We start from the raw sequence: 45,613 nt of genomic DNA on the forward strand, positions 1-45,613 counted from the left end.
TATCTTTACTACAATCTGTATCGGGCTTGTTTTGTATCAGTGTGAATTATTGACTATTATCGAAAAATATTTTATTTCTGGTTTACCAGGTCGAATTCGTCGGTGATCTCTTTGGATGGTGCCTTGGTAATGAGGCTGACGATGATGTTTGCTGCAATAGCCACCAGGAATGCGGGAAGAAGTTCATAGATTCCCCAGGCGCCGCCGAGCGTGCTGATTCCGTATTTCCAGATAAATACCATGGAACCGCCGCAGATCATTCCTGCCAGGGCTCCCTGCCAGTTGGAACGTCTCCAGAATAATGCCAGAAGTACCACCGGGCCGAATACGGCTCCGAAGCCTGCCCAGGCAAAGGATACGATAGTAAACACAGAACTGTTCGGGTCGCGGGCAATAAACATGGCTACTATTGCGATGAGAAGAAGCGTGATCTTATCGGCTACCATGCTTTCTTTTTTTGTTTCTTTATCCTTCAGGATACTTCCGAGAAGGTCGGAAGAAACTGCTGAGGATGCTGCCAGGAGCTGAGAATCTGCAGTTGACATGGTGGATGCCAGGATTCCTGCAAGGATGAGTCCGGCAAGGATTGCTGCAAATACACCATGTTTACTGAGAAGATCTGCGATCTGAACGATAATTGTCTCAGATGCGGAGCCTTCCAGAAGGTCAAACTCTCCTGCTGCTGTCATTCCAAGTCCTACCACACCGATCAGTACGGCTACTGCCAGTGAGATCACTACCCATGTAGTTGCTACTCTTCTGGAAAGTGTAAGCTTCTCTTCGTCTTCGATCGCCATGAAACGAAGAAGAATATGCGGCATTCCGAAATATCCAAGTCCCCATGCAAGCATGGAAATGATATTAAGCAGTGGATATGCCTGTTCTGTTCCGGTTGTTGGATTATATGTAGTAAACATAGTCAGATATCCGGGCAGTGATCTTGCATGGTCTGCAACTGCTTCAATACCACCTGCTGTGCTGATCCCGAATACAAATACGATCACAAGAGCGATGGACATGATGATACTCTGGATAAAGTCCGTAGTAGATGCTGCCAGGAATCCTCCCAGTGTGGTGTATCCAACGATGACCAGTGCACTGATGATCATAGCTGGCAGATATTTTACACCGAAGAGACTTGCAAAAAGTTTACCACAGGCTGCAAATCCGGAAGCTGTATACGGAATAAAAAAGATCACGATAAAAATCGCTCCGATAGACTGCAGGATCTTTTTTTCATCTCTGTAACGATTACTGAAAAAGGATGGCAATGTAATAGAATTTCCTGCCACATGTGTGTAGCGGCGGATTCTTTTTGCCACGATCCTCCAGTTTACGTAAGTTCCGATCGCAAGGCCAATGGCTGTCCAGCCTGCATCTGCAATACCGGTAAGATAAGCAAGTCCCGGCAGGCCCATCAGAAGCCAGCTGCTCATGTCAGAAGCCTCTGCACTCATAGCTGTGACAAGTGGGCCAAGCTTTCGTCCTCCAAGATAGAAATCAGAACTGTCATTATTGTTCTTGGAGCAAAGATAACCTACAAAGATCATTGCACCCAGATAGACGATAATGGCTGCCATTATACAAATATGTGCTGTTGTCATTGTTTCTCTCCCTTCCATGTTTCTGCTTTAAAATCACAAAACATGAGGGATTTTGCTTATGCATCCCCATGCTTTCTGCTTTTAAACCAGTTTTACACATATTTATAAATTTTATTATATTAACTTTAGAAAGTAAAGAGGATTTTTCGTTTTTTTACATAAAAAAGTATTTTATATGAAGAAAAAGGGCTGAACCATATAAGGCGGCCCAGCTCTTTTTCAAAATCTCTGTTTATTTTTCTTCCATACGCTTCTGCACATCTTCCACTGTATATGCAAGCTTCTCAACATCCTCGGAATAAGTCAGCCCCTCCTTCTCAGCCAGAGCTTTCAGAACACCGATCGTTTTCTGAAGATGCATGTAGTTTCCTGCGGAGGAACCACCTGTCAGCGCGATTATTCTCTGTAATAGTTCATGAACATGTTCATTTCCGGGCTGTCCTGATTATATACTACAACACCTATTGTATATTGGATATCTCCGTCTTCGACAACAGCAGAATGCCCAGTACTTTAAAGTTTTTAAAAATCATACTGTTTTGTGCATTTCCTTATTTTTCCGTTACATAATGGCAGGCTACTTCATGTCCGGACTCTACTTCTGTGAGCACAGGACGGATCGTCCTGCATTTCTCCATGCAGTGTTCGCAACGATTCTGGAATGGACAGCCATGAGGAACATCCAGAGGGCTGGGGGCCTCACTTTCGATGCTCTCGATCTTTTTGTTCTGATCCATATGAATGGAAAACTGTGCCCCCAGAAGAGCCTGTGTATATGGATGAAGAGACTTTTCCGTAACATCCTCTCCCGGAATTACCTCCACGATATTCCCGAGGTACATGACAGCAATCTGATGAGCAAAGGAACGGATCAGAGCCAGGTCATGGCAGATAAAAAGCATGCTGATGTTTTTCTCCTTCTGGAGACGCACCAGAAGACGGATCACGGATTCCTGTACGGAAACATCGAGTGCAGAGGTAGCCTCGTCACATACCAGGATCTCCGGCTCCAGGGAAAGTGCCCGGGCAATACTGATACGCTGACGCTGACCACCACTCATGTTATGGGGATAGCGGTCTGTAAAATCTTCAGGAAGTTCTACCATTTTCAGGAGTTCTCTGGCCTTGGATTCCTTTTCGCTTCTTTTCAGCTTTCCGTAATTGATCAGAGGTTCTGTGAGAATATCCACGATCTTCATTTTCGGGTCAAAGGACGCCAGCGGATCCTGGAAGACCATCTGCATGTTCTGACGGTTCAGCCAGGTTTCTTTTTTGGAAAGATCAGAGAGGTTTTTTCCATGGTAAAGGATCTCTCCGCTGGTCGGTTTGTCAAGAGAAATGACCATGCGGACAAAGGTTGATTTACCGCAGCCACTTTCTCCTACGATTCCCAGAGTTTTTCCTTTATAAACGTTCAGGTTCACATCGTTGCAGGCTATTAAAGTTCTGCCGCCGGAAGCAGGAAACTGTTTTACGATATGTTTTGCACTGAGTACGATATCGGATTCCTTAAACATAACGCTGTCCCTCCATTTCCGGCACTGCAGCCAGCAGTTTCTTTGTATAGTCACTGGTCGGATGCTCCATGACCTCATCTCGTGTTCCCTGATCCACAACTTTTCCGTTCTGCATAACAACAAGCTGATCAGCCATATAGGCTGCTACGCCAATGTTATGGGTAACAATGATGATACCGGTTCCGAAATCATCACGAAGCTCCATCATCTGGCGTACGATCTGTGCCTGTGTGGTAACATCCAGCGCACTGGTCGGCTCATCTGCAAGAAGCAGCTCCGGGTTAAAAGTCATGGCCATGGCAATACCAACTCGCTGGCGCATACCACCGGAAAGCTGGTGAGGATAACTTTTCATGATATTTTCCGCGTCCGGAAGACGCATTTTCTGAAGCATGGAGCATCCCTTCTTCCATGCTTCTGCTTTGGATACATCTGTATGTGTACAGATATATTCCACATACTGACTTCCGATCTTACGGATAGGGTTCAGAGTTCCGCCGCAGTCCTGGAAGATCATGGAAATGCGGGTACCCCTTAAATTTCTCCATTCATTCTTTGTATTGGAAAGCAGAGAATGTCCGTGAAACTGAATATCTCCGGTGCTGACCCGGCCACCTCCGCCAAGTGCGCCGAGGACAGCACGGATCACGGTTGTTTTTCCACTTCCACTCTCGCCTACCACACTGATGATCTCCCCCTTCTTCATGGAAAGGTTGAAATGTTCAATGGTAGGTGCCTGTTTTCCGTACCGAACGGAAAGATCCTTGATCTCAAGCATAAATAAGCGCTCCTTTACTCGGCAAGAGTGATATCCTTTGTCAGCCAGTAATAATCCATTGGATACATCTTAACACCTGTTACCTTTTTGTTGGAGAAGAGGTAGGTTGTCTCATAACCAAAGAATACAGTTGCAGCATCATCCATGATATCCTGCTGAATATCGATGATGAGATCTTTTCTCTTGTCCTCATCAAATGTCTGCGCAAGCTCGTCAAGAAGCTTGTCAACCTCCGGGTTATTGTATCCTGCAGTATTGTTTGCAGAGGAGCTGTACCAGTTCTCTCTTAAGTAGTTCTCAGGGTCTCCAGTGTTTGCTACCAGCACGTTCCAGATCAGAAGGTCATACTGACCGGAATCTCTCATGTCAAGAAGTGTCTCATAACTTACTGTATTCAAGTTTACGTTGATACCGATCTCCTTCAGACTGGCCTGTGCTGCCTGTGCGTATACACCAAGCTCGGCACGGCTTGTGTAGATAACAAAATCAAGAACAAGAGGATCTCCGTCAGGAGTTTCTACAAATCCGTCACCGTCAACATCTTTGTATCCGGCCTCATCAAGGATCTTCTTTGCGCTGTCCGGATCATAGGAATTCTCATCCTTCAGATCATCGAATCCAAAGTCAAGTGTTGGAGGAACCGGTGCTTTACCAGCTGTTGCACCACCCTCAAGAAGAGTGTTGCAGTATGTTTCCTTGTCAAGACCACGAAGAAGTGCCTGGCGAAGAGCCTTATCGCTGAGTGCATGATCCTCGTTCTGGTTCATGAATGCATAGGTGGAACGAAGAGACTGAAGCTCCTGGATGTCGTAATTGTCATTTCCCTCAAACTCAACCAGGTTCTCTGTTTTCAGGTTGTAAGCGATATCGATCTCACCTGTCTGAAGAGCCATGGAACGTGTTGTCTGGTCATCCACACATTTCAGTGTAACTTTATCAAGGGGAACTTCTCCATCCCAGTAGTTCTCATTTTTTACTACGATACAGGAATCCGTCGGGCTGAAGGACTCTACTGCATAAGGTCCTGTACAGATCGGTCCTTCCATGGCAAATGTAGAATCATCTACATTTGTATCTACGATCAGAAACAGCGGGTCTGCAAGGCATCCGGCCATGTTTGCATTTGCTCTGTTCAGATGGAAGATCAGGTTCTGTCCGTCAACCTCGAGGCTGTCGAGATCAAAGAATTCCGGAACACGGTCACTCTTTTCAGCGGTACGTTCGATGGAGGCTTTTACCATCTCCGGTGTCATGTCGTCACCGTTGGAGAATTTTACGCCCTCACGGATCTTGAAGGTCCATGTTTTTCCATCGTCACTGTTTTCCCACTCTTCCGCAAGACATGGAACGATCTCACCGTTCTCATCGAATTTTGTGAGGCACTCGCCGATCGCATAACGGGATACAACCCAGCTAAAATACTGCTCTGTCGGCTCCAGTGTATCTGCAAAGCTTGTTACTCCGATGGTGATTTCCTTATCACTTTTTTTGTCACCTTTTGCCTGAGCCACTGTTGCCATTGAAAGGGTCATCATACATGCAAGTGTAGCAGCCAGCACTTTTTTAACTACATTATTTCTCATTTCATCCTCCTAAAGATAATATACTGATTATATGGTGTTGGTTTGTTACAGAGTTGTTTTATTGATCCTGGCGCGGATCCAGTACATCACGGATGCTGTCTCCAAGCATGTTGAAAACAACAACACAGATCACGATAGCGATACCAGGGTAGATCATAAGCCATGGCGCCTTTGCCATGTAGGTTCTTCCTTCATTCAGCATCAGTCCCCACTCCGGTGTCGGCGCAGTTGCACCAAATCCCAGGAATGAAAGGGAAGCCAGCTCCAGCATCATAGTTCCGATATCTGCTGCCGCAGTTACCACCATCTGGGTTACCATGTTGGGAAGAATGTGTACAAGAAGAATTTTCCAGGTCTTTGTTCCGTTTACTATAGCTGCCTCTATGTAAAGACTCTTCTTGACTTTCAAGACCATACTTCGTGCAAGACGGGCATATTTTGTCCAGCTTACAGCCGCAATGGAAATAACGGCATTGACCAGGTTTGGTCCAAGCATACCGGCAATGGCAATGGCCAGTACAAGCCCAGGGAAGGAGATCATCATATCTGCGATACGCATGATCACTGCATCCACAACGCCGCCGAAATATCCGGCAATAACTCCTAAAAATGTACCGATGACAAAGATCACTGCAACCAGACATAAGGTCATGATCAGAGAGGTTCTTGTTCCGAAGATAACACGGGAAAGAAGATCTCGTCCAAGCTTATCCGTTCCGAACGGATGAGCGGAGCTTGGCTCCTGCAGTGATTCGGTCATAACTGCATTCAGTGGATCATATGGTGAGAGCTGCGGCGCAAAGATCGCAATTCCGATCACCACGAGACCCAGAATGAAGAAAAGAGTGAACTGTTTATTTTCTTTGAATGTTCGTAATACCTTTTTCAATTATCTATCCTCCTTAAGTCTTGGATCGAGATAAGTATAGGACAGATCCACAAGCAGGTTGATGCACATGTACAGGATCGCGATCCAAAGTACATAGCCCTGTACAAGAGGATAGTCACGACAGGAAATCGCCTTTACTGCCATATTTCCCATTCCAGGCCAGTTGTAAATGATCTCTACAACTGCAGTACCTCCCAGAAGACTTCCAAGGGAAAGTCCCAACAGCGTTACCAGCGGAAGCATAACATTAGGAAGGACGTGTTTCCAGAGAATGACGCTTTCCTTGATTCCACGCATTCTTGCACCTGTGACATAATCCTGATGAAGTTCCTCCAGCACTGCACTTCTTACCTGTCTGGTATATTTTGCAGACATGGCAAGTGCAAGAGTCAGCGCCGGGAGGATCATGGATTTAAAATCCGTACTGCCTCCTGCAACATTGATCCAGCGAAGCTGAACACCAAAGATGCTGAGAAGGATCAGGCCCAGCCAGAAGCTTGGAACAGATACTCCCACAAAGGTAATTCCTCTCACAAAATAATCCGGGAATTTGTTCTGATATACAGCGGCCAGGATTCCAAGCGGTATGGAAATAATGACCATCATCAGAAGTGCCAGCAACGACATCCTCAGCGTCGGCCAGAAACAGGATACCAGTTTATCTGTTACCGGCATTTTGAAAGAATAGGACTGTCCCATATCTCCTGTAACAACACCCTTCAGCCAGGAACCATACTGCACGAGAAAGGGCTGATCAAGGCCAAGCTCATGTCTTGTCTGTTCCAGAAGCTCTGGTGTAGGAAGATTACCACACTCTGTCAGCATGATCTCCGCAGGATCACCAGGTGACAGGTAGGTCAGTCCAAATGTGAAAAAGCTGATTCCAAATAATACAATGATGATCTGGAGAAATCTTTTTCCTACTTGTTTCTTTGTCACGTTTTACTCCTTTCCTCATTTGATGCGATTTTAACATTGCCGTTTTAATTTAGTTAGATAAAAGAAACTATTGGATTCTTAATATGCAGAATATGCATGGAATTTTAGAAAATTTGCACGAAAAAAGCCCGTGACGAAATACGGGCACACAAAATAAATATGCTTCCTATCTTCCGTAAGAATCATTTTAAAACAATTGCAAGCAGGTCTCCTGACTTAGGATCCTTACCCTCAGACACCTTCCCGGTCTATTTCTCACGCACTCGACCAGTGGTACTTTGTCTGAGGATTTCCCCTTACAGTGACGGGATCGTACCGGATTTACACCGGTTTCCCTATTAATCCTCTCAGAACTTACAACGGCTGATGTGAAAATCAGCAAATGCTGTCAAATTACTGAAACATTATATGATAAAACTATAGTTTATGTCTATGGAAAAATGTTATATTTTTAGAAAACTCATAAATTTTGTTAAAGATGCTTGAATTGTATATATCCCCCATGGGGGATTTGACAATTGGATTTATCTGATCTGCTAAAAAAACACGGATTTTACCTCGCTATTTTTACAAATAGAATAGCAAATGGTAAAACCCGGTTTTCTTACTGTTTCAATATGATTTCAGACAGAAGCGTTCTGAAAAGGTTGTTTACTATCAGGTCAGAGTCTCCGTGATCGCTGCATATGCGATCATTGGTCCGTCTTCAATAATGTTCAGACTGGCTGTCTGATAAAGTACGACTCCGTTTTCAGTTGCAATAGATGTGTAAAGTAAATTTCCATAGTAATCTCTCAGTTCACCCAATTCTTCTCCCTTAAAGAAGTACTCTCCAGGCTTCTTGGATGGATACCAGCATCCGGTATACGGCGCATATTCATAGACTACATTTTCCAAAAGCATCTGACGGTAATGCTTCAGACCATGACATTTCTTTCCCTGGAGATGAAAAACAAGGTGACGGACGTCTCTTTTATCCTGTTCTACTTCCTCCCAGGTCCAGTAGCTGTGTCCGCCTCTTTCGATGAGAATACTTGGAATTCCAAGAGAAGAAGCATAATTGTAGGCGCCACCTGTGGCGGTTGTGGAACGGACCACATATTTTACGCCGATATGCCGTGCCATATGTAATGATTTCTCTGCTGTCTTTTCATCTACAACCCCTACATAATAAACATAGGGATGAAGCTGTTCGAACCCATCTCCGCTATGCAGGTCGATATAATAATCTGCTATGGAAAAAAGCTTTGTCACTATAGCATAGGCAATACGATCTGCAGCTGTTCCCTCAGGATCTCCGGGGAAAACGCGGTTCAGGTTCTTGCCATCCTCATAGACCAGACTCATGGTGCGATGCTCAAAGCCACTGACATTGACCAGTGGAACGATGATCACATTTCCCTTCAGTTCTTCCGGTTGAAATTCTTTTGCAAGTTCCATTGCCGCCTGGATTCCTACATACTCCGCACTGTGTATTCCCGCTGTGATCAGTATCGTCGGTCCGTCTTTCACTCCGCATATCACAGTTGCCGGCATTGCTATGCCGTATCCTGTGATCTTAATTTTCCCCTGTGCCTTCTCTCCTTTTTCAATCACCCAGTCATCAATTTTGATCATTGGTTGTTTCCCTTTTCCTTTTTTATATTTCCGCACTTTTGACGATAAGTATATCATGCCTAACCGAAATTGTACATATCAGAAAAAAGCTTTCGTAACCGTTCATTCTGATCCGACGTACAAAAGCTTTTTTCTTGAATGCTATATAATTTATCTTTTTACCAATTCTTTGGTGATTTCTTCCCAGCTGACTCCTTTTTCCACCATGAGTACCATCATATGATAAAGAAAATCTGAAATTTCGTATTTAATCTCTTCTTTATCCGGATTTTTGGCTGCAATGACGATCTCTGTGCATTCTTCACCGACTTTTTTCAAAATCTTGTCAATTCCCTTATCAAAAAGATAATTGGTATAGGAACCTTCCTTTGGATGTTCTTTTCGGTCAGTGATCACATCATACACATTCTGGAACACGTGAAGTGGGTTGGTATCATCGTACTCTTTTTTCAGCAGCGGTTTGAAGAAACAGGTACGGTTTCCTGTATGGCAGGCTGCGCCAATCTGCTCCACTTTGGCAAGGATCGTATCATTATCACAGTCAATAGTAAGAGACTTTACATACTGTACGTGTCCGGATGTCAGACCTTTGGTCCAGAGCTCATTCCGGCTGCGACTCCAGTATGTCATTTTTCCAAGCTTCAATGTTGTGTTAAAAGCAAGCTCATTCATATAGGCCAGCATCAGTACTTCATCCGTCCGGTAATCCTGGACAATAACCGGAACCATTCCGTCACTGTTTAATTTAAAGTCCGACCATGCAATATTACTTTTATATGTGTTTACCGGAATTCCGGCTTCTTCGCAGGTTTCCTTAAATGTATGCAGATCATTTTCAAGACTGCTTACATAAGCACCGCAAAGTCCGGACACAGCTGGTTCTCCTAAAAGCTCCAGAATGTTCTCAGATCTGTTTTCATCGGTATGAAGAACAATGGAAATCTGAGAAATCTCTGCAATTTCATTTTCGACAGTGTCCAAAGCCAGAACAGTGTCTGCATATGTTTCGATCAGATCCTGATTTTCTGTGAATTCTCTCAGATCAGAGATGCTGATCATCATACGCTCTTTTCCAAAGCGCCGGGATACTTCTTCCAGAAGCTTGATATTATTCTCTTTCGAAAAATTCAGTACAACTTTGGCACATCCCGCATAGATCAGCTTTTTTACATCTTCCATACGTTTGATATTTCCCGCTGCGATCACCGGGATCTCAGATACCTGACAGATATCACGGATTTTTCCGATCGCACGGTCATGCTCTGCATCTGCGGAAGAAAAGTCAAATACCAGAAGCTCATCTGCCCCATTGTCACCGTAAAATTTTGCAAGTGTTTCTACATTTCCGTCTCCGAAAAGATTTCTCTGTCCAAATCCTGTTACCGCCTTTTCTGAATGAAGATAAAGGCATGGGATCAACTGTTTGTTCATAAGTGGTCTCCTTCTGTATCAGAGGCTTCCCTTGGTAGAAAGCACGTCTGTGATCCGGGAATCGTACTGTGTTGCTGCATCAAGGGCTTTCGCAAAGCTTTTAAACATGGCCTCTGCCACATGATGGCTGTTTCCTCCGGAAAGAACCTTGATGTGAAGATTCATTGCTGCGGAATAGGATACTGCATAAAAGAATTCCTTTACCATCTCTGTAGCCATATCTCCTATTTTTTCCGTAGAAAACGCTGCATCCCATCCAAGATAAGGTCTTCCGGAAAGATCTACTGCGCAGAGCACAAGCACTTCATCCATAGGAAGGATACAGCTGCCGTAACGTTTGATTCCTTTTTTGTCGCCAACTGCCTCACGGATAGCGTTTCCAAGGACGATCCCTGTATCTTCAATGGTGTGATGATCATCTACATTCAGATCACCGTGGACTCTCAGCGTAAGATCATACAGTCCATGGCGCGTAAAACCGTCCAGCATATGGTCAAAAAAGCCAATACCTGTATCAATATCGGAACTTCCTGTTCCATCAATATTCAGTTGCAGACGTATCTGCGTTTCTTTTGTGTTTCTTTCGATCAGTGCTTCTCTTGCCATTATTCGTTCTCCTTGTCCTCTTCCTCAAAACGGACTGCAATGGAATTTGCGTGTGCAGTCAGCTGTTCCGATGTGGCAAACTGGATGATGTCCTTGTGGATCTTTCGGAGTGCTTCCCTGGAATAATATACAATACTGGATTTTTTGATAAAATCATCTACAGAAAGTGCGGAGAAAAATTTGGCAGTTCCATTGGTAGGAAGTACATGGTTTGGTCCTGCAAAATAATCTCCAAGGGGTTCAGAGCTGTGCTCTCCGATAAAGATCGCACCTGCATTTCGTACCTTCATCATATCTTCAAAAGGATGCTTTGTGACGATCTCCATATGTTCAGAAGCAATTTCATTGGCAGCCTCAATGGCCTCATCCATATCTTCTGCGATCAGGATATAACCAAAGTTCTCCAGGGATTTCTCAATAATGGCTTTTCTGGAAAGTACCTCAACAAAACCTCTGACTTCTTCATCTACCTGATCTGCAAATTCCTCATTTGTTGTGATCAGGATCGCAGATGCCATCTCATCATGTTCTGCCTGAGAAAGAAGATCTGCTGCAATATAACGAGGATTTGCAGTCTCATCTGCAAGAACGAGGATCTCGCTTGGGCCGGCAATAGAATCAATGCTTACGTATCCATAAACTGCCTTTTTTGCAAGCGCAACAAAAATATTTCCGGGTCCTACGATCTTGTCAACCTTTGGAATACTCTCGGTTCCATATGCAAGTGCTCCGATGGCCTGTGCACCACCCACTTTATAGATTTCATCTGCTCCGGCTTCGTTAGCAGCAACAAGTGTGCTTGGATTTACTTTTCCGTCTTTTCCAGGAGGTGTTGTCATTACAATACGGTCAACACCGGCAACTTTTGCAGGAACGATATTCATCAGCACGGAAGACGGATATACAGCCTTTCCACCGGGAACGTAAACACCTACACAGTTCAGAGCGGTTACCTTCTGACCAAGCATGGTTCCATCTGTTGTGCTTGTGAACCAGCTGTTCTGAAGCTGCTTTTCGTGATAGCTGCGGATATTCACCAATGCTTTTTTGATCACATCGATCAGGGAAGGATCTACCAGCTTGTATGCTTCCTCGATCTCCTCAGGGGTTACACGGATCGTATCCTTTGTAACTTCGACTTTATCAAATTCTCTGGTAAATGCAAATAACGCGGTATCTCCCTCTGCTTTTACTTTGGCAAGGATATTTGCTACTGCATCCTCGTATTTTCCGTAATTATTAGGGCTTCTTTTTAAGAGAGTTTCCAGAATATCTTTTGTAGATTCTTTGGTGAGTTTTACCTTACGCATAATAAATTCTGCCTTCTTTCTGTATTTTGGAGGTTCATCTGTTGTTCAGTTTATTTGATCACACTTCGAAGTTCCGTGATCAGTTTGCGGATCCGTTCATCTTCCATTTTCATGCTGACCTGATTGACTACCATACGTGCAGACAGCGGGCAGACTTCTTCCAGCACCTTCAGGCCATTCTCGCGAAGGGTGCTTCCGGTTTCCACGATATCCACGATAACCTCGGAAAGTCCTACGATCGGTGCAAGCTCGATGGAACCGTTCAGCTTAATGATCTCCACAGTCTGATGCTTTTTGTTATAGAAGTAATCCTTTGCAATATTTGGATATTTTGTAGCTACACGGATCAGCTGATTGTTATTCAGGACTTCTCTGGCGCTTTCAGGGCCACATACGCACATGCGGCATGCTCCAAATCCAAGATCCATAACCTCATATAGCTTTCTTCCTTCTTCCAGAATGGTATCCTTACCTACGATACCGATATCTGCTGCACCATACTCTACATAAGTCGGCACATCCGGACCTTTTGCAAGGAAAAACTTCAGCTTCAGTTCCTCATTGGTAAAGATCAGCTTTCGGGAATCTTTGTCACGCATCTCCTCACATGTAATACCGATCTTCTCAAACATATCCAGTGTTTTGTTGGCCAGACGCCCTTTTGTGAGGGCAAATGTAAGATATCTCATCAGTCCTGCTCCTCCTTTGCCGGGCACAATGCCACTTTTTTACCTTTATTCCGAAGCTCCATTGCTTCCTGGATCGCTTTTTTCAGATTTCCCGGATCATAGGTGATCACAATGGTTTTATCGCCAGCCGGAACGGTCAGCTTCTGTCTGGAAAGCGCGAGCATCAGGTTATCAACCACAATGGCAAATCCAATGGAAGAAGCCGGTTTTCCGAAATGCTTCATCAATTCGTTGTAGCGTCCGCCCTTGATCAGGGGTTCACCGGTTCCATATGTATAAGCCTGGAAAATGATCCCTGTATAATAACGGAACTTACTGAGCATTCCAAAATCAAAAGCAATGTATTTCTCACAGCCGTATACTTTCAGAATCTCATAAATTTCTTCCAGTCGTTTTACTGCAGAAAGTGCTTCCGGATTGGAGGTGAGTTTTTTTGCTTTTTCCAGCACTTCTGCTGAACCGAACATCTGAGGCAGTTCAGCAAAAGCCTTGGAAAGGTTATCGCCTAAATTCTGTTCCTTAAGAAGCTCTTCCACACCAAAATAATTCTTCTGAGAAATCAGCTCACGAAGATGCTCTTCTATCTCCGGCTCCAGATCTGCCTCTGCAAGCAGGGATTTATAATAATCTACCTGGCCTACGCTAACCTGGAATTCGGTAAGTCCTGCTGCCTTCAGACACTCCACAGTCATAGCAAGGATCTCAGCATCTGCTGCTGCAGAATCATCTCCCATATGCTCAACACCCATCTGAGTATTTTCCTTCATCTGACCTCTGTAACTGGAATTGTTGATAAATGTATTTCCGGTATAACAAAGTCTTACAGGTCCCTTTTCCGGATCAAAATAAGTTGCACATGCTCTGGAAACAGACGGTGTAAAGTCAGGTCTGAGAACAAGTGTGTTTCCCTCTCTGTCAAAAAATTTATATAAATCCTTGGATGGGATCGTTCCTACTTCATTGCTGAACACTTCAAAATACTCAAATCCCGGTGTTTCTATATCTTCATATCCATATCTTGAAAACACCTGGTGGAGCTCCTTCTGGAGCCGTTTTTTGCGGCTGCATTCCTCTCCATAAATGTCCCGCACACCTTCAGGTGTATGAAAAATACGCTGCATGTTCATTTCCTCCGTAACACGTTTTGAGATTTTCTGTGTTTCACTTTAATTCGCTACCATGCTACCACAGAAAAACTTAAATTTGATTATATAGGAAACCTTTCCAAAAGTCAATCCCGTAATTGCAGATCTTTCTGGATCCCTTCCAGATAAGGAACCAGAAATCCATTTTTTCCGGAAAGATAAAATTCCTCATCCAGCTCTTCCCGACGAAAACTTTTTCGCCCGCCATCTTCCATCCTTTTCCAGAATTCCTTCAGCTTACGAAGGGTAAGATAATAAAAAACATTATCTGCGCTGAAATAGATCAGAAAAAAAGCAATCCCCTTCTGCTTTTCAAACTCATCCATAAATGCTACCTGATGAGGATGAATGTTCGCAAGGGGAAAAGTTTTTACACAGCATTCTTTTGCATCGAAGCAGACAGGGATTCCCTGTACTGCTCCGATATAATCTACGGTACTTTTCTGTTCAAAATATGCCAGCGTGATATGCCGGGAGGTTTTATCCATTTTAACCGGAGTGATCGGCGTCGGGATTTTCTGGATGAGGGCCAGTCCCTTTTCCCTGTACTGCTCATTGGTACGATTGATAAGTTCCTCCAGAGTAGAACCACGAAGTCCTCTGCTGTTCCATGTTGCCATAAAGTCTGCCCTTTAATTTAGAAGTTTGATGGATGGGAAATAACGGATCTCCGCCTTTCCGACGATCTGATCAAACTGTACATATGTATTCTGCCAGTATCGGGAATCCTTGGAATTGTTACGGTTGTCTCCCATCATAAAGTAACAGTTTTCCGGTACTTCGTATGGTCCGAAGCTTCCAAGAGGAGTTTCCGACACAAAGGAATCATCCAGAGGTGTCTCTGAATCATTGATATAAACTTTACCATCTTTGATCTCTACTTTATCTCCGGGAAGACCGATGATACGTTTGATGAACAGCTGGGACTCATCATCCGGATATTTGAAGATCACAATGTCAAAGCGTTCCGGATCTTTCCATTTTTTTGAGATCTCGTGACCAAATACATCCATATTCAGACCATAGGCCAGACGATAGCCAAAGATACGATCTCCAGTCATAATGGTATTTTCCATAGATTCTGACGGGATCTTTGCATTGATCAGTACTACATTGTTGATAACCAGGACTACAACTACCACGATGATGATCATCTTGAGGTAATCCCATATTTCATTCCAGATTTTCATAATAACTCTCCTCCAACTTTTCCTCTTTTAGTGTTCTGAGAAAGATTTCCGGAAGCGGTGCCGTAAAGACCTTCCCGGATAAATATGACAGGCTTCCTTTCATAGATGGAAACTCCATTCGAAAAGAATGAAGCAGCTGTCCTTTCAGTTTTTTATCGGCTTTTCCATATTTGGGATCACCAACAATCGAATGTCCCTCCGAAGCAAGGTGAGCTCGGATCTGATGTGCACGTCCTGTGATCAGTTCAACCTTAAGAAGGGTACGGGTTCCATTGGTACCCAACGGATAATACTTTGTTTCCACTGGAAGGGCATTTTCTTTCTCTTGTTTATAGATGGTTACTTTATTGCTTTTTTTATCTTTTGCCAGATAACCTTTGATATATCTTTCTTCTTTTAAAACTCCCTCCACAAGACAGAGGTAATATTTATGAAGTTCCCTGGACTTGAACATCCCTGAAAGTTCCTGCAGACCGGAAAGGCTTTTGCCTGCCGCTATCAGTCCACTGGTATTGCGGTCAAGGCGGTTGCATACGGAAGGACGAAAGGTTCTCAGATCATTCTCTGTAAGAGAGCCATTTTTCAGAAGATAGCCAGTCAGATATTCTACCAGTGAAGGGGTTCCGTCATCAGCAGGCTGAGAAAGCATTCCTGCCGGTTTGTTGATCAACAGGATATTTTCATCCTCGTAAATGATATCCAGAGCATAATGTGCCCGTGGAGCAGAATCATTTCCGCTGAATTTTTCAAATGTTTCATCACTTAAAAACAGTTTTACATGATCTCCTGAAAACAGCTTTTCATTCCCGGTGGCTTTTTTTCCATTGAGCGTGATATTTTTTTTCCTCATCATTTTGTAGAAAAAGCTCTTTGGAGCTTCACGGAGAAGCTTGGCCAAATATTTGTCAAAACGCTGTCCGGCCTCGTTTTCGTTAATGATAAATTCTTTCATTATATAATGCTCCTACAGACAGATTGCCAGGATCGTATGTTTGATCAGTTCTTCCCTGGAAAGATCCGGGTATCGCTCATCCGGCGTGAATTTAATCCCGTTTCTCAAAGATTCTTTGTGCTCATTCATAGAATCCAGACGTTCCAGATAGGGTTTCAGGTCCCTCAGGATCTTTACATCTACTTTATATCCGTTTTTACGGATGATTTTCTGTGACTGCTCTGCAAGGTAGGCGATATCTGCTTTTGGATCACTGGTATAACCCACTACTGTATTTCCGCACACGGCAACAGCGTCCAGATAACCGCTTTTCTCATAAAAAGTCATGTACATTTCATAGGACATGACCAAGTCACCGGCATGCTTGCGGATCTCTTTATAGAGCTTTTCATCCATAGGATGACGTAACAGGATCATGATCAGGCTTACCATGGATTTACATCCTGGCAGACAGCCTACTACGGTCAGAACCGTCCAGACTGTCATTCTTGTTCCGTTGACGGCCCACGCCACAAAGAAAATGAGCAGTGGAAGCGAAAATAATCCTGCGGTGATCAGGAGTCTTCGTTTTTTTTCGCTGTTAAAATAACCGAAATCACCTTTTTTTGTTTTTCTTTTTCTGGTATCTTTCATGTGCCGAACTCCTTGTCTGTGTTTTTTTGGCTTTTTTATGAAGCTCTCTGGGACGGATGAGACATTTCGGTCCAAAGCCGACCAGATCCATACGTCCGGTCATCTTAAGTCCTTCCAGGACCAGTTCGCGATTTTCCGGATTTTTATACTGCATCAGTGCTCGCTGTATTGCTTTTTCGTGTGGATTTTTCGGCACATATACCTTTTCGCCTGTCAGCGGATGGATTCCTGTGTAATACATACAGGTAGAAAGTGTTGATGGCGTTGGATAAAAATCCTGAACCTGCTCCGGCGTAAATCCAAGATCACGGACGTATTCCGCAAGCTTCACGGCTTCCTTCATTGTACACCCGGGATGGGACGACATGAAATACGGAACGGCATATTGCTGCTTACCAGTCCGCGCATTTGCTTTTTCATATTCCTTCAGAAAGCCCTCATAAACCTCGTGCCTGGGTTTGCCCATAAACTTCAGGACTTCATCAGAAACATGCTCCGGTGCTACCCGCAGCTGACCGCTGACGTGATATTTCACAAGCTCATTAAGAAAAGTTTTATCCGGGTCTGCCATCAGATAATCAAACCGAATGCCGGAACGGACAAAAACTTTTTTAACTTTGGGGATATTTCTGACCTTTCTGAGAAGCTGAAGATAATCCTTGTGGTCTACCGTCAGATTCTTACACGGAGAAGGAAACAGGCACTGCCGTTCCTTGCAGACTCCTTTTGTCAGCTGCTTTTTGCAGGAAGGATGACGAAAATCAGCTGTAGGGCCTCCTACATCATGGATATAGCCTTTAAAATCCGGATCCTCCGTCATCTTTTCAGCTTCTTTCAGAATGGAATCGTGACTTCTTGTCTGAAGGATGCGGCCCTGATGAAAAGTCAGCGCACAGAAATTACAGCTTCCAAAGCATCCTCTGTTGCTGGTCAGACTGAATTTGATCTCTTTCAGTGCCGGGATCCCGCCTTCTTTCTGGTACATGGGATGATATCGTCCTGTATAAGGCAGATCGTAAACATCGTCCATTTCCATCTGCGTCAGAGGCTGAGATGGTGGATTCTGTATCACATATCCACGGTTCCCATAAGATTCTGCCAGAGGCTTTGCTGTAAATGGATCCGTGTTTCGGTACTGAATGGCAAAGCTGTCCGCGTAAGCTTTTTTATCGGTCTGTACCTGTTCAAATGACGGAAGGACCACCGGATCGTAAACCCTGCTGATATCGTGGCTTTTAAAAACCGTCCCTGCCACATATGTGATCTCCTGGACCGGAATCCCGCTTTGCAGGGCTTCTGCGATCTCCAGGATGGAATGTTCCCCCATTCCATAAGAGATCAGATCCGCACCGGAATCGATCAGAATACTGTGCTTGACCTTATTTTCCCAATAATCGTAATGTGCCATTCTTCGAAGGCTGGCTTCGATCCCGCCAAGAATGATAGGCGTATGTTTATAGGTCTGCCGGATCAGATTGCAGTATACAACAGAAGCCCTGTCCGGTCTTAATCCCATTTTTCCTCCCGGAGAATAGGCATCTGTGCTTCGGTGCTTTTTGGAAACCGTATAATGATTCACCATGGAATCCATGTTTCCTGCTGTAACGAGAAAACCCAGGCGCGGTTCCCCGAACACCTGGATGCTCTCCTTCTTTCGCCAGTCAGGCTGAGGGATCATGCCCACACGATATCCTCTGCTTTCCAGAAGACGTCCAATGATCGCAGATCCAAAAGACGGATGATCCACATAGGCATCTCCTGTCACGTAGACAAAATCTAACTCATCCCAGCCTCTTGACTTCATATCTTCTCTTGTAACTGGTAAAAAATCCTGCATTTATAATTCCTCGTATGTATGTGTATTAGTACTGTCTGCCCTGTGTTCATATGCTGTGATGGACTGCCTGGGCACGATAACCCTCTGCAATGATATCCAGCTGCCTGTGGAAGCGTTCCAGCTGACGCAGATCCTTGGTTTTGAATACCCGCAGGAACTCATCCTGTATTTTGCTGACTTCCCGTTCACTGGAAACACGGTAGAGATTTTCAATATTATTCAAAATATCCTTTACAAGATTGGACTGCATCTGAGATGAATTCTGGGCATCCATGATCTCATTGCGCACAGAAGACATTTCATGATCCAGCGAAATGATCGCATCGGATGCTTTACTAAGACGTTCTGCTACATGAGGAGGCATATCACCTTTGTATTTATACTGAAGGGAATGTTCGATCGTTGCCCAGAAATTCATTGCCATGGTACGGATCTGTATTTCTACCTGAAGCCGTTTCGGCCCATGAATAGTCTCCACTGTATAATAAAGAATCATGTGATAACTCCGGTAACCGCTCTGCTTGATATGCGTCAGATAGTTCTTTTCACTTTTGACTTCCATATCTGTTCTTTTTCGGATGATCGCAGCAACGGTATCGATATCTTCTTCAAACTGACATATGATCCGTACTCCCGCCAGATCTTCCATTTCTGTTTCCAGCTGTTCGATCGGGATATCTTTACGCTGCATTTTCTCCAGGATACTGGAAACGCTTTTTACTCGTCCACTGACTTGTTCAATGGGAGAATAACGATCATTTTCGTGATACTCTTCTATCATATGTTTAAACTTGACTGTCAGTTCTTTGACAGCCAGCTCGTAAGGGCACAAAATACTTCGCCATAACTGTATTTCCATGTTGCTCGCTCCTTATCATCTGCCGCCAGTCTCTTTTTGGTTTTGGTGACAGCGGCATACATTTTTTATTATAACATATGTTTTGAAAAAAAAGGGATTGTTTATCAATTTTTTATTAAAAAAATATAGAATTATTTTCCTTTTGTGTGATGCATCCACAAATCTATATATATGTATAATTCTGTATTTTATGAATATTTTTTATCAGGGCATAAAAATACCCTGGAGAAACCTTACGTCTCTCCAGGGTAAAAGTTCGAACATACTCCGAACGGGATCAGTCTTTCAGATTTTTGAGAACCTGTACAAGATAGTTCCATACTCTTTCTGTGGAAGCAATGCTGAGAACCTCCTCGGATGTATGGATATCCTTCATATCCGGTCCAAGGGATACACAGTCCAGTCCTTCCATTTTTTTATAGAAAAGCCCGCATTCAAGGCCTGCGTGGATCGCTACGACTTCAGGCTTATGTCCGTACATTTCCTCAAAAACTGCAACCATTTTATCTCGTAATGGAGATTCCTTTCTGTACTCCCATGCCGGGTATGCACCCTGTACTTCATAGTCACCACCAAGAAATTCTGTGAGATATTCAATTTTATCAGATAATGCACTGCATGCAGCGTCTACAGAGCTTCTTACACTGGAACTTGCAAAAAGCTCGTCCCTATCCAGACGGAGGATACCGATATTGCTGGAGGTTTCCACCAGGCCTTTGATGGTTCCGCTCATTTTCTGGATTCCGAATGGTACATTCTGCAGATAAAATACGATCTTTTCCTGACTTGTAGGATGAAGAACCTCTGCTGTTGCAGTACCCTTTTCTGTTATTTCAAAAGTAATGTTTTCGTCAGAACCAGTATATTCTTCACGGAGCTGCTCCTGGAGCTCTTTTGCGTAAGCTTTTACCTCAGCAACGGAATCCGTAAGAAATTCTGCGGTGCACTCTCTTGTAATGGCATTGTCTTTCTGCCCGCCTGTAAGAGAAATAAGGGCATATTCCGCTTTTTTCTTAAGTCCGTAAAGAAACCGTCCCATAAGTTTATTGGCATTCGCTCTGTTCTTGTCAATCTCGGCACCGGAATGTCCGCCCATAAGTCCACAGACTTTGACCTGTACCTTTTCTCCTTCTCCTTCTACACGCTGGACAGGGATATGGCTGATACCGGAAAGACCGCCGGCACAGCTGATCCAGAGACTTCCCTCCGCTTCAGAATCCAGATTGATAAATCTTCTTCCCTTCAGCACGCTGCAGTCCAGACCGACTGCACCAAGAAGACCAATCTCCTCATCAACCGTGAGCAGTACTTCAAGAGGAGGGTGTGGAATATCTGTACTGTCAAGAAGGGCAAGACCATAAGCAACTGCAATACCATCATCACCGCCAAGAGTTGTTCCGTTGGCTGTGATATAACCATCTTTTACAGAGATGTTCAAACCATCTTTTGTAAAATCATGATCTACATCCGGTCGTTTTTCACATACCATATCCATGTGGCCCTGGATGATCACTGTGGGAGAATTCTCATATCCTGGTGTGCCTGGCTTGTAGATCACTACATTATTCAGCTCATCCTGTACATATCTGAATCCATGATCCTTCGCGAATTCCACAAGGAAATCACTGATCTGTTTTGTATTTCTGGAACCGTGAGGAATCTTGCAGATTTCTTCAAAATAATGAAAAACTCTCTTTGGTTCACAATTTTCTAATACTGGCATAAATTCTGCCTCCTTCTGCTTCATAAATTCATTTGTCTTTTATAATAATCATATACTGTAAAAAAAGCAAGGACCTGTTTTTATGAAACGAAAAATAATCATATTTTTCTATATCTGCCTGTTGTTTTTTCTGCTTTTTCACCCAAAAGAAGCTCTTACCGGAGTAAAAAATGGACTTGGATTGTGGTTGAATATCATGATTCCCACTCTGCTGCCATTTCTGATCCTGACAGGAGCATTATTAAAAACTGGAAATATCCGGAAGCTTCTGAAACCATCTGCTTTCTTCTGGAAAACGTTTTTCGGGCTTTCACCTGCTGGAGCCTATGTTCTGATCCTGGGTCTGTTATGCGGATATCCTATGGGAGCCAAACTGGCACATGATCTGTACATAGACCAGCAGATTTCCCGCAGAGAAGGGGAATATCTTCTTACGTTTAGCTGCAATGCAAGTCCCGCATTTATCATTTCCTATCTTTCCGGGATACTCTTGAAAAATAAGATATCAGCAGTACAGATGATCCTCACTTTTCTGGCGGCAGATCTCTTTTGTATGCTGTTTTTTCGTTTCGTTGTATATCGCGGGCATACCGTGGACTCTGTCTGCGTAAACAAGATAAAAAAAGAGACATACCAACAGGACTCCATAGGAGTCATCCTGGATGTCTCGATCATGGACGGATTTGAAACCATCACACGTCTCGGGGGCTATATTCTCCTCTTCTCACTGATACTCGCCAGTATCAGCTTTTACTGGCCATTTCATGCACAAAGCTGTATGCTGTTCACAGCACCACTGGAACTAACTACCGGGCTGAAACAGATTGCCGGCGCACCGCTGCCATGGAAAAGCAGATACCTTGCTTCTATGCTCCTGACTTCTTTTGGTGGCTTTTGCGTCATGGCTCAGACAAAAAGCGTATTGGAAAACAGTTTGTCACTGATCCCCTACGCTATTTCAAAATGTCTGAACGCCAGTGCGATATTCCTGATCCTAGTTTTCTCCGATATCGTCTAACAGATCTTCGTCTTCTTTTGTTATAGAAGAACTGTCATCATCCTGGAAGGTATTGGAGATTGCCGCTGCCTGAGCAGTCTGTGGTGCAAGCTCCTGACGATTATGATTAACAACCTCAAGGCAGCTCTGCAGAGCATCAATAAATGCTTTATATTTACCACCGGCATCTTCAAGTGTCTGATTCAGGACAGAACCGATATTAGCCATCATATCATCTGTGTATGTGATCGCACTGAGACGAATGCTGTTTGCATCCTGTGTTGCAGAATCAAGAATCTCCTGAGCCTGCTTGTTTGCAGCATTTATGGTCTCATTTGCCTGTGCATATGCTTTCTGCATGATCTCATGCTGTGTAACAAGTTCCTGAGCTTTGGCCTGAGCATCTGCGATCAGACTGTCAGCTTTAGCCTGAGCATCCTCAAGGATCGCATCCTTATTGCTGATGATCTTCTGATAACGTTTGATCTCATCCGGAGTTTTCAGACGAAGTTCACGTAAATACTCCTCAATCTCTTCTTTGTTCACTACGATCTTGGTAGTGGAAAGAGGCTGGAATTTACAGCTGTCCACATACTCTTCAATCTCCTGAATAATCTGTTCAATTCTGCTGCTCATAATACACTCTCCTTATTTCTCTGTTTCTCTTTTTTTCAATTTCTCTTCGACTGCATCCGTAATCTCACGTGGAGCGAATTTGCTCAGATCTCCTCCGAAATTAGCAACTTCTTTCATGATCGTGGAGCTTAAGTATGCATATTCCAGACTGGTTGTAAGAAAAACGGTGTCCACATCCGGTGCCAGAACACGATTAGTCTGGGCCATCTGCAGTTCATATTCAAAATCCGTGACAGCACGAAGCCCTCGAACGATCACCTGGGCATGGTTTTCCCTGGCAAAGTTCACTGACAGGCCCTCGAATGCTTTCACCTCCACATTCGGGATATCTTTTGTCGCCTTTGTTAGTATCTTAACACGTTCTTCTACAGAAAACAACGGACTTTTTGCAGAATTATGCAAAACTCCCACTATAACCCGGTCAAATGAAATGCTTGCCCGCTTAATGATGTCAAGATGGCCATAGGTTGCCGGGTCAAAGCTTCCCGGGTATACTGCTGTTATCATATGTCTGTCTCTCTTTCATTTTTTTAGGAAAACATGCTTGTTGGTTTTATATTCCTTGGAACGTACCAGATGATATCCAAGGTCCTCTACATAAGAAAAATCCGTATGTAGATCTTCCTCCACAACGATCAGCGTGTTTTCATCTGCAAGAGTGCTGTCAGCCAGATACTCAAGGACTGGTTGTTCCAGATGCTGTTCGTATGGTGCATCCATAAAAATACAGTCAAATGGTTCTCCGCCTTCCAGTGAACGCAGTGCCTGAAGCACATCCATGTTCAGCAGTTTACCACCATCCGTGAGTTTTGTAAATGAAAGATTTTCGCGGATGCAAGTGCATGCTTTGGGATTTTTTTCCACAAATACGGCATACTCGGCTCCACGGCTCAGAGCTTCAATACCGATCGCTCCGCTTCCGGAAAACAGATCCAGAAACCGACAACCAGGTATTTCAGGCTGGAGAATGTTAAAAAGAGTTTCCTTAATACGGTCTGTTGTTGGTCGTGTCTCATTTCCGGGAATGGTTTTTAAGTTTAATCTACGTGCTTTTCCTGCTATGACTCTCATTTCAGATTTAATCTCCAATCCAGATCACCGCGGGCCAGTCCAAGGATCAGAAGTTCCGCAGTGGCAATATTTGTAGCAACCGGAATGTTGTACTGGTCGCAGCGTTTGACAATGCTCATGATATCCGGCTCTACCGGGTCCATCATGACAGGGTTATAAAACAGGATCACCATATCCAGATCCTGACGCTCTACCATCTCCATAAACTGCTTGTCTCCGCCTATACTTCCGGCAAGAAACTTGTGAACGTGAAGACTGGTTGCTTCCTCAATTCTTCTTCCTGTTGTTCCGGTTGCATATACTTCATGTTTGGCAAGGATATTCTTGTATGCAATACAGAAGTCTTCAATCAGAACTTTCTTACTGTTATGCGCAATAATTCCTAAATTCATAATTCACCTCTCCATTCTGCCCTTGGGTTACATCCCTTTTTCCCCTTTATATAGGTAAAATCATATAACTCTGTAACTGATTCTAGCATAACGCCCAAAAAAGTGCAATTTAATTCATGTAAATTCATGAAAAATTAATATTTTCCCCGGCGTTACTCCATATACTCTATTCTTCCCAGCTGTTTCCTGTAGTATAATCAATTTCAATTCCCGGCTGTATGTTATAAACAAAAACATGGAAAAATATCTTCTGGTCTTTAACGGATTCGGCTTCCATTTCCACACCCCGGGCTACCAGTTCATCTCCCTTAAAAAACGGAGTTACACGATACATGCAGGGATTTCCTGTACTGTGCACGTAATCTGCAACCTCATTTTCAAAAGGAAGCATTCCCGTCACATTGAGATATCTGGTTCCTGTGATAAGATTTTTCCTGTTTGCATTCTCTCCAGTCAGCTGATATCCGATAAGATGGCAGCGATTATACAGATACCTGCCATCTACATTTTCATATTTTACAGTATGCCATCCTGTAGGCTTCACCATTCCGATCGCTCCTCGCTCTTCATCAGGCATCAGCTCCGGTGTGATCTTGGATTCTGCATAACCACAGCGCCCCAGGGAATCTAGTTCACTATAAAATTCGTATGCAGGTCCTGCGCTTTTTTCATCAGAAAAAGAGGGTATATTTCCATTGATCTCCACATATGGACTGCCGCTGTATTCCGGAATCTGATCCAGAGAAACAGATTCTGTCTGCCCTCCTGTCTTCGTCTGAGATTGTTTCAGTAATCCTGTCACTGCATCGGAAGCGGATTCCGAAACATCTTCCCAGAGGATCTGCGCATTTTCTTCTATATATGTAAGAAATACCTGTCCGAAGATCCGGCTTTGATCTTTTACCTCTTTCAGGCTCCGCGGCGGCATCCAGCCATTACATACTGCAAGGATGACACATAGGATAATGGCTGTGAGTATTTTTCGCCTGGGCTGTTTTTTTCGTTTATATTTTCGCTTGTATGTAGGATAACGCTTCTTTTTCACGGGCTCCCCTTACTTTTTTGTCTGACAGATATTATATGTGATGCGGAGATTATTATAACCGCAATTCTAGTCAAAAAGCAACCATACATTCGCTTTTTTACTGCGGTATAATTTATGAACGGAAATATTTTTATATGTTAAATTTCCTTTAACTGCCAGTGTATTATTTTATGGTTTTCACATACTAGCAATGTAACAGTAAACCAAATAACAACCAAGGAGGAAATGAATTATGCCAAGTAACACTTCTTCTAACAAAGCAGTTGTACCGGAAGCAAAGGGCGCACTTGACCGTTTCAAATATGAGGTAGCAAACGAGCTGGGTGTTCCGCTTACAGACGGATACAACGGAAACCTGACTTCCAAACAGAACGGATCCGTAGGTGGATATATGGTCAAAAAGATGATCGAGGCACAGGAGCGTCAGATGTCCGGCAACTCCCAGGGCGGCCAGCAGTACTAAATCTGTACGCGCAGGTAGTTTCATTGCTATGCTGAGTTGATCTAAGCTCATGCAAAAAAGATGCTGTCTGACAGAACTGAAAAACTGCCAGACAACATCTTTTTATTTTATATAAAAAGAGATCTTATTTCACAAACATATCCACACATTATACAGGCAATAAGATCCAAAAGTCTTAAAATCCTATATTTATTTACAGCAATTCCTGTACTTTCCGATATACAACCTCTGCAAATTCCTTATGTCCTGCTGCATTCAGATGTTCCTGATCTGCGTCACAGCAATGTACATAGGATGCTGCCGGGAGGAAACTGATATGACGTTCAGCTGCGATTTTTTCATAAACAGGCTGCAGATTTCTGGAAACGATCACAGACTCTCTGGAAAACTCCTGGTCATATCCTTCCTGCCATACTTTTTCTCCCAGGTAGATCGGAGCCATGAGAAGGACTTTCGCTTTTGGTGCATATTCCTGGACCTGATCCAGCAATCTTATGATTCCCTTTCCAATTACATCTGCGGATGCTCCGAAAACAGTTTTACAGTCATTAGTTCCCAGCATCAGCGTGATCACTTCCACCTGGGCATGTGTTTCCAGAAGTGTGGGAAGAAGTGCAGTTCCTTTTCTTCCATCGCGGAGCGGATCTTCGAAAACCGTTGTTCTTCCGCACAGTCCCTCCTCGATCACACGATATTCTTCTTTATTCAGTTTTTCCTGGAGAAGACTTGTCCAGCGTACTCCCCACGGAAGTCTCTCTCTGCTCTCTCCGTCATATCCCCATGTATTGGAATCTCCAAAGCATAATATCTGTTTCATTCTATTATATTCCTATCTATTTAGTATGTATATTGGTTGAATGAATCATATCACGCTCTTTTACATTGGTCAAATACACAAAAGAAATAGCCTGTTACAGATTTTATCTATAGCAGGCCATCTTACATACTCTTTTATATACTTTTTATCAGAGATTCTTTTTACAGTCCGATAAATCCTGTAACATCTCCGTTGATCACATAATGTGCACCATTATCTTCCGGTTTAATGTAGATTTTGAGGTCTTTCAGTTCAGAGGCTTTTTTGCCCATGTCTTCTGTCCAGATCTTTTTGATCCTGTCAGCAACCTCTGAAGTATGTATCTCTTTGCCCCAGTACTGAACATATACTTCTGTCACTGGTTCAGCTTTTTTAGCTGCTGTCTTTCTTGTTGTTTTAGCTGCTGTTGTCTTAGCAGTCGTCCTGGTTGTTGTTTTCTTAGCTACAGCAGTTTTTCGTGTTGTTGTCTTCTTGGCGGCTGTTTTCTTAGCCGGCTCTTCTGATTTTACAGCTGTTGTTTTCTCTTCATCAGATTTTACTTCTGCTGCTTTTTCTTCTACTGGTTTCGCAGCAGCAGGTTTTACCTCTGCTGTCTTCTCAGCTGCTTTTGTCTCTACAGAAGCTTTTGCATCGTCTGTCTTTGGTGTCTCAGCCTTAACGGCTTTCTCTTCGGATGCGGTTACTACAGATTTTGCAGGAGTCTCGCTTACTGAAGCCGTTTTTACAGTTGTCTTGGTTGCAGCTTTCTTTGTTCTAGCCATGTTTATAGCCTCCTTACAAGGGATTTGTTAATCTTTTCTCGAATTTTAGGATATCACTTTTTGTGAAAGAACGCAAGGTTAGATCCCCAGATTTTCCAGTTCTTCACTCATATACCCCTTGAGATGCTCCTTTAAAGCCTTATGCTGAGGCAGGATAAGATCCAAATCCAGTGCCAGGATCTCACCAGCTGCTTCACTTGCATTCTTCAGGATTCCCGCATCATTGTAGATATCACCGATCTTAAATTCCATCAGTCCGCTCTGGCGGATACCGAAAAGATCTCCTGGGCCCCGAAGCTTCAGATCTTCTCCGGCTATATAAAATCCATCATTGGATTCATTGAGGATTTTCAGACGTTTAGAAGTATTTTCTTCATTATTTCCCTGGATAAAAATGCAGTAAGACTGATGCTCTCCACGCCCTACACGGCCCCGAAGCTGATGAAGCTGGGCAAGCCCGAAACGTTCTGCATTTTCCACCATCATAACAGTAGCATTTGGCACATTCACTCCAACCTCCACAACTGTGGTAGATACCAGCACCTGAATCTCGCCGGAAGCAAAAGCCTCCATGATCCTGTTTTTCTCTTTTGGCTTCATCTTTCCGTGAAGGATTTCTACTTTGATCTCCCCCGGAAGGATCTCCTGAAGCTTTCTGGCATAATCTGTAACATTCTCTGCCTCCAGGCCTTCGCTCTCTTCCACCATAGGACAGATCACATAAGCCTGCCTTCCCATCTGCACCTGCTTTTCAATAAAAGAATACGCCTTGGGACGGTAGGAAGTTCCTACTACGCAATTCTTGATCGGAAGTCTTTTTGCAGGAAGCTCGTCAATGATCGAAATATCCAGGTCTCCGTATAAAATGATCGCCAGTGTCCGGGGAATGGGGGTTGCGCTCATAACAAGTACATGAGGCGGATTTCCTCTGGTCGTCAGCGCTTCCCTCTGGCGAACACCGAATCTGTGCTGCTCATCTGTGATCACAAGCCCCAGATTCTTATATTCCACCTTTTCCTGGATCAGGGCATGAGTTCCGATGATCACATTCACTTCACCGTCTGCAATCTTCTGATAGATCTCACGCTTCTGTCTGGCTGTGGTAGATCCTGTCAGAAGCACCGGATGGCAGGAAGCGATATTCTGTTCTTCCATCAGCCTCAGAAAGCCTTCGTAATGCTGATTTGCCAGAACCTCTGTCGGTACCATCAATGCACTCTGAAATCCATTCTCTGCTGAAAGTACCATAGCTAAAAATGCGATCACGGTCTTGCCGCTACCAACATCCCCCTGCACAAGCCTGGACATCAGCTTATGACCGCTCAGATCCCGTTCGATCTCATGCCAGACATTCTTCTGGGCTCCGGTCAGGTCATAGGGAAGCCCTTCTATGATTTCCTCGGTTGTCCATACTGGTTTCATTGGAAAAGTGTTTGGAGCCTCTTCTGTTTTCTCCTTCAAGAGCTGTATTGCCAGCACAAAAAGCAGAAATTCATCGAATACCAGACGTTTCCTGGCTGTGAGAAGCTCCTGCATATTTTTCGGGAAATGGATAGTCCGGATCGCATAATTGGCATCTGCGAGCTGATAGCGTTCCCGTATCTCCTCCGGCAGATATTCCCCATGGAGAGGCCTTGTATCCAAAATCTGATGGACCAACTTCGTGATCATCTTGTTGGAAAGTCCTTTCGTCAGACCATATACAGGCTGCATACTGTGAATGATCTCCTCATAAGCTGCCGGGGTAAAAATCTCCGGATGTTCCATCTGCGGACGGCCTTTTTTTCTGATGATCTTTCCTCTGAGGATAAACACACTGCCCTTTTTGAGTGTTCCCCTCAAATAAGGCGCATTGAACCAGGCAACCGGCAATCGGCCGCTTGCATCTGCCACAGTTGTTGTCAGAACCTGGAGATTGCGTATCTGGTTAATATAAATACCTGTTGCTATAGTGGCACGGATAGAGACTGTTTTGTCCTCCTCTGCTGATGCAATCTCCACAGGCTCCTCATATATATCGTAAGTCCGCGGATAATAACGGAGAAGCTCTTCCGCAGTCGTGATCCCGATCTTCTGGAAAAGCTTCTCTGTTTTCTCACCCACGCCTTTTAATTCACGTAAAGGTGTCTTATCATTCATTTTTTTTGCTCTTTATTCTACAGAAATCAGATAGTAGTAAATTGGCTGTCCACCCTGGTTCAGCTCAACCTCGCACTCCGGATATTTCTCGGTAAGAGAATCAGAAAGTGCCTCTGCATCTTCCTCAGATACATCTTCACCATAGTAAACACTGATAATCTCAGATTCCTCGTCAACCATCTCTGCTACCATCTCCTCTGCTACCTGAAGTCGATCTCTGCCTACTGCAAGGATACCTGCATCACCGATTCCCATGATATCTCCCTCATGGATTTCCTTGTTATCAATGCGTGTATCACGGACTGCATAAGTAATCTGTCCAGTCTTCACTCTGGAAATCGCATCGGTCATGGAAGCAAGGTTCTCCTCGCCGCCCTTCTCCGGAACAAAGCTGATCATTGCGGAAATTCCCTGTGGGATTGTCTTGGTTGGTACTACAATGATCTCCTTGTCCTCAGTCAGATCTCTTGCCTGGTTAGCTGCAAGGATAATATTCTTGTTATTCGGGAAAATATAAATTGTTTTTGCATTTACTTTCTCAATAGCATTGAGCATGTCTTCAGTACTCGGATTCATAGTCTGGCCGCCTTCGATCAGATAATCTACGCCAAGCTCACGGAAGATCTGAGAAAGTCCCTCACCTACGGATACGGAAATAAATCCATGATCCTTTGGAGGTTCTTTGTTTTCTGCCTGTTCTTTTGCAAGTTTTTCCGCATCTTTGATCAGTTTTTCCTGATGTTCTTCTCTCATATTGTCAATCTTCATACGGGAAAGCTGACCATACGTGAGTGCGCGTTCAAAAGCCTGTCCCGGATGATTGGTGTGCACGTGTACCTTGACAATCTCATCATCAGCCACCAAAACAATGGAATCACCGATGGAATCCAGAAATTCACGGAAACGGTCGATCTCATCCTGTGGAAGCGGTTTTTCAAGAAGGATAATAAACTCTGTACAATATCCAAATTTGATATCTGCCTCTGCCTGAGGAGAAATCTTTGTGATCTTAGGAGCTGCTGCCTCAAACTGGGAATAATCCACTTCTTTTCCATGATATCCGTCGATGGCACCACGGAAAACTTCCAGAAGTCCCTGTCCGCCAGAATCCACAACACCTGCTTCTTTCAGGACTGGAAGCATCTCTGGTGTTCTGGCAAGAGTTTCCTCTGCATGCTGAAAGATCCCGTCGAAAAAAGCATCCAGATCTTCTGCAGTATCAGCAAGCTCTGCTGCTCTGTCTGCTGCAGCTCTGGCTACAGTAAGAATGGTTCCCTCTTTTGGTTTCATAACTGCTTTGTATGCAGTTTCAACGCCTCGCTCCATAGCTGCGGCAATGGCAGGTGCATCCAGATCTGTAAGTTTACGCACACCTCTGGTAAATCCACGCAGAAGCTGTGACAGGATAACACCGGAATTACCTCTGGCTCCACGGAGGGAACCGGAAGAAATTGCCTTTGCCAGGGATTCCATATCCGGATCTGTAAGAGCACCTACTTCAGAAGCAGCAGACATGATGGTAAGCGTCATATTGGTTCCCGTATCTCCATCAGGTACAGGAAACACATTCAGTTCATTAATCCACTCTTTCTTCGCTTCCAGATTCTTTGCTCCGGACAGAAACATTCTGGAAAGTATTTTAGCATCTATGGTTTTGTTATTCACCACAAGTTCCTCCTCTAAAACTAATCTATTGCACGCACGCCCTCAACCATAATGTTGATCTTTTCAATCTCCATTCCTGTAAAGGCTTCGACTTTATATTTTACATTGTTGACAAGATTGTCCGCAATAGTACTGATATTCACGCCATATGCTACGATGACATGAAAATTCAGCCGGATCTTATTATCATCCGTGATCTTAACACTGATACCATGTTTCAGGCTGTCAATACGCAAAAGCTTGACCAGGCCATCCTTCATACTGATAGCTGCCATTCCGATGATACCAAAACACTCTACCGCCACACTGCCGGCATAAGTCGCAATGACATCTGTATCAATTACGATCTGACCCAATCCGGAATCTATACGTCCATTCATATGGTTACCTCCATTGTTTCATTCAGATTAAATTATATAAAACCATTATAACCTTTTTTTTATAATTACGCAATGATAGAGTTCAACTTGTTTTATCTTATAGAAAATTAAGCTCATCCACTCTATTGAAGGGGAATCCAGGATTGTGATGGAGCATGCCGACCGATACTATGAAGCCGGTTTTTCTTTTTCGTTTATCTACTTATAATCCTTTTACAAACGCAACTGCATTTTTTATATCTTCTTCATCTGGATGCCCTTTTGCAATTCCACCAACCAGTTTAAATGGACCAAATGTGTCATAACCCTTGCACCCGAATTTTCCTATCACTTTAGAACGCTTCTTATCCAAAATCTGCTCAATGGATTTATAATTCGCACTTCCACCATAAGTACAGATCAGAAATACCTTTTTGTCGTCCGGTAGATTCTTCTCTGCAAATCCCAATATCGACTGATGAAATTTTGAAAAATAGATTCCTGATGCAAACCCAATCATATCATAACTGCTCAGATCTGCATCGGGTTGTTTTACAGCATCAATCAAATCGATCTGGCACGCTTCTGCTATGCTCTTTACTAATTTTTCTGTATTTCCATGATGTACCGATGCATATATGATTGCTTTTTTCATTTGTTTTCCTTTCTGCCTGCGCCATCAATCAGGTCATAACTCATGTCCAAAAAGTCCAGTATCTTTGCTTTACTGACCGAACCATCCAGTAAAATCGTGATCCAGTGCTGCTTGTTCATATGGTATCCAGGTAAAAATCCATGAGTCTGAATAATCATATTCGTCATGTCCGGATCACACTTTACATCCATGATATCAACCGGATCTTTTCCTTCTAATCCCAGTTTTGATTTTTCAATAGTCATGATCACTGCATACCATTTTCTGTTTTTATGTCGAAGTACTGCACTGTCTGGCGATGTACTCCATAAATATTCCGGGACTGTTCCGTACTGTTTCTGCACATATTTAAAGATTTCTTCCGTCTTCACAATCTATTCAACTCCTGACGTTTCTGATATCCTACCTATAATCATACCACATTTTCGGATTCCGAACTACCTGGTGAATTCTTTTGCATTTTCCCGTTTTTCCTATCCTCATATGCCAGTTCAACAAGAATATGTTCTATTCCGATTCAGGAAAGAGACCAGGCCAAAGAAAAAACGATAAATTAATTCGCACTGGGTAATTTTCTATGTTTCAAATTGATCTAAACCATACACACAACGCTTAATTCCACCATGATCCGCCCTGTTCCCGGAGGTATGGAATACTTTCCTTAAAACTCTTTGCAGAATTTTTGATAAATTTCCTTTTTTTGCTTGCAAAAGAGCAATTCATCTGTTAAAATGGTGACTGTTGATAAAAGGAGGTGCTATTCATGGCTAAATGTGCAATCTGCGATAAAGGAGCTCATTTCGGAAACAATGTGAGTCATTCCCATAGAAGATCCAACAAAATGTGGAAATCTAACGTTAAATCCGTCAGAGTAAAAACAACTGCCGGCGGAGCAAAGAAAATGTATGTATGTACTTCTTGTTTAAGATCCGGAAAAGTTGAAAGAGCGTAAGTAATATCGTATGCCCCCGTAGAATGCGGGGGCTGTTTTTTTATCTTCAAGACAGATAAATCACAAGCGGGAAGCATGCCAAGTGCACACTTCCCGCTTATCTGCAAAACATATGATATCCGCATAGCAGACATATGACTGCCATTGCGATCACAATAAAATTTTCTGTAATAAGGATGCCAAGAACCATGCCCACACCAATAAAAAACAGCATAAAACCAGTTAGCTTTCCCACTCCTGTCTGCTCATTTCCTGTTTTTTATTACAGTATATGCATGAAATCTAAAAGGAATACTACTCTTCTTTCCCGTCTGTATCCTCAGCATTGCCTGCACCTGGCGCAAAACGGTTCACAAAATCCGGCACCATATCCAGAACCTTGGTAAGGCCATCCTGATTTTTTACGTTTACAAGTTTGGTGCTTCCATTCTGGATCACAAGTACTGCACAGGGAGACATCTTTCCGGCAAGACCTCCGCCGCCGTTATTCTTCTTGTCCCCTTCAAAAGCTCCGGCTCCCACGCCGAAGGATACATCGACCAGAGGAAGGATAATGGTATCACCTACATGAATGGCATCGCCAACCACTGTTTTGGCCGATACAAAGCCATCCATTCCTTTAAATAATGAATTCACGGTATCTTTGAAATTATTCTCTTTCTCCATGTTTTACCTCCTTATGTCTCCATCGGTGGATGACGTATTTTATATTTTTATTGAAATAAAGCTCTGCTGCTGTTTTGAGAACTACAATTCCATAAATCCTTCCCTTTAACAGGATCTCTCCCTCAAGAACATTTTCATCATCAAAAAGGGGCGCTGCTTCGATCTTGTTTTTATGAAAAGGAATCGTCATTCCTAATACAGCCAATACCATACCTGTAACTGCCGGATCTTCATTGCCAAATGTGATTTTTCCGGTGATCCTTGTCGGAAGCACATGATAAATCAGTTTTTTTGCATTTTTCCACAGAAAGGAAAGAGCCTCTTTGGTTCGGGGATGGTCTAAAAATTCTTTCCACCAGTTTATCTTATCACAGAAATTCCGGATTGTTAATGCAAGACTTTGCATTTTTTTCAGAATCCTTTTGGGGATTCCAAGAAAATTCTGTACGATTCGGAACAGCTTTCCAACTGTCGTTTTTATTTTTCCCACTATATTCAAAATTAAATCTGCAATCTTTGTCCGAAGCTTCTTTTCATCTTCCGATATTTCTTCGGAAATCGATATCGGCTCCATTATTACATTTTCCGAAATTTCATTTATATCTTCAACAGTATCTTCCTGAGGCTCAGACATTTGCAGCTCTGCGGTATCGTTCTGATTTTCGCTTTTTGATGTCTCTTCATGGCTTCTGGAAGACTCTGCCTGTTTTTTGGCATTTTGATTTCCGGAGTTGGAAAGAGCTCTTGGTTCCTTTTTTTTACGAAACAGATTTTTAAATTTTTCCAAAGGAATCCCTAAAAAACATAATTTTGTTTTCAGAACGCCCTGCTCCCAGAATACCTGTGCAGAAATTATATGAAGCAGCCAGCTCACTTCACCGAAAACATGTATTTCCCGAAGACTATCCGTTCGGTCTTTTTTTATTTTCCCTCTGTATCTGATCGGACAGAATAAAAGAAGCAGCAGGATCATAAGAATCAGCCCGATCAGGATCCCCAGAAGGATCAATATCCATTTTATTATCAGCCATAATATATGCAGCATTGGTTCACCTGTTTTTCAGATATTCTTTTATTTTAAAATTTCCAGTTTCGGTATAAACCTGTTCGATCATATCCTGTACCATCTGTATAGCACCGGATTTTCCTCTAGCCATTCCAATGATCAGAGGGCAGGTGGCCCTGGCTCCTCGTTGGACAAGCATGCCTGCCGGAAAAAAGTCTAAAATATTTCCGGGATTATCAGACAAAGTAACAACGTAGATATCCGGCACGAATTTGCCAGCAGTGATCCTGGCTCTTATTCTAGTAGGATTTTTTACATCATTTCCTATGTAATAGTTTTTCATCCATTTCAGCAATCTGCCATCACCTCCGTTATAATGCCAAACAGGGCTGCGTATGTACACAGCCCTGTCCTGTTGTTAAAAATACTTCTGCTGTTTCGCCCAGACGCCCTCACTTCGCATTTCCAGATACTCCTGATAGGCCTGTTCCACGATATGCTTCTCGTTGGAAAAACGGAGAAGATGATAGATCTCATGAAACTTATAGTATCCGGAATCTACAAAATATTCCTCTCGCTGGGGTTTGCTATGATAATTATCAGCTATCATGAGATACCAGTGTACCTCTTTCATTACCACATCCTCCGGAACGGTGAAATTATACTGGCTCTTGCCGATATATTTCACGATAGAGGCCCGAACACCTGCTTCTTCCATTACTTCACGTAAAGCAGTCTGCTCAAAAGTCTCTCCTTTTTCTACAGTTCCTTTGGGAAGCACCCATCCTTCATAACGGTTCCTGTAGGATTTATACAATGCCAGGATCTTACCCCGATGAATTACCACACCGCCACAGCTTGTTGCTTCTATCATATTGCAATCCTCCTGTAATGCGTGTGTCTTTTGCACTGGCTATAGTATACCTCTTTTTCACCTTATAGGCAAGGGGCAAGAAGCAGATACTGTTCTCAATTTAATCGAAATAATATGCATCAAAAACATTGGCAGCAATGGGAACTGCCGCTTCACTTCCGGTTCCGCCGTTTTCCACGATCACTGCAATGGCGATATCCGGATCATCTACATTAGAATAACCCACAAACCAGGAATGACTGGAGCCATTTTCATCAAACTCCGCAGAACCGGTTTTTCCGGCAACAGTATATCCTCGTCCGTTCAATGCAGAAGCCGTACCGTTTTCAACTACATTTTTCATTAGTTTTCCAAGGATATTGGCTTCATTTCTTGTCATCAGACGTTTGTATTCTGTTTTTTCTGTTTCCCTGACCGTATCACCGGAATTATTCACGATCTTATCGATCATAGTTGGCTTCATCAGTACACCATCATTGGCGATGGCACTTGTGATCAATGCCATATGCATCGGAGAAACAAGAGTGTTACCCTGGCCGATCGAGGTCTGCATCACAAGTGCATTCGGAGAATCTTTATCAAGGGTAAAGCGACTGGTTTTATAGGAATTCAGCGGAAGCGCCCTATTAAAGAGCAGATCCTCTGCAGTACTTTTCAGAGTATCTCCTCCCAGACCAAGTCCCATATCTGCAAATGCACAGTTACAGGAATGTGCAAATGCGGAATAAAAATCCTCCTGTCCATGTACTGCACCATTGTAACACTGGATCGTGTGGTCATCCACTGTGATACTTCCCTGACACAGATAGGAATATCCCTCCAGTGATCCCTTTTGTCTGAAATAATCCAGTGCCGTGACGATCTTAAATGTTGATCCCGGAGGATAAGCTCCATTGGTTGCACGGTTTAAAAGGCTACTGTTACTTTCATCATTAACAAGGGTATCCCAGTTCTGTGCGATCGTGTTCGGATCAAAATCCGGTTTGCTCACCATAGCCAGGATACGTCCGGTGGATGGTTCCAGTACAACTACCGCTCCTCTGCGGTCTCCCAGAGAATTGTATGCCGTTGTCTGAAGATCTGCATTCAGACTGGAGACCACGATATCACCCTGATTCTTTTTTCCCAGGAATTCATTTTTCATCTGTTCCAGAAAAAATGAATGGGAGGTGAGAAGCTGGAAATTTGCTTCCGATTCCAAACCACTCTTACCATTGGTATCATATCCTACTGCATGTGCAAAAATATTGGAAAACGGATACGTTCTCTCTTCTGTTCCATCTTCATACACATTGGTCTGTGCCAGAACCTCACCATCCGAAGACTGGATACTTCCACGTACTACCCGGTCCGAAAATGTATCCTGACGGGTGTTGTACGGGCTGTTGATAAAATCTTCGCTTTTTATGGCGTCAAAATAGACCAGATATCCGATCAGACTGACAAAGATCAATATAAAGAAGGCCGATACAAAAGTTAAAGGCCGGTTCTTTTTTCTACGGAGTCTGGCGATTTCTCTTTCTCTCAGGCGTTGCTCTCTTTCCTCTTCTTTCAATCGTTTCTTTTCGCTGCGTTTCAATTTGTTCGTCCTCATCTTCCCTCAGAATATACAGTCCCTGAATGATCGCAAGCATCAGGATGGTACACATGACAGAACTGCCTCCGTAACTCACCAGCGGAAGTGTAACTCCTGTCATTGGAATAAACTTGGTTGCACCGCCGATGGTCAGAAATACCTGAAAAGCATATTCTGTTCCGAGCCCCAGTGCGATCAGTTTATAAAACGGATTCCTGATCTTTAGTGCAATAGTAACGATCATCAGAAAAAAGCTTGTGCATACAAGAATCAGGCAGATGGCAAAAATGCCACCCAGTTCCTCGCAAATAGCACTGAAGATAAAATCATTTTTTACGACCGGAATCTTCTCCGGAGAGCCCTGACAAAGTCCCATTCCAAACCAGCCTCCGGTTCCGATCGCAAACAGAGACTGCACGATCTGATAACCTTCATTTTGATAGACAGCCATCGGATCCTTCCAAGCACTGACTCGCTGACGGACATGTCCAAAAAGATGATATGCGATCACCGAACCAACGCATCCTCCGCCAAGTCCCAGAAATAAATAGCTCGGATTTCTGGTTGCCACATAGATCAGTACAAGGTAGGTGACAAAAAAGATCACTGCACTACCCAGATCCCTGGAAAGAACCAGGATCCCTACATGGATCACTGCAACGATCGTAGCCAGTACTACTTTGCGAAAATCCACCTTGGTACACAGAAGTGATGCCATAAAAAATACGAAGGTTATCTTGATCACCTCGGAAGGCTGGATTCCCATAAGAGAAAGCTTTGCACCGTAGCTTGTGCTTGCCAGAACAAGAACTGCCGCCAGAAGTACAATACCAATTCCGGCATAAGCCCATGTAAGATCCTTTAAAAATTTCATTTTTCGTATCATTACCGGTATCACCAGTGATACTGCACTACCTGCGGCCACGATCAGAAGCTGCTTAGTTGCAGACGGAAGTGAAAGCCGGCAGAGCATGATAAATCCTACGCTCAGGAGCATACACATATTATTTAAAAGAAGCAGCGATGCATTCTGATAAATAATTCGATAAAGGATCTGGATCGCTGCAAAAAAGATCATCATTTCGATATAGAACAGGATGACCCTGAAATCCATGCTTTTTAAATAGATCACAAGAAATGCTGTAAAATCAATAAAAAAGATCATGGTCAGCTGCTGATGGAGCAGTTCTCTCTTTTCTTCCTCATCCTGCCGCCACACCATATAAAAACAATGAAAGGTATAGACGATCATCAATGTGAGGATCACATACTTAGATAATTCTGTAATTACATTAATCATACACTTTTACTCGGCTCCTCTTTTAAAATGGCCTTTTGTATACCTGCGTCCGGAAGGTTTTCCGTTTTCCTGATAAACCGTCCGGAATTCTTTCAGGATCGCTTTTGCTTTCTCTGGCTCTTCGATCGTAAATGCCAGTCGCAAAGAGTGAAGGTTCAGTTTTTTTACCTGATCTTTTTCACCCGGAAGTCCGTAAGGAATGCTATTATAAATGATATTATAACAGTATTTTGCTTTTTCGGAGATGTTTTTTCCCCATGGATCACAGCTGCATTTTACCGGAAATTCACTGTTATAGCGGTCTTTCAGATAAGCCGTCTCATATTTTCCTGTACATCCGAAAAGATTCTTCCTTACACACTGCGCGGAAAGCATCAGTGGGATATAACCATATAAAAGCAGCTCCGAAGAAGTATTATCTCTGTGTTTCAGTTCACCCTCATTCAACTCAAGGGGGACTGTATTTCGAAGAACTCCCTCTTCCCGCCAGAAATCAACACTCTGATCATTCCAGGTATACATGGATGCATCCAGGATACATTTTTCGCCATATCCCATTTTTTTCAGTACGGCGTAAGATTCCAGGTTTCTTACCAGAAAACCCTTCATACCCTGCTCCAACCATTTTTGAGCTGATCGAAGCCACTTTTCGGGGATTTCTCCGCGATGGATATGTGGAGTAGAAAGATATAATTCACTGCTTGCAGCAAGTTCCGGTGAAAAATATTTTTCCATAGTAGCAAAAGGAAAATAAAAACCTGTAATCCCCGGTTCGTTCAAAAGTACTTCCGCAGTATCCGAACGTTCACAGGATACATACACAGGCAGGCTGTCTGTTCCCCTTCTGTGACAGGAAGCCTGATCCTTAGATTTCGTCGGCTGCTTCGTAACCTGTGCTCTCTTCTGACATCCGATCAGTGCTTCCCGCAGCTGACTCAGAGCATCTCTTCGTACTTCATTGAGAACTTTAACCGGAACAAAAATCCTTCCATTTATTTCAATGTTCAGATCCTCCCACTGAAAATCTGTATTTCCCAGTTTCTCCATCTGCTGACGGATCCTCTGTTCTTCCATTGGCTGATTTTTAGCAAACTGTACCTCACCGCCCATAGCAGTTACTGTCTGGCCCTTGCAGGTTATTTCCAGTATAACAGGACTTTCAGGAGAAAGTATTAAATTCCCATGAATTTTTTCTTTTATTTTTCTGATCTCCGGCTGGATATTACCGGATTTTTTTTCATTGGCAAAAGCCATCATTTCCGGCCCGCGATACATATCATAGTATCCTTTGCAGGATCCTCCCCGACTGAAAAGCTCAAGAAGATACTTCCGGTCTTTTTCCTGAACGTGATATTCTTTTCCACTTAAATACATATCCAGATATTTTCGATATACTGCCGTGACGCCCGCTGTGTACGCCGGCTGTTTCATACGCCCTTCGATCTTCAGAGACATAACACCCGCCTCCAGGATATCCGGAAGAATATCCAAAGTGCAGATATCTTTCAGGCTTAATGCACAAAAATTCTTGTCTCCTTTATATTTTCTGTGATCCATGGTTACACTGTAAGGAAGCCTGCATGGCTGTGCACAGCGGCCACGGTTTCCGCTTCTTCCACCGAAAATACTGCTCATCAGACACTGGCCGGAATAGCTGTAACAGAGAGCTCCATGGATAAAAGTCTCTATTTCCAGAGGACTTGCCTTATGCATGGCAGATATCTCTTCCAGGGAAAGCTCTCTGGCCGGAACCACACGCGTTGCTCCCTTTTCCTCCAGAAACCGCATTCCCTCCGGTCCGGTTACTGTCATCTGTGTGCTTGCGTGAATATCCAGATCCGGAAAATTCCGGCGTATAAAAGAAAATACTCCCAGATCCTGTACGATCACCGCATCCAGCCCTGCCTCATAATACGGAAGCAGATATTCAAACAGCTGATCATCCAGTTCACGGTTCTTCAAAAGTGTATTCACAGTAAGATATAATTTACGGTTATGGATATGTGCGGTCTCAATAGCAGTGATCAGCTCTTCCTGGGTGAAGTTCTGCGCATAAGCTCTTGCTCCAAAAGCCGGTCCCCCTACATATACCGCATCAGCCCCGGCACCAATAGCTGCCTCAAAGCTTTCATAAGAACCTGCCGGCGAGAGCAGTTCTGTTATCATATTTTTCAAAGTATTCCCTCATCTCCCATCTGTTAATCAATCCGGTGACCATAAAACAAAAGAGGATTACCGAAGCAATCCCCCCTCCTTATTTAAGCAGTTCATCAAGTTCTTTCTCCAGCTCCTTCACCTTACCGTCCAGAAGATTCTTCTGTTCCTGAGCTTCCTGTTCTGCCTTCTTCGCCTCTTCAATCTGCATTTTCAAAGAGATCAGTTCATGTTTCAGATCATACATCTCCTGGTCTTTCTGCTGCAGATCCTGTTCAAAAATCTCCGCCTGTTTTTTTGCCTTAAAATAATCATCTGTAATATTCAGACTGAGCAGTGTATGCTTGGTCTCCATGGCCTGTCTGGAGTATCCCGGCATCTGACTCAGCTCACTGATCTTATTATTCATATAGGCTGCAACCTTCTGAAAATATTCCTCGGACTCATACCCGCCCAGAGTAATGATCTTTCCATCGATAACAACCTGTGCTGTATTCTTTACCGCCATTCGTAAAGCCTCCTGAATTTATCTGTTACTGGTAATTTCCTCAATAACATTCCTCTGCATTGCCGGTCTTACAACCCACAATTTCTTTTATTATAACTGATTCCCGCAAAAATGTATAGAAGTTTTTCTATTATTTTGTCGATTACAATATTTTCTTTAAAAATGCAAATGTTTTTCTCAATTATGAGTGTTGGCTTTCATGTGTTCGATCATCTTTTTCCAGGAATCAATACCGCAGGTTCCACTTACCTTTACGCCTGTGTTTTTCTGGAAAACTTTCAGAGATGCTTCTGTATCGTCTCCGAAATGGCCATCCACAGTAACACCAAGTACAGACTGCAGCACGGAAACTGCAACGCCGGAATTCCCTTTCCGGATGATCGGAAGCTGGGTCTCAAATTTTCCTGTCAGAACTACTGCCTTTTCTGAAGTCTGTACAGGATACACTGCTTTTCCGTTCCAGTCATAGATGGTGTAGCCCTGTTTCCACTCTTTCTTTGCATTCTCAAGGCTCTTGTATGCTCCAATCTGGCTCTTGCTGTCAGCCCAGGACTTTCTTGTGCGATAATACTTATCTACCGTTGGCGTGGTGGTCTCAGCTCCGATCAGCTGCTTGAACCGGTTCCAGTCACCTTTTGCACGGATCGCTGACGGGCAGTTCTTTGCGCATACATCATAATGCTGCACAACTCTGTCAGCCGGGATTCCCAGCTGTTTCATAAGCTGTTTGCACAACCGGACTGTATTCTGGAAAGCTTTCTCATAATTATAGCCAGCCTGGACACACATCTCGATTCCTACTGAATTTCTGTTGTTGACAGTACCAAACAGCCGACCGCCGTAGTTAACCCCTACGTGCCATGCGCCACGGTTATACGGAAGCGCCTGATATGCCTCTGTGTCATCCACATATACATGTGCAGAATAGCCTTTAAAGTTTCCATCATGTTGAGCCTTAGCATGTGCTTTCGCATTTGCACCCTTGGCATAGTTATCTGTGTTGTGAATTACGATATATGCCGGTTTATGACCTGCATAGCTGTTGTTGTTACTGATAAGACTTGTGTTGATATTCATGGTTGTACTCTCCTTTTCTGTTTTTGATGTCTTATTTGATGCCTTAATAGATAATATGCCATTCAAAATGCTGATGATCTTCTGACCATAATTCCTGCCGGATACCTGAGCTTTTCCCATAATCTTTAACATATGTTTCCTCCAATAAAAAAAGACGATTACTCGCCTCCTAAAAATACTTGAATTATTTTTTTCGAAATGGTATATTGATAATACAAAGGAACAACCGCCCACAAGGGGTTGAACTCAGTGAATAGCGAAATAGAAATTCCACCCTACACTCAGCCAAAGTTTTGGGGTGGTTTTTCTATGTAGAAAATTACTTACAAAACGTCAAAACGAACGTAAGCAATGCCAGAATGAACATACCAAAAGCCATGAGGTCTTTGAAATCAAAATGATTCTTGTCCATCAGCACCACCTCCATTCTATGTAGAATAGAGGTCAGCCACCCTGCAACACGATTGCTCCGTGTTCTATATTATCATATCGTCCTTTGATGTTCAACGAATTTCACAAAGGGATCACTCGCCCTCTGAATCTTTGTATTTCGTCCTGTCCCAGATACCTTTTACTTTTTCCCAACCGCCGGTCGCAACCAAATACACTACAAACGCCGCAATAATCGATGCGAAAATATAATACCAGGTGACAGCTGTCTTATAATACGTGCACAGGACTGCCAGTGCCACCGGACACAGGATCAGTGATGTGACCAGTGCTACAATACTTGTCGGGATCTTATTAAGTCCCGGGAGCTCTTTGATCACCTGCACAATAATCGATACCAGGAACGCCAGCATCCCGATCAGCGCCAGACCATATGTTACATACTGCATCATTACATTTACATTCATGTTCATTCTCCTTTTCTTTCCAGATCTTCTATTCTATGACATGAGCAAATGATTGTTTCCATGTAGTGTTTCCCTTCTCCGACTGTTGCACCGGCGCAATTACAGTTTAAAGCACATGTTTTGAAATTTCTTATAAGCATCAAAGTATAACTCGTGCTTATCTCCGTTATATGTCAGCTCATAATACATTCCATCCGGCACAGTCGTGCTCAGAAGTGCTTTACTGTTCTGTAATGTCTTACAACTCCATACCACGTACACATACTGTACTGTGATCTGTTTTCCATCGATCTTATCCATGTGTGAATTGGTATATTCAGCTACTTTTACTTTGCAAAGTCTTAAAAATTCTTCATTTCCCATTCCTTACCTCCTACACATGGTCAATTCTCGGAATTCCATACTCAACCGCACGCTCATGTTCGATCTTGCATCCTCTTGCTTTCTGCCAGTCTTTTGCAAAATAGGCGATATCGGCATCAGATAAAAACTCCAGGGACTTTCCAATGAACCACAGAGGTTTTGCTCCTACCGGTGCTGACTGGAAGAAAGAATCAATAACCTCTACAGGTTCTCTCAACAACTCTTCTGCCGCTTTGATTGCCACCTTTCGCTCTGCAAGAATCTCCTCGTCTGCTTTGCCACTCATTGGCTGACTGATAAATAATTTCTTCATTTCTTGTCCTCTCTTTCTTAAAAAAGTGTATAAAAATACCACCTGTCATTTTCTGACTGGTGGATAATTATTGTTTATTTTAAGTCTTGCATTCTTGTGTATATTATCGTAAAATACACATAAGATATCTTAATAAGAACCATTCGCAGTACCCATGATCTTTTAGATCGTACAGCTGAATGGTTCTTATTTTTTATTTCTTTGATAAACACCAATTATTTTTCTATCCTTGTACAATGCGATCTCTTCCAAAAAAGGAGAGATGTGTTGATCTGAACAGATTATTGACCTGCTCCATTATTTCGCCCTCTTTCAGCGGGCAATCCGTTATATCAAAAATAAAGTTTCCTGCCTGGCGCTTTTTCTTTTTTACCGCATTATACAGAACGTTTTTTCACCTGTGCTAATAGTCTTCAATTCAGATTCTCTGGTAACTCAGTTACCGAGTAATTCACTTTTTTTATGACCTTTACTTTGTCGATAAATCAGGACGAGGATATCCAAGATGGGTATATGCCAGCACGGAAGCCATTCTTCCACGTGGAGTTCTGTTAAGGAAACCTGTCTGCAAAAGATAGGGTTCATACACGTCTTCCAGTGTTCCGGAGTCTTCTCCGATCGATGCGGCAAGTGTTTCAAGCCCCACGGGGCCGCCCTGAAAATTCAGGATCAAGGTCTGGAGAATGCGGCGGTCTGTTTTATCAAGGCCATACTGATCTACTTCCAGAAGATCCAATGCGAAGCAGGCAACATCGTAGGTGATCACACCATTATACTTCACCTGGGCGAAATCACGTACTCTCTTCAGAAGACGGTTGGCCAGACGGGGGGTTCCTCTGGAACGCTTGGCGATCTCGGCAGCTCCATTGGGTTCGATTTCCACGCCAAGCACCTGAGCGGAACGTAGAATGATCGTCGTCAGTTCTTTTTTATCATAAAACTCCAGTCTCTGTGTTACGCCAAAACGATCACGAAGCGGCGCGGAAAGAAGACCTGCCCTCGTTGTTGCACCTACCAATGTAAACTTCGGAAGATCCAGACGAATGGAACGGGCGGATGCTCCCTTGCCGATCATGATATCGATAGCAAAATCTTCCATTGCCGGGTAAAGAACCTCTTCTACCTGTCGATTCAGTCTGTGTATCTCATCTACAAACAGCACATCTCCTTCCTGAAGGTTGTTCAGGATCGCAGCCATTTCGCCTGGCTTTTCAATCGCAGGACCTGATGTTACCTTCATATGTGTTCCCATCTCATTGGCAATGATCGCGGAAAGTGTAGTCTTTCCCAGCCCCGGAGGTCCATAAAACAGCACATGATCCAGTGAATCATGACGCTGCTTTGCTGCTTCGATATAAATTTTCAGGGTATCTTTTGTTTTCTGTTGACCAATATACTCATCCAGACTCTGAGGCCTTAAATTTCCCTCCAGGGAAAAATCCTCTTCTGTAACATCTGTTGTAATGATCCTGTTCTCCATTTGCTATGCTCCGTTCTATTTCATTTCAGTGCGAGCATGTTTGCTCTTACTCACGGCGGTGACATGCTCCCACCACTTAAATCTTACGATTTTGAAGTGGGGGCTTCCTGCTCGATTACCCTTTAGGGCAAAGCTAAAACAGGCTATCCCCGCGTGTCCCGCGGTTTTGTTTTTTATGTTTATCC

48 protein-coding genes, 1 pseudogene and 1 riboswitch are annotated in these 45,613 nt (G+C 43.4%); of the genes and pseudogenes, 3 read left to right on the plus strand and 46 right to left on the minus strand.

Annotated features, from left to right (window positions below):
* Window positions 1-71 precede the first annotated feature (71 nt).
* From putP to NCY57_RS11965, 20 genes are all read right to left on the minus strand, one after another.
* Window positions 72-1,604 (minus strand): sodium/proline symporter PutP, encoded by a 1,533-nt coding sequence (gene putP / locus NCY57_RS11875; RefSeq protein ID WP_173739958.1) that lies wholly within the window; start codon window positions 1,602-1,604, stop codon window positions 72-74.
* Window positions 1,605-1,836: 232 nt separating this feature from the next.
* The gene (locus tag NCY57_RS16830) at window positions 1,837-1,965 is read right to left on the minus strand and encodes a hypothetical protein (RefSeq protein ID WP_021651475.1); all 129 of its coding nucleotides are present in this window, start codon (window positions 1,963-1,965) and stop codon (window positions 1,837-1,839) included.
* Window positions 1,966-2,155: 190 nt separating this feature from the next.
* Window positions 2,156-3,121 carry an ABC transporter ATP-binding protein gene (locus tag NCY57_RS11880; RefSeq protein WP_173739959.1) on the minus strand — a complete coding sequence of 322 codons (966 nt, stop codon included), beginning with the start codon at window positions 3,119-3,121 and terminating at the stop codon, window positions 2,156-2,158.
* A complete protein-coding gene (locus NCY57_RS11885) occupies window positions 3,114-3,899 on the minus strand; it encodes an ABC transporter ATP-binding protein (RefSeq protein WP_021651477.1) in 786 nt (261 codons plus the stop codon). Before NCY57_RS11885 ends, NCY57_RS11880 begins: the two co-directional genes overlap by 8 nt.
* Window positions 3,900-3,913: 14 nt before the next feature.
* Window positions 3,914-5,482, minus strand: a complete 1,569-nt coding sequence (locus NCY57_RS11890) for an ABC transporter substrate-binding protein (protein ID WP_021651478.1) — start codon at window positions 5,480-5,482, stop codon at window positions 3,914-3,916.
* A 58-nt stretch (window positions 5,483-5,540) separates the two neighbouring features.
* On the minus strand, window positions 5,541-6,371 hold the full coding sequence (nikC, locus tag NCY57_RS11895) for a nickel transporter permease (RefSeq protein ID WP_021651479.1): 831 nt from the start codon (window positions 6,369-6,371) through the stop codon (window positions 5,541-5,543).
* A complete protein-coding gene (gene nikB, locus NCY57_RS11900) occupies window positions 6,372-7,310 on the minus strand; it encodes a nickel ABC transporter permease (protein WP_021651480.1) in 939 nt (312 codons plus the stop codon). It lies immediately after the preceding gene.
* Between the two features lie 184 nt (window positions 7,311-7,494).
* Window positions 7,495-7,683: riboswitch (cobalamin riboswitch) on the minus strand.
* Between the two features lie 284 nt (window positions 7,684-7,967).
* A complete protein-coding gene (locus tag NCY57_RS11905) occupies window positions 7,968-8,927 on the minus strand; it encodes a M14 family metallopeptidase (protein WP_015524925.1) in 960 nt (319 codons plus the stop codon).
* Window positions 8,928-9,077: 150 nt separating this feature from the next.
* On the minus strand, window positions 9,078-10,358 hold the full coding sequence (gene hisIE, locus NCY57_RS11910; protein ID WP_173739960.1) for a bifunctional phosphoribosyl-AMP cyclohydrolase/phosphoribosyl-ATP diphosphatase HisIE: 1,281 nt from the start codon (window positions 10,356-10,358) through the stop codon (window positions 9,078-9,080).
* 18 nt (window positions 10,359-10,376) lie between these two features.
* Entirely contained in the window at window positions 10,377-10,964 is a 588-nt protein-coding gene (hisB, locus tag NCY57_RS11915; protein WP_015524923.1) for an imidazoleglycerol-phosphate dehydratase HisB, read from the minus strand.
* Window positions 10,964-12,274, minus strand: coding sequence for a histidinol dehydrogenase (hisD, locus tag NCY57_RS11920; RefSeq protein WP_021651483.1), 1,311 nt, complete (start codon window positions 12,272-12,274; stop codon window positions 10,964-10,966). Before hisD ends, hisB begins: the two co-directional genes overlap by 1 nt.
* Window positions 12,275-12,324: 50 nt before the next feature.
* A complete protein-coding gene (gene hisG, locus NCY57_RS11925) occupies window positions 12,325-12,963 on the minus strand; it encodes an ATP phosphoribosyltransferase (RefSeq protein WP_021651484.1) in 639 nt (212 codons plus the stop codon).
* Window positions 12,963-14,084 carry an ATP phosphoribosyltransferase regulatory subunit gene (gene hisZ / locus NCY57_RS11930; RefSeq protein ID WP_044961519.1) on the minus strand — a complete coding sequence of 374 codons (1,122 nt, stop codon included), beginning with the start codon at window positions 14,082-14,084 and terminating at the stop codon, window positions 12,963-12,965. The genes hisG and hisZ overlap by 1 nt, the downstream gene beginning before the upstream one ends.
* 110 nt (window positions 14,085-14,194) lie before the next feature.
* Entirely contained in the window at window positions 14,195-14,728 is a 534-nt protein-coding gene (locus NCY57_RS11935; RefSeq protein WP_015524919.1) for a Holliday junction resolvase RecU, read from the minus strand.
* Between the two features lie 12 nt (window positions 14,729-14,740).
* Entirely contained in the window at window positions 14,741-15,298 is a 558-nt protein-coding gene (gene lepB / locus NCY57_RS11940; RefSeq protein WP_015524918.1) for a signal peptidase I, read from the minus strand.
* Window positions 15,282-16,250, minus strand: a complete 969-nt coding sequence (locus NCY57_RS11945; RefSeq protein WP_021651486.1) for an RluA family pseudouridine synthase — start codon at window positions 16,248-16,250, stop codon at window positions 15,282-15,284. The genes lepB and NCY57_RS11945 overlap by 17 nt, the downstream gene beginning before the upstream one ends.
* Before the next feature lie 12 nt (window positions 16,251-16,262).
* A complete protein-coding gene (locus NCY57_RS11950; protein WP_021651487.1) occupies window positions 16,263-16,883 on the minus strand; it encodes a hypothetical protein in 621 nt (206 codons plus the stop codon).
* Window positions 16,846-18,720, minus strand: coding sequence for a YgiQ family radical SAM protein (locus tag NCY57_RS11955; RefSeq protein WP_250789699.1), 1,875 nt, complete (start codon window positions 18,718-18,720; stop codon window positions 16,846-16,848). Before NCY57_RS11955 ends, NCY57_RS11950 begins: the two co-directional genes overlap by 38 nt.
* Window positions 18,721-18,766: 46 nt before the next feature.
* Window positions 18,767-19,579: a GTP pyrophosphokinase gene (locus NCY57_RS11960; protein WP_015524915.1), complete on the minus strand. Its 813-nt coding sequence runs from the start codon at window positions 19,577-19,579 to the stop codon at window positions 18,767-18,769.
* A gap of 277 nt (window positions 19,580-19,856) precedes the next feature.
* Window positions 19,857-21,302 carry an aminoacyl-histidine dipeptidase gene (locus NCY57_RS11965; protein ID WP_022426340.1) on the minus strand — a complete coding sequence of 482 codons (1,446 nt, stop codon included), beginning with the start codon at window positions 21,300-21,302 and terminating at the stop codon, window positions 19,857-19,859.
* 82 nt (window positions 21,303-21,384) lie between these two features.
* Here NCY57_RS11965 and NCY57_RS11970 point away from each other — a divergent pair, with 82 nt between their 5' ends.
* Window positions 21,385-22,320, plus strand: coding sequence for a sporulation integral membrane protein YlbJ (locus tag NCY57_RS11970; RefSeq protein ID WP_021651491.1), 936 nt, complete (start codon window positions 21,385-21,387; stop codon window positions 22,318-22,320).
* Here NCY57_RS11970 and NCY57_RS11975 read toward each other — a convergent pair.
* The 5 genes and pseudogenes from NCY57_RS11975 to NCY57_RS11995 form a co-directional block, all read right to left on the minus strand.
* Complete coding sequence (locus NCY57_RS11975; protein WP_015524911.1) at window positions 22,297-22,935, minus strand: hypothetical protein; 639 nt, start codon at window positions 22,933-22,935, stop codon at window positions 22,297-22,299. The genes NCY57_RS11970 and NCY57_RS11975 overlap by 24 nt on opposite strands.
* A 12-nt stretch (window positions 22,936-22,947) precedes the next feature.
* A complete protein-coding gene (gene coaD / locus NCY57_RS11980; protein ID WP_015524910.1) occupies window positions 22,948-23,442 on the minus strand; it encodes a pantetheine-phosphate adenylyltransferase in 495 nt (164 codons plus the stop codon).
* Between the two features lie 15 nt (window positions 23,443-23,457).
* Entirely contained in the window at window positions 23,458-24,006 is a 549-nt protein-coding gene (rsmD, locus tag NCY57_RS11985) for a 16S rRNA (guanine(966)-N(2))-methyltransferase RsmD (protein WP_015524909.1), read from the minus strand.
* Complete coding sequence (locus NCY57_RS11990; protein WP_015524908.1) at window positions 24,003-24,398, minus strand: methylglyoxal synthase; 396 nt, start codon at window positions 24,396-24,398, stop codon at window positions 24,003-24,005. The genes rsmD and NCY57_RS11990 overlap by 4 nt, the downstream gene beginning before the upstream one ends.
* Window positions 24,399-24,570: 172 nt before the next feature.
* A pseudogene (locus tag NCY57_RS11995) lies at window positions 24,571-25,200 on the minus strand (DNA/RNA non-specific endonuclease); the annotation flags it as partial.
* A gap of 475 nt (window positions 25,201-25,675) precedes the next feature.
* Here NCY57_RS11995 and NCY57_RS12000 point away from each other — a divergent pair.
* Window positions 25,676-25,906 (plus strand): alpha/beta-type small acid-soluble spore protein, encoded by a 231-nt coding sequence (locus NCY57_RS12000; RefSeq protein ID WP_015524906.1) that lies wholly within the window; start codon window positions 25,676-25,678, stop codon window positions 25,904-25,906.
* 193 nt (window positions 25,907-26,099) lie between these two features.
* Here the strand turns inward: NCY57_RS12000 and NCY57_RS12005 are convergent, their stop codons facing one another.
* From NCY57_RS12005 to NCY57_RS12035, 7 genes are all read right to left on the minus strand, one after another.
* Window positions 26,100-26,723, minus strand: a complete 624-nt coding sequence (locus tag NCY57_RS12005) for a GDSL-type esterase/lipase family protein (RefSeq protein ID WP_173739962.1) — start codon at window positions 26,721-26,723, stop codon at window positions 26,100-26,102.
* Window positions 26,724-26,884: 161 nt separating this feature from the next.
* On the minus strand, window positions 26,885-27,484 hold the full coding sequence (locus tag NCY57_RS12010) for a DUF6465 family protein (protein ID WP_173739963.1): 600 nt from the start codon (window positions 27,482-27,484) through the stop codon (window positions 26,885-26,887).
* 78 nt (window positions 27,485-27,562) lie between these two features.
* Complete coding sequence (gene recG, locus NCY57_RS12015; RefSeq protein ID WP_250789700.1) at window positions 27,563-29,623, minus strand: ATP-dependent DNA helicase RecG; 2,061 nt, start codon at window positions 29,621-29,623, stop codon at window positions 27,563-27,565.
* Window positions 29,624-29,635: 12 nt separating this feature from the next.
* Entirely contained in the window at window positions 29,636-31,288 is a 1,653-nt protein-coding gene (locus tag NCY57_RS12020; protein WP_118608699.1) for a DAK2 domain-containing protein, read from the minus strand.
* 20 nt (window positions 31,289-31,308) lie between these two features.
* Window positions 31,309-31,668 (minus strand): Asp23/Gls24 family envelope stress response protein, encoded by a 360-nt coding sequence (locus NCY57_RS12025; protein WP_015524900.1) that lies wholly within the window; start codon window positions 31,666-31,668, stop codon window positions 31,309-31,311.
* Window positions 31,669-31,870: 202 nt separating this feature from the next.
* On the minus strand, window positions 31,871-32,302 hold the full coding sequence (locus NCY57_RS12030) for a flavodoxin family protein (RefSeq protein ID WP_118608698.1): 432 nt from the start codon (window positions 32,300-32,302) through the stop codon (window positions 31,871-31,873).
* Window positions 32,299-32,673, minus strand: a complete 375-nt coding sequence (locus NCY57_RS12035) for an MmcQ/YjbR family DNA-binding protein (protein WP_118608697.1) — start codon at window positions 32,671-32,673, stop codon at window positions 32,299-32,301. The genes NCY57_RS12030 and NCY57_RS12035 overlap by 4 nt, the downstream gene beginning before the upstream one ends.
* Before the next feature lie 392 nt (window positions 32,674-33,065).
* Here NCY57_RS12035 and rpmB point away from each other — a divergent pair, with 392 nt between their 5' ends.
* The gene (rpmB, locus tag NCY57_RS12040) at window positions 33,066-33,254 is read left to right on the plus strand and encodes a 50S ribosomal protein L28 (protein WP_015524898.1); all 189 of its coding nucleotides are present in this window, start codon (window positions 33,066-33,068) and stop codon (window positions 33,252-33,254) included.
* A gap of 294 nt (window positions 33,255-33,548) precedes the next feature.
* Here the strand turns inward: rpmB and NCY57_RS12045 are convergent, their stop codons facing one another.
* From NCY57_RS12045 to ruvB, 14 genes are all read right to left on the minus strand, one after another.
* A complete protein-coding gene (locus NCY57_RS12045) occupies window positions 33,549-33,920 on the minus strand; it encodes a GerW family sporulation protein (protein ID WP_015524896.1) in 372 nt (123 codons plus the stop codon).
* A complete protein-coding gene (locus NCY57_RS12050) occupies window positions 33,904-34,965 on the minus strand; it encodes a DUF2953 domain-containing protein (protein ID WP_250789701.1) in 1,062 nt (353 codons plus the stop codon). Before NCY57_RS12050 ends, NCY57_RS12045 begins: the two co-directional genes overlap by 17 nt.
* A gap of 4 nt (window positions 34,966-34,969) precedes the next feature.
* Entirely contained in the window at window positions 34,970-35,281 is a 312-nt protein-coding gene (locus NCY57_RS12055) for a hypothetical protein (protein ID WP_250789702.1), read from the minus strand.
* 63 nt (window positions 35,282-35,344) lie between these two features.
* A complete protein-coding gene (locus tag NCY57_RS12060) occupies window positions 35,345-35,800 on the minus strand; it encodes an NUDIX hydrolase (RefSeq protein WP_015524893.1) in 456 nt (151 codons plus the stop codon).
* Between the two features lie 100 nt (window positions 35,801-35,900).
* A complete protein-coding gene (locus tag NCY57_RS12065; protein ID WP_250789703.1) occupies window positions 35,901-37,394 on the minus strand; it encodes a peptidoglycan D,D-transpeptidase FtsI family protein in 1,494 nt (497 codons plus the stop codon).
* On the minus strand, window positions 37,297-38,676 hold the full coding sequence (locus NCY57_RS12070; protein WP_015524892.1) for an FtsW/RodA/SpoVE family cell cycle protein: 1,380 nt from the start codon (window positions 38,674-38,676) through the stop codon (window positions 37,297-37,299). Before NCY57_RS12070 ends, NCY57_RS12065 begins: the two co-directional genes overlap by 98 nt.
* Window positions 38,677-38,682: 6 nt before the next feature.
* Window positions 38,683-40,842 (minus strand): peptidase U32 family protein, encoded by a 2,160-nt coding sequence (locus NCY57_RS12075; protein ID WP_173739975.1) that lies wholly within the window; start codon window positions 40,840-40,842, stop codon window positions 38,683-38,685.
* Window positions 40,843-40,930: 88 nt separating this feature from the next.
* Entirely contained in the window at window positions 40,931-41,338 is a 408-nt protein-coding gene (locus NCY57_RS12080; protein WP_015524889.1) for a cell division protein ZapA, read from the minus strand.
* A 177-nt stretch (window positions 41,339-41,515) separates the two neighbouring features.
* Entirely contained in the window at window positions 41,516-42,547 is a 1,032-nt protein-coding gene (locus tag NCY57_RS12085; protein ID WP_022426490.1) for a peptidoglycan recognition protein family protein, read from the minus strand.
* A gap of 392 nt (window positions 42,548-42,939) precedes the next feature.
* A complete protein-coding gene (locus NCY57_RS12090) occupies window positions 42,940-43,272 on the minus strand; it encodes a ribonuclease (protein ID WP_173739969.1) in 333 nt (110 codons plus the stop codon).
* A gap of 99 nt (window positions 43,273-43,371) precedes the next feature.
* Window positions 43,372-43,635 carry a DUF6275 family protein gene (locus tag NCY57_RS12095; RefSeq protein WP_110103918.1) on the minus strand — a complete coding sequence of 88 codons (264 nt, stop codon included), beginning with the start codon at window positions 43,633-43,635 and terminating at the stop codon, window positions 43,372-43,374.
* A 10-nt stretch (window positions 43,636-43,645) separates the two neighbouring features.
* Window positions 43,646-43,948 (minus strand): DUF4406 domain-containing protein, encoded by a 303-nt coding sequence (locus tag NCY57_RS12100; RefSeq protein ID WP_022426487.1) that lies wholly within the window; start codon window positions 43,946-43,948, stop codon window positions 43,646-43,648.
* Window positions 43,949-44,171: 223 nt separating this feature from the next.
* Window positions 44,172-44,333, minus strand: a complete 162-nt coding sequence (locus NCY57_RS17185) for a hypothetical protein (protein WP_158526504.1) — start codon at window positions 44,331-44,333, stop codon at window positions 44,172-44,174.
* Window positions 44,334-44,417: 84 nt separating this feature from the next.
* A complete protein-coding gene (gene ruvB, locus NCY57_RS12105; protein ID WP_015524888.1) occupies window positions 44,418-45,428 on the minus strand; it encodes a Holliday junction branch migration DNA helicase RuvB in 1,011 nt (336 codons plus the stop codon).
* Window positions 45,429-45,613: the final 185 nt, after the last annotated feature.

This window comes from Blautia sp. MB18-30 (genome assembly GCF_023669475.1).
In the GTDB taxonomy this organism is placed as follows: domain Bacteria; phylum Bacillota; class Clostridia; order Lachnospirales; family Lachnospiraceae; genus Blautia_A; species Blautia_A fusiformis.

Excerpts from the sequence above, each read along its gene's own strand:
- putP (WP_173739958.1), bottom strand. The coding sequence starts at position 1,604 with ATGACAACAGCACATATTTGTATAATGGCAGCCATTATCGTCTATCTG.
- NCY57_RS16830 (WP_021651475.1), bottom strand. The coding sequence starts at position 1,965 with ATGCATCTTCAGAAAACGATCGGTGTTCTGAAAGCTCTGGCTGAGAAG.
- NCY57_RS11880 (WP_173739959.1), bottom strand. The coding sequence starts at position 3,121 with ATGTTTAAGGAATCCGATATCGTACTCAGTGCAAAACATATCGTAAAA.
- NCY57_RS11885 (WP_021651477.1), bottom strand. The coding sequence starts at position 3,899 with ATGCTTGAGATCAAGGATCTTTCCGTTCGGTACGGAAAACAGGCACCT.
- NCY57_RS11890 (WP_021651478.1), bottom strand. The coding sequence starts at position 5,482 with ATGAGAAATAATGTAGTTAAAAAAGTGCTGGCTGCTACACTTGCATGT.
- NCY57_RS11905 (WP_015524925.1), bottom strand. The coding sequence starts at position 8,927 with ATGATCAAAATTGATGACTGGGTGATTGAAAAAGGAGAGAAGGCACAG.
- hisIE (WP_173739960.1), bottom strand. The coding sequence starts at position 10,358 with ATGAACAAACAGTTGATCCCATGCCTTTATCTTCATTCAGAAAAGGCG.
- hisB (WP_015524923.1), bottom strand. The coding sequence starts at position 10,964 with ATGGCAAGAGAAGCACTGATCGAAAGAAACACAAAAGAAACGCAGATA.
- hisD (WP_021651483.1), bottom strand. The coding sequence starts at position 12,274 with ATGCGTAAGGTAAAACTCACCAAAGAATCTACAAAAGATATTCTGGAA.
- hisG (WP_021651484.1), bottom strand. The coding sequence starts at position 12,963 with ATGAGATATCTTACATTTGCCCTCACAAAAGGGCGTCTGGCCAACAAA.
- hisZ (WP_044961519.1), bottom strand. The coding sequence starts at position 14,084 with ATGCAGCGTATTTTTCATACACCTGAAGGTGTGCGGGACATTTATGGA.
- NCY57_RS11935 (WP_015524919.1), bottom strand. The coding sequence starts at position 14,728 with ATGGCAACATGGAACAGCAGAGGACTTCGTGGTTCTACTCTGGAGGAA.
- lepB (WP_015524918.1), bottom strand. The coding sequence starts at position 15,298 with ATGAAAATCTGGAATGAAATATGGGATTACCTCAAGATGATCATCATC.
- NCY57_RS11945 (WP_021651486.1), bottom strand. The coding sequence starts at position 16,250 with ATGAAAGAATTTATCATTAACGAAAACGAGGCCGGACAGCGTTTTGAC.
- NCY57_RS11950 (WP_021651487.1), bottom strand. The coding sequence starts at position 16,883 with ATGAAAGATACCAGAAAAAGAAAAACAAAAAAAGGTGATTTCGGTTAT.
- NCY57_RS11955 (WP_250789699.1), bottom strand. The coding sequence starts at position 18,720 with ATGCAGGATTTTTTACCAGTTACAAGAGAAGATATGAAGTCAAGAGGC.
- NCY57_RS11960 (WP_015524915.1), bottom strand. The coding sequence starts at position 19,579 with ATGGAAATACAGTTATGGCGAAGTATTTTGTGCCCTTACGAGCTGGCT.
- NCY57_RS11965 (WP_022426340.1), bottom strand. The coding sequence starts at position 21,302 with ATGCCAGTATTAGAAAATTGTGAACCAAAGAGAGTTTTTCATTATTTT.
- NCY57_RS11970 (WP_021651491.1), top strand. The coding sequence starts at position 21,385 with ATGAAACGAAAAATAATCATATTTTTCTATATCTGCCTGTTGTTTTTT.
- NCY57_RS11975 (WP_015524911.1), bottom strand. The coding sequence starts at position 22,935 with ATGAGCAGCAGAATTGAACAGATTATTCAGGAGATTGAAGAGTATGTG.
- coaD (WP_015524910.1), bottom strand. The coding sequence starts at position 23,442 with ATGATAACAGCAGTATACCCGGGAAGCTTTGACCCGGCAACCTATGGC.
- rsmD (WP_015524909.1), bottom strand. The coding sequence starts at position 24,006 with ATGAGAGTCATAGCAGGAAAAGCACGTAGATTAAACTTAAAAACCATT.
- NCY57_RS11990 (WP_015524908.1), bottom strand. The coding sequence starts at position 24,398 with ATGAATTTAGGAATTATTGCGCATAACAGTAAGAAAGTTCTGATTGAA.
- NCY57_RS12000 (WP_015524906.1), top strand. The coding sequence starts at position 25,676 with ATGCCAAGTAACACTTCTTCTAACAAAGCAGTTGTACCGGAAGCAAAG.
- NCY57_RS12005 (WP_173739962.1), bottom strand. The coding sequence starts at position 26,723 with ATGAAACAGATATTATGCTTTGGAGATTCCAATACATGGGGATATGAC.
- NCY57_RS12010 (WP_173739963.1), bottom strand. The coding sequence starts at position 27,484 with ATGGCTAGAACAAAGAAAGCTGCAACCAAGACAACTGTAAAAACGGCT.
- recG (WP_250789700.1), bottom strand. The coding sequence starts at position 29,623 with ATGAATGATAAGACACCTTTACGTGAATTAAAAGGCGTGGGTGAGAAA.
- NCY57_RS12025 (WP_015524900.1), bottom strand. The coding sequence starts at position 31,668 with ATGAATGGACGTATAGATTCCGGATTGGGTCAGATCGTAATTGATACA.
- NCY57_RS12030 (WP_118608698.1), bottom strand. The coding sequence starts at position 32,302 with ATGAAAAAAGCAATCATATATGCATCGGTACATCATGGAAATACAGAA.
- rpmB (WP_015524898.1), top strand. The coding sequence starts at position 33,066 with ATGGCTAAATGTGCAATCTGCGATAAAGGAGCTCATTTCGGAAACAAT.
- NCY57_RS12045 (WP_015524896.1), bottom strand. The coding sequence starts at position 33,920 with ATGGAGAAAGAGAATAATTTCAAAGATACCGTGAATTCATTATTTAAA.
- NCY57_RS12050 (WP_250789701.1), bottom strand. The coding sequence starts at position 34,965 with ATGCTGCATATATTATGGCTGATAATAAAATGGATATTGATCCTTCTG.
- NCY57_RS12060 (WP_015524893.1), bottom strand. The coding sequence starts at position 35,800 with ATGATAGAAGCAACAAGCTGTGGCGGTGTGGTAATTCATCGGGGTAAG.
- NCY57_RS12065 (WP_250789703.1), bottom strand. The coding sequence starts at position 37,394 with ATGAGGACGAACAAATTGAAACGCAGCGAAAAGAAACGATTGAAAGAA.
- NCY57_RS12070 (WP_015524892.1), bottom strand. The coding sequence starts at position 38,676 with ATGATTAATGTAATTACAGAATTATCTAAGTATGTGATCCTCACATTG.
- NCY57_RS12075 (WP_173739975.1), bottom strand. The coding sequence starts at position 40,842 with ATGATAACAGAACTGCTCTCGCCGGCAGGTTCTTATGAAAGCTTTGAG.
- NCY57_RS12080 (WP_015524889.1), bottom strand. The coding sequence starts at position 41,338 with ATGGCGGTAAAGAATACAGCACAGGTTGTTATCGATGGAAAGATCATT.
- NCY57_RS12085 (WP_022426490.1), bottom strand. The coding sequence starts at position 42,547 with ATGTTAAAGATTATGGGAAAAGCTCAGGTATCCGGCAGGAATTATGGT.
- NCY57_RS12090 (WP_173739969.1), bottom strand. The coding sequence starts at position 43,272 with ATGAATGTAAATGTAATGATGCAGTATGTAACATATGGTCTGGCGCTG.
- NCY57_RS12095 (WP_110103918.1), bottom strand. The coding sequence starts at position 43,635 with ATGGGAAATGAAGAATTTTTAAGACTTTGCAAAGTAAAAGTAGCTGAA.
- NCY57_RS12100 (WP_022426487.1), bottom strand. The coding sequence starts at position 43,948 with ATGAAGAAATTATTTATCAGTCAGCCAATGAGTGGCAAAGCAGACGAG.
- ruvB (WP_015524888.1), bottom strand. The coding sequence starts at position 45,428 with ATGGAGAACAGGATCATTACAACAGATGTTACAGAAGAGGATTTTTCC.